The organism is Mesorhizobium sp. YC-39 (assembly GCF_025753795.1).
Classification (GTDB): domain Bacteria; phylum Pseudomonadota; class Alphaproteobacteria; order Rhizobiales; family Rhizobiaceae; genus Mesorhizobium.
Genome location: NZ_JAOWPS010000002.1, coordinates 1,032,573 through 1,088,616 on the forward strand (window position 1 = coordinate 1,032,573; position 56,044 = coordinate 1,088,616).

Here is a 56,044-nt window from a genome sequence, read left to right on the forward strand (position 1 = left end):
GACCAAGGTGGAGTTCGTCATGCAGGATCCGGCACAGCGCATTCCCAACGTGACCACCAACAAGGTCGACATCACCATCCAGTTCATGACGATGACCGCCCAGCGCTCGCAGCTCATCAACTTCTCCAGACCTTACTATGTTGAAGGTGTGGCGTTGCTGACGCTGCCGACCGCCGAGAACAAGACCTTCGACAAGCTGCTTGCCGGTGGTTCGGCAACACGGATTTCCATCCTGCAAAATGTCGATGCCGAGGCAAATGTGCATATCGTCCTGCCGGAGTCGCAGGTGATGCAGATCGACACCCAGGCCAACGTGCTGCAGGCGCTGGAATCCAAGCGCGCCGACGCGGCCGCGGTCGATCTGTCGACGGTGCGCTGGCTCGCCTCGCGCAATCCGGACAAATATTTCGACGCCGGCAAGAGCTGGTTCTCGATGCTTTACGGTGCAGCGCTCAGGCAAGGCGATCCCGACTGGCTGGCTTTCGTCAACACAAGCTTCGCGACGGCAATGTTCGGTCATGAAACGGCGCTCTACGACGCGGCGTTCAAGGACTATTTCGGGTTGGAGCCGCCGGCTCGCCATCCCGGCTTCCCGGTCATCTGACAAAGCTGGCGGAAGGGCGGCAATCGGCGCTCTTCCGCCTCCTTCTGCTCGATGGCCCTTGGCAGTGAGGCGGACGCATGGGCTATGCCCTCAATTTCAACCTGATCTGGCGCCATTTCGACAAGCTCTGGGGTGGGCTGTTGCTCAGCCTCGAACTCGCCGTGATCTCGATTGCCATCGGCATCGTCATCGGGCTCCTCCTGGCGGTCTGGTACGTTTCGGCCGGGCGCATGGTGCGGGCCGGCATCGCCGCCTATGTCGAGTTCATCCGCAACGTGCCGCTCATCCTGCTTGTCTATCTGGTCTTCTACGGCCTGCCGACCGTGGTCGACATCGCCTATTCCGCGCAGACCTCGTTCATCGCCACGCTCTCGCTCTACAGCGGCGCCTATCTGGTCGAGGTGTTTCGCTCCGGGCTGGAAGCCGTCCCGCGCGGCCAGATCGACGCCGGTAAGGCGATCGGCCTGACTCCCTGGCAAAGGCTCATCCATGTGCGGCTGCCGACGATGCTGCGCATCACGCTGCCGGCGCTCTCCAATACTTTCATATCGCTGTTCAAGGACACGTCGGTCGCCTCGGTCATCTCGGTGCCCGAACTCACCTATGGCGCCCAGTGGATCAACTTCAACACGTTCCGAATCGTCGAGGTCTATCTCGTGGTGACGGCCATGTACCTGCTGACCGGCTATGCGCTTCTGTTCGCGCTTCGGCTTGTCGAGCGCCGGTTCAGGGCGGCGCGCTAGATGCTGGGCCAAATCCTCTACGCCTTGCCCTTCCTGGCCCAGGGTTTCGCCCTGACGCTCTGGGTGTCGCTGCTGGTCGTGGTGCTGTCGCTCATCGCCGGCGTGTTGATGGGCGTCGGCCTCGTTTACGGTCCGGTTCCGCTGCGCTGGGCGGTGCGCATTTTCAGCGACACCATCCGCGGCATTCCGATCCTGGTTCTCATCTTCTTCGTCTATTATGGCCTGCCTGCCGTCGGCGTCCATTTACAGTCCTTCTGGGCGGCCGTGCTGGCGCTCACTCTGTTCAAGACAGCGCAGGTCGTCGAGTATCTCAGGGGTGCTGTCGCCTCCATCCCGAAAGGGCAGTCCGAAGCGGCAATGGCGATCGGCCTGACCTTTCGCCAGCGCCTTGCCTATGTCATTTTTCCGCAGGCGTTCAGGCGCTTCCTGCCGCCATGGATCAATGGCGTCACCGATGCGGTGAAGGGCAGCGCGCTGGTCTCGCTGCTCGGCATCACCGACCTGATGCAGGCCATCAACCAGGTTATCGGCCGCACCTACGAGGCAATGCCACTCTACATCTTCGGCGCGCTCGTCTACTTCGCGGTCAACTACGCGCTTTCGCTCGCCAGCCGGCGGCTGGAGCGGCGTTTCTCCTTCATCCGGGAATAGCAATATGTCCGCAAACGCCAATGCCGCGCTGCTCGATGTACGCGATGTCTCCAAAGCCTTCGGCACCGTCGAGGTGCTGCGTGCCGTCAGCCTTGAGGTGAACCGCGGCGAGGTGGTGTCGGTCATCGGGCCGTCCGGCAGCGGCAAGACCACGCTGCTGCGCTGCGTCAATTTCCTCGAGAGCTATGACAGCGGCTCCATCCGCATCGACGGCAAGGAGGTTGGCTACCGCGAGGCTGGAACCCGCCAGCGCCGCAGCGAGCGCGATCTGGCGGCGATGCGCGCCGAGACCGGCATGGTTTTCCAGAGCTTCAACCTGTTCCCGCATCTGACGGCGGCAGGCAACATCATGCTTGGCCTGCGCAAGGTGCGTGGCAAGAGCGACGCCGAGGCCAGCCAGATCGCCGAGCACTGGCTTGGCCGGGTCGGCCTCGCCCACAAGGCCGACAGCCTGCCGGCCGAGCTTTCCGGCGGCCAGCAGCAGCGCGTCGGCATTGCCCGCGCCGTGGCGATGGAACCGAAGATCCTGCTTCTCGACGAGATAACCTCCGCGCTCGATCCCGAACTCGTCGGCGAGGTGCTCGCGGTCGTGCGCAGCCTGGCCGAGGACGGCATGACGATGCTGATGGTCACGCATGAGATGGCCTTTGCGCGCGACGCCTCGAGCCGCATCGTCTTCATGGCGGATGGCAGCGTCAGCGCTGCCGGGCCGCCTGCCGAGATCCTGGGGACGGAGATCAAGAACGAACGCCTTCGCAACTTCCTGGCGCGGTTCCGCGCCTCGCATTTCTGACACCGGGCAGCGAAAGCTGTCGCAAGGAGCTTTTTATGACGCCTTACATCCGGCTCGCCGAACTGGGCCTGACGCTGCCCGAGCCGCCGACACCCATCGCCAATTTCGTCACCCATGCCGAGAGCGGACGGCTGATCTTCCTCTCCGGCCAGGGGCCATTGCGCGCCGATGGCACGCTTTGCACCGGCAAGGTGGGTGACGACGTCACGGTGGAGGAGGCCTATGCGCATGCCCGTCTTACCGGCTTGAACCTGCTCGCCGTCATGCATGCAGCCGCCGGCGACCTCGGCCGCATCGTGCGCGTCGTCAAATTGCTTGGCTTCGTCAATGCGATCCCGACTTTCAGCGATCACCCGAAAGTGGTGAATGGCTGCTCCGATCTTTTCGCCAACGTCTTTGACAGCATCGGCGGGCATGCCCGTTCGGCGATCGGTGTCGGCTCATTGCCGGGCAATATCACAGTCGAAATCGAAGCGGTGGTCGAGATCGCGGCCTGACTTTTCACCCATGGATATGCAAACGATGAAAACCTATTCCGCAAACGGCTCCAACACGACAATCCGCGAACGCCTCGGCCTTCGCCCGATCATCAATGTGTCAGGCACGATGACGGCGCTCGGCGCCTCGATCATCGTTCCCGAAGCGATCAGCGCGATGGCCGAAATCGCCTCGCAATGGGTGGAGATGGACGATCTGCAACGCGCCGCCAGCACGGTCGTCGCGCGGCTCACCGGTGGCGAGGCCGGCTTCATCACCGCTTGCTGCGCCAGCGGCATCACCATGGCGATTGCCGGCGCCATGACTGGCACCAATCTGCTGGCGATCGAGCGGCTGCCGGACGACACGGAAGGCCTGAAGTCGGAAGTCATCGTCCAGCTCGGCCACATCGTCAATTACGGCGCGCCGATCGACCAGTCGATCCGGCTTGCCGGCGCCAGGACCATCCCGGCCGGCACGGTCAGTGTCACGCAGGACTACCATGTCGGCGACGCAATCCGGGACCGCACGGCCGCCGGCCTCTACGTCGTCGCCCATCACACCGTGCAATACGGCATGCTGTCGCTGGAGGAATTCTGCGAGATCTGCCACGCCAGGAACGTTCCGGTGATCGTCGACGCCGCCTCGGAATATGATCTGCGCGGTTTCCTCTCGCGCGGCGCCGATATCGTCATCTACAGCGGCCACAAATTCCTCTCGGGGCCGACCAGTGGCATCGTGACCGGGCGCAAGGATCTGGTACGCGCCGCCTATCTGCAGAACCGTGGCGTCGCGCGCGCCATGAAGGTCGGCAAGGAAAGCATCGCTGGCACCATGGCAGCACTCGAAGCCTGGGAAAAGCGCGACCATGCCGGCATCCGGCAGCGGGAGGAAGCGGCACTCAATCTGTGGAAGGTCGCCTTGCAAGGCATTGCCGGAATTGGCGCCGAGATCATCCCTGACCCGACCGCCAACCCGCTCGATCGCCTGCAGGTCTTCGTCCGGCCGGAAAGCCGCTTCAGCGCCGCAGGCCTCGCCTCAGCGCTGGCGGCGGGTCAGCCTCCGATCATCGTGCGCAACCACGAGGTGGAGCGCGGCCATTTCTTCCTCGATCCGTGCAACCTTCATCCGGGCGAGGCCGAGATCGTAGCCGAGCGCCTGCGGGCCGTGCTCAGCGCCGAGCGTCCCGCCGACGCCATGAAACAGCCGCGCAAAGTGTCGTCCGGCGCCCTGCGCTGGCCGGATTAGAGCTGGTCTACTGGCTCGGCTGTTGACGTAACTACCCGCGCGAACGCTGGATGGTAGCCGCAATCCTTGCGGCTCCCCCCGAATTCCGTTAATGCGCGCCTTTGTCGCCGGGGAGCAGAAGCTTGAACGATCAACGCGCCGACGTCGCCATCATCATGGGCAGCCAATCCGATTGGGCGACGATGCGCCACGCCGCCGAAACGCTGGAGGTGCTCGGCATCCCGCACAAGCGGCTGATCGTCTCGGCGCATCGCACTCCCGACCGGCTCTATGATTTCGCCAGGGGCGCCAAGGCGGCCGGTTTTCGGGTGATCATTGCCGGCGCCGGCGGCGCCGCACACCTGCCCGGCATGACAGCGGCGATGACGCCGCTCCCCGTTTTTGGCGTGCCGGTGGAATCGAAGGCGCTGTCCGGACAGGACTCGCTGCTTTCCATCGTGCAGATGCCGGCCGGTATCCCGGTTGGCACGCTGGCCATCGGCAAGGCGGGTGCCACCAACGCCGCGCTTCTGGCCGCTGCCGTGCTGGCACTGAATGACGAGGAACTCGCTGCCCGGCTGGATAGCTGGCGCGCCGCCCAGACCGCCAAGGTCGCGGCAGAGCCCACGGACGCGCCGTGAGCCTGCCCGCGGGATCGACCATCGGCATCATCGGCGGCGGCCAGCTCGGCCGCATGCTGGCAATGGCAGCAGCCCGCCTCGGCTACCGCACGGTGGTGCTGGAGCCGCAAGCGGATTGCCCGGCGGCCCAACTCGCCAACCGGCAGATCGTTGCCGCCTATGACGATACGGCGGCACTTGCCGAACTGGCGGCGGCCAGCGCCGTGGTTACCTATGAATTCGAGAACGTGCCGGTCGTGGCCGCCAACGCACTTGCCGCCACGGTCCCGGTCTATCCACCCGCACGCGCCCTGGAAGTGGCGCAGGACCGGGTGGCCGAAAAGAAATTCCTCAACGGCATCGGCATACAAACGGCCGATTTCTGTCCCGTCGATACGGACGAAGAACTGACGGCGGCGCTGAAAAAGTTTGAGGGCAGCGGCATATTGAAGACGCGGCGCATGGGCTATGACGGCAAGGGTCAGCGCGTCTTCCGCAACATGGAAACGGGCGGCTTCGCCGGCACCTGCGAGGCGATGGGCAATGTGCCGCTGATCCTGGAATCCTTCGTCGCCTTCGAGCGCGAGATTTCTGTGATCGCCGCGCGCGGGCTTGACGGTTCGCTCGCCGCCTACGATCCGGCCGAGAACGTCCACCGCGACGGCATCCTGCATACGTCCACCCTGCCGGCCGCGATCACGTCCGAAACGGCGGCGGCGGCGCAGGCGGCGGCGGCAAGGATACTCGCGGCGTTGGACTATGTCGGCGTCATCGGCATCGAGTTCTTTGTCCTTGCCGACGGTTCACTGCTGGCCAACGAGATCGCGCCGCGCGTCCACAATTCCGGCCATTGGACGGAAGCCGCCTGCATCGTCTCGCAATTCGAGCAGCATATTCGCGCCGTCGCCGGCCTGCCGCTTGGAAAACCTGGCCGCCATTTCGACTGCGTCATGGAGAATTTAATCGGCGATGATGTCTTGCGCGTTCCGGCCCTGCTCGCCGAGCCCGATCTGATGCTGCATCTCTACGGCAAGGCCGAGGCGCGGCCGGGCCGCAAGATGGGCCATTTCACACGGATCAGCCGTCGCGGCTGAGGGCCGCCTTACTGTAGGTCATCGCCCTCGTCCTCGTCAGGGCTGGCGCAGCTCACATCGCCCTCCTCGCAGTTCGCGACGGCGGTGAGCTGCTTGATACGGTCATTGGTCAACCGCGTCAGGCATTCCAAAACCTCCAGCGGATGGATGGAACCGCCTTCGCTGTCGGCTGTGGAATAGTCGCACTCTGCGTCGCGAAAGCTGATCCAGGCGCGCTGCGCGGCCTGCAGCAATTTGTTGGTCTTGGCGTCATTTCCACCGACAAGATCCTGGTAAGCCGTGTTGAGCTTCGCGTCGGCGGCCTTGTAGTCCTCACCAGCGCAGATGTTCATCATCTGCTGGCTGTCGTCGTTACGGTCGCATTCTTGCGCCCGGGCGGCGGACCCTGCCGCCAGGACGACAAGACAGGCAGACAGACAGATTCGGCGCATGGGCGTCTCCAGATCATCTTGGCGCGACGGCACCATTCCAGCCATGCCCGGGCCGCGCAATGCCACAAGGCGCAGATGGCAAAGATTTGATGGCACGAGCCATTCGCATGCCCTATGAAGCATGCTTGCGGTTGACATGGGCAAGGCTCCTCGTTTATGAGCCACGCACAAGTTGAAAGGCGCGTCTTCTGGCGCGCCTTAATAATTCGGCCCGGGAACCGGGCCTACACCAACGGGCAAGACCATGAAGATCAAGAATTCGCTCAAGGCGCTGAAGGCGCGTCATCGCGACAACCAGCTGGTTCGTCGCAAAGGCCGCATTTACATCATCAACAAGACCGCTCCGCGCTACAAAGCGCGTCAGGGCTGAGTTTTAGACCGGAGGCTGTTTGCCTCCGCCCGCATGATGTTTATTGCCGGCTCGCCGGCTCTTTCACGCAATATTCAGTTTGACGATCCGCCGTCCGGGGTTAGATTCCGGCGATGCGGATTCTTTTTGCATTTCTCACGACCCTTTTCCTTTCCGGCGTTGTCTTGCCGGCCGCTATTTTGACGGCCACTATTTTGCCAGCATGGGCGGACGACCCGGCTACGTCTCCGGTCGTCGCCACGAAGGAAGCCCGGCTCGACCAGCTGTTTGTCGACCTGAAGCGCGAGCGCAACGAAAAGGCCGCCGAGCGCATCGCCGGCCGCATCTGGAGCGAATGGTTCCAATCCGGCAGCGCCTCCATCGACCTGATGATGCAATGGTCGCAAAAAGCGATGGAAAACCAGAAGTTCGACGTGGCGCTCGATTTCCTCGATCAGGTGGTGACCCTGCAGCCGAACTATGCCGAAGGCTGGAACCGGCGCGCCACCGTGCATTTCATGATGAAGAATTTTGGGAAATCGATGTCGGACATCGACCATACGCTGCGGCTCGAGCCACGCCATTTCGGCGCGCTTTCCGGCCTGGCGCAGATCATGGCCGCGACCGGCCACAAGCAGTCGGCGCTGGAAGCCTGGCAGCGCGTGCTCACCATCTATCCGATGATGCGCAGCGCCCAGGATCAGGTCGGCACGCTTTCGGAAGAACTTGCCGGCGAAGGCATCTGATGCCTTCCGGTTCTCCAAGCCGGGGTATGCTGAGATTCAGGTCAGGCCGAGTCGAAAATGGCGGTTTCCGAGAACCGGAGCGGAGCGTACTTTTGGGTACGTGAGCGCAGGAAACCGCCATTTGCAGGCCGGCCTCACCTGAATGTCAGCATGCCTCTGAACTAATTCCGCTCCGCTCCGTACCTGCCCCCATGAACCTGATGTATGCCACTCTCGCCTTCCTCATGGCGCTTGTGTTCACCCTGGCCGGTGTCACTCGCGCCGGTTCATGGCTGATCGAGCGCCGCAATCCGCCGATCGGCGATTTCGCCGATATAGACGGCGCCCGCATCCATTATGTCCATGTTCCAGCACCCGCCAACGCCAAGCTGCCACCGGTGGTCTTCATTCATGGCGCCAGCGCCAATCTCAGGGATCAGATGCTGCCGCTGAGGCCATTGCTTGAAGGCCGGGCTGAGATGCTGTTCCTCGACCGTCCGGGTTTCGGCTGGTCGGGGCGGGGTCCCGGCAATAACGAGGCCCCGTCGGCACAGGCCAACACCATCGCAGCGCTGATGAACCATCTCGGCATGAAGAAAGCCGTGATCGTCGGCCACTCTTTCGGTGGCGCCGTGACGACCGCCTTTGGCCGCGAGCATCCGGACAAGACGCTCGGCCTGGTCTTCCTCTCGCCCGCTACCCATCCCTGGCCGGGTGGCGCGACCGCCTGGTATTACAATTTGACGGCCATTCCGGTGATTGGCTGGCTGTTCTCGGAGACGCTGAGCTATCCGGCGGGAACGCTGCGGATGGACGACTCCACGGCTTGCGTCTTCGCGCCCAACAAGGTGCCGGACAACTATGTCGCCGCGACGTCGATCCCGCTGGTGCTGCGGCCGAGCGCCTTCCGCGCCAATGCCGTAGATGTCGCGGGGCTCTATCGCTACGTGCTCGGCGCCGCGCCGCACTACCGCGACATCAAGGCGCCGACGGTGGTCATCTCGGGCGACCGCGACAAGGTGGTCTACGCATCAATTCATTCGGTCGGCCTTGAGCGCGACATCCAAGGCGCCGAACTGGTCTGGGTGCACAATCTCGGCCACAAGCCAGACTGGATCGCACCCGATCTCGTCATCGGCGCGATCGAAAAGGTCGCGGGCAAGGACGTGGATCTGCCGGCAATGGCAAAGACCGTGGAAACGCGGATCGCCAACGACACTTTCGGCGCCGGCAAATGCGCCGACCTCAAGGTGCCGGAGGCCGAACTCGCGCCGATTTGAGTGGCCCCGCTGAGATCATTCGAAGCGGCGGCGAAGCTGCTCCAGGCTTAGCTGCGCTCCCGCATCATTGTCTTCCGCCCGCAGGCCCGACGGCAGGTTTTCAAACAGAAGCGTAACTTCCGTCCCGCCGGGCATGTCTTCGAATGTCACCGTCATCGTCATCTCGCCGAGCAAGGCCGGATCGCTGGTCACGAAGCTGACGGCTTCGACGATCCTGCGCGGAGGCGTCAATTCCACGAAACGCACTTTGACCATGTCCTCCTTGTCCGTGGTCTTGCCACGGGAACCGTGCTCATCCGGCGGATAGAATAACGACATCCGATAGCCGCCGCCGATCCGCGCGTCGAATTCGTGGATGACGCCTGTCATCTCCGCGGGCGGCAGCCAGGCGGCAAGCGCGTCCGGATCGATGAAGGCCGCGCAGAGGTCTTCAGGGCGGGCTTTGATGACCCTCGACGTGCGGGTCCAGACGCCTGCATGGTCTTTGCTCATGTGACCTCCGATGATCGCTACGGAGAATAGGGTCTCTTGAGCAGCCTAGCGGCTCGCCTGCACGTCCGACCCGATATAGGCGATGCGCAGCATGTTGGTGGAGCCTGGCGTCCGCAGCGGCACGCCAGCCGTGATGATCACCCGGTCGCCCGGCTTGCCGAACCCTTCGTCCAGAGCGATACGGCAGGCGCGGTCGACCATGTCATCAAGGTCGATGGCATCGGGCGAGACAACGCAATGCGTGCCCCACAACAGCGATAGCCGCCGCGCCGTATTGACGATCGGCGACAGTGCTACGATCGGCACCTGCGGCCGCTCGCGCGCGGCACGCAGGCCGGTGGTGCCGGACGCCGTATAGGTGATGATCGCCGACAGTTTCAGCGTCTCGGCGATTTCGCGGGCAGCGAGCGAAATGGCATCGGCGCCGGTCGCTTCCGGTTCCGAGCGCTGTGCGTTGATGATGCCGGCATAGGTCGGATCGGTTTCGACCTTGGTGGCGATCCGGTCCATCATTGCCACCGCCTCGACCGGATAGGCGCCGGCGGCGGATTCGGCCGACAGCATGATGGCGTCGGCGCCTTCGAACACGGCGATCGAGACGTCGGACACTTCGGCGCGGGTCGGCACCGGTGCGGTGATCATCGATTCCAGCATCTGCGTGGCGACCACTACCGGCTTGCCGGCGCGGCGCGCGGCACGCGTGATCTGCTTCTGGATACCGGGCACCGCCTCGAGCGGCATCTCGACGCCGAGATCGCCGCGGGCGACCATCAGCGCATCCGAAAGGTCGATGATCTCGGCCAGCCGGGCGACGGCTTGCGGCTTTTCGATCTTGGCCATGATCAGCGCCCGGCCACGCGCGATCTTGCGCGCTTCCGCCAGGTCCTCCGGCCGCTGCACGAACGACAACGCGATCCAATCGACGCCGGTGGCCAGCACGGCATCGAGGTCCTTGCGGTCCTTTTCGGTCAGCGCCCCGACCGGCAGGTCGGTGTCGGGCAGGCTGACGCCCTTCTTGTCGGAAATGGTGGTGCCGGCGACGACGGTGCAGACGATCGCCTTGCCATTGCTCTTCACTGCCTTCAGCTCGAGCTTGCCATCGTCGATCAAAAGACGGTGACCGGCCTCGACCGAGCTCAGGATTTCGGGATGCGGCAGATAGACCCTTGTCGAGGTACCGGGCTCGGGATTGTCGTCGAGCGTGAAGGTCTGGCCGGGCTTCAGTACCTCCTTGCCATTGGCGAATTTGCCGACGCGCAGTTTTGGCCCTTGCAGGTCGGCGAGAATGCCGATCGGCCGGCCGACCACTTCCTCGACGGCGCGGATGCGGCCGACAAGTGTTCGCATCAAATCATGATCTGTGTGGCTCATATTGATGCGGAACACGTCGGCGCCGGCTTCGAAGAGTTTCCTCAGCATCTCCTCGGAGGATGAGGCCGGACCGATGGTGGCGAGGATCTTGACCTTGCGGCTACGTCTCATTGACTGTTTGTTCCCGGGGCGGCTGGAGCGCCATCCGTTGCGGACTCATCGGTAAGCTGGACCATCCAGCTTGCCTGTTCGCCCGTGTCATATTCCTGAAATCCGGCGCGCTGGAAGCCCCGGGCGACACAATCGGTGACGCCGGCGATCTTGAACTCTTTTTCGGCCACGCACATGTTGATCGGGCCATCCCAGCGTCCGCCGCGCTCGGCGTCTTCTGCATAAAGATAGTAAAACCTTGATGACAGCGGCCCTTCGATCAGCGTCTTGCAGCTCGATCCTTCAATGTGCCACCAGCCCTCGGTGATCCAGCCGGCCTTGGCGCGGTAGCCGATGCCGACACCGACCAGGTTCTGCGTGGCGTTGCAGACGCGGAAATCGGCGCGTGCCGGCGAGGCCGTAACCAGCGCGGACAGTCCGATAGCAAGGCTCAGGAGCGGCATGGCGAAGGCGTAGCGCACGCGCGGCCTGCCGGCGGAACCCATCCTGAAACCCCTCAAGAACCACATTTGCATCTCTCAACGCCCCTTTTCGGAAAAGTCCGGGCGCATGTCAACGCGCCGTTTTGCCCAATTCCAATCGATTTAGAAACGCCTTGGCGCATCGCCCGCCGCCTTCTGCCAGATTTCCGCAGAAACCTTGGCCAAACAACGGCATTGCGCAAGCGTCGGCTTCGTGGAATGACGATACCACCCTCCCCGAAAGCCAGCGAACAGACCATTTCCCGCTAATGACCCGATCCACAGTTTTCGCGCCTTTCGATATCGTCGAAGGCGACCGCAAGCGAGGCATCGTGCTGCTGGCCGACCATGCCCGCCGCGACCTGCCGCAAGAATATGGCAGCCTTGGCCTGCCCTCAGCGGAGTTCGACCGCCACATCGCCTATGACATCGGCGTCGAGACGGTGACGCGCGAACTGGCGGCCCTGCTCGGCGCACCAGCGGTGCTCGCCAATTTTTCGCGGCTGCTGATCGATCCCAATCGAGGCGAGGACGACCCGACCCTGATCCGCCAGCTCTATGACGGCACCGTCGTGCCGGGAAATTATCCTATAGCCTGGGAAGAACGCGAAAGGCGGCTCGACCGCTTCTACCGTCCCTATCACGACGCTGTCGGCGCCATGATCGCCTCGGTGGCGCAGGCTTCCACACATCCGCCTTTCATCTTCTCGGTGCATTCCTTCACCCCGGCCATGCAGGGCGTTGTGCGCCCATGGCATGTCGGCATCCTATGGGATCGCGACGACCGGGTGGCACGGCCGCTGATCGACATGCTGGCGGCGGACAAGAGCCTCGTCGTTGGCGACAACGAGCCCTATGACGGCGCCTTGCGCGGCGACACCATGTTCAGGCATGCCATCGTCAACGGCTTTGCCCATGCGCTGATCGAGATCCGCCAGGATCTGATCGCCGATAGCAAGGGCGCGCTGGCCTGGGCCGAACGGCTGGCACCGATCGTTGACGCGATCGACCGCCGTCCCGATATACATCAGGTGAAAATGTTCGGCTCGCGCACCGGGCCGCTGTAAGGAGGCCGAGACAAATGACCGAACTCAGCGACGAGCAAAGACGTGATTTCGAGGCCGCCGCCTTCCGCCGGCTGGTCGCGCATCTGCGCGAACGCGGCGATGTCCAGAACATCGATCTGATGAACCTCGCCGGCTTCTGCCGCAACTGCCTGTCCAACTGGTATCGCGAGGCAGCCGAGGCCGAAGGCCTCGACCTCAGCAAGGACCAGTCGCGCGAGATCATCTACGGCATGCCCTATGCCGAATGGCAGGCGCTCAACCAGCTTGACGCCTCCGACGCCAAGAAGGCGGAATTCGAGGCAAGACGCCCCAGGGATCACTAGGATCGCCTGAAAGACCGAGTTCGACTCGAACTGGTCTTTACCGCAAAGCGAAAGGAACGCGGCGAAGGGGGAGAGAGCATCATGTCAACGGGCACGACAGTCGAGGACGTCACGCGCGAACTCGCCGCCCTCGAAGACCCGAAGATGCGCGAGGCCAATGAACGCCGTGGCGACGATCACGGCGTGAACCTCACCCATCTTCGCGTCCTCGCCAAGCGATTGAAGACCCAGCATGAACTCGCGGTTCAGCTCTGGGCCAGAGGCGACACCGCCGCGCGCCTGCTCGCCACATTGCTGTGCAGGCCGAAGGCCTTTTCCGCAGCCGAGCTCGACGTGATGATCCGCGACATCCGCTCTCCCAAGCTCCTCGACTGGTTCATCGTCAACGTTGTCAAGCCCGGCCGCCACGCCGAGGAACTTCGGCTGGCCTGGAAGGACGGCGACGACCTTGTCGGTCGCGCCGGCTGGAGCCTGACGACCGACAGGGTCGTCAGGAACGCTGGGGGACTCGACCTCGATGCCCTGCTCGACCAGATCGAGAAGGAGATGAAAGAGGCGCCTGCCCACAAGCAATGGGCCATGAACCATTGTCTCGCCGAGATCGGCATCCATCATCCGAAACTTCGGATGCGGGCCATCGGGATTGGCGAGCGGCTCGCCGTCCTCATCGACTACCCTGCATCGCCTGGCTGCACGCCACCCTACGCCCCGGTCTGGATCGCCGAGATGGTTCGCCGGCGCGGGCAAGTTCATGATTAGGCAAGTCCATGATAGTGCCTCATGGTGCGACCTGGCCCAAGCTCCTGTTGGCCGGTAGCGCTTGACTGCAAATTGAATCGATCTAATTTGCCACGCGAGGCCATTTCAGACCGGATTCTACGCGATGGACGCGCAAAACGTCATGCAGACCGCCATTCGCGGGCGATGGGCCGTGGCGGCCATCTTCCTCGCCAACGGCTTCCTGACCGGAAGCTGGGCGCCGCAGATCCCGGTGTTCCTGACCCGGCTCGACATCTCGAAATTCACACTCGGTCTGCTGATCCTTCTGTTCGGCGCCGGCGCCGTCACGGCAATGACCTGGTGCGGCCACCTGATCTCCAGGCACGGTTCGCGCACCGTGCTGCGCTGGTTTGGCCTTTGCGGCAGCTTCGGCCTGCTCGCGGTGGCGCTCGCTCCCAATGTGCCGCTGGCGGCGATCGCCATGCTCGTCTTCGGCGGCTCAATCGGCGGCATGGACGTCGCCATGAACGCCAATGCAGTGGTGGTGGAGCGACGACTGTCCCGCGCCATCATGTCGTCATCGCACGGCTTCTGGAGCCTTGGCGGTTTTGCCGGCGGCGCTCTCGGTGGTTTCGCCATCCAGAACTATGGTCATCTCGCCCATGCCACGGTTGTGACGGCTCTGGCCTTTGCTGTGGTCGCCGCGGCGGTCCGCTACCTGATCGCCGAGGGTAAACCGTCGCGGGGATCGGCCCCCGGGCATCGCAAATTCACGCTGCCAGGCAATCCGCTGGTCTATCTGGTCGGGCTGATGGCGCTGCTGACGATGATCTCCGAAGGCGCGGTGCTGGACTGGGCGGCGCTGTATCTGCAGCAGGAGCTCGGCGCCGACCTTGCCATCGCAGGCCTGGCTTACGCCGCCTTTTCCGGCATCATGGCCGTCATGCGTTTCTTCGGCGACGGCGTGCGCAACCGCTTCGGTGCGGTGACGACGCTGCGCATCTCGGCCCTTGCCGCCGCCGCAGGCATGCTGGTGGCCGGGCTGGCGCCCTCGCCCTTCATCGCCATCGCGGCTTTTGCCTTTTGCGGCCTCGGCATCGCCAATATGGTGCCGATCCTGTTTTCGGCCGGCGGCAACCAGGAAGGCATGTCATCGGGCACAGGCATGAGCGTTGTCACCACAATGGGTTACTCAGGCATTCTGGTGGCACCCTCGGCGATCGGCTTCGTCGCCGAGCATTCGAGCTTCGGCCCGATCTTCGTCGCGCTGTCGGGGCTGCTGGTGATCGTGCTTCTGATGGCCGGGCTTGCTCACCGCGCCGAATTCGCTCCGGAGCCGGCACCGGCCGAATAGCGCTTGAGTTCCTCATAGAGGAAATCCGCCACCCGGCGGATGCGCACGCTGGTGCGCACGTCGCGATGCATGGCCAGCCACACCGGCAGGGTCGGTAGAGCGAGGCCTGGCAGCACTGTCTCGACCAGCGGATCGCGATCGGCCAACGGCTGCTGGCCGAAGCCGATGCCGTTTCCCGCCCGCACCGCCTCCCACAGCACGATCTGGTTGTCGGTCCTGAAGCGGAAGGCATTGCGGGTGAGCGGAACGCCGAGCTGTGCAAAGCCGCGGATGATGTCGTCGCCGCGGTCGAAGCCAATCAGATCGTGGCCGGCAAGATCGCCGGCTTCGCGCGGTCGGCCGCGCCGCTCGAGATAGGATTTGGCCGCGCAAGCGCAGAGCGGAATGTCGGTGACCTTGCGCGCCACCAATTCGTTCTGCGCCGGCTTGACCATGCGGATGGCGATGTCGGCGTCACGGCGCAGGAGATTCTCGACCTGGTTCGACGCCACGATCTCGACCTCGATGCCGGGTTCCTCCATTCCGAGCCGCGCCGTCATCTCTGGCAGGACATAGGCCGCCACCACTTCGCTGGCGGCGATGCGCACGGTGCCCTCGATCGCCTCGACCGACCCCAGCGCCAGCAGAGAAAAGGCGCTCGCCTGCTCGCTCACCGCCCGGCCGCGTTCATAAAGCGTGCTGCCGGCTTCGGTCAGCGCATAGCCGCGCCGCCCACGCCTGAACAGCGTGACGCCAAGCGCCTGTTCCAGTTCAGCGATATGGCGGCCGAGCGTCGGCTGGCTCGATGCCAGTTTTCGCGCGGCGGCCGACAGGCTGCCGGTTTCCGCCACGGTGACGAAACTTTTGATCAGGTTCCAGTCGATTTCTGCCATTCATATCTGAATATCAGATCGCCAACTTCAGTCAATTTTCATTCATCTGCAAAGGCATCACATTGGGGCCCTAAACGCAAACAACGGAGACGAACAATGACCAAGATCGCAATTCTGGGCGCCAATGGCCGGCTCGGCCGGGTGGTCGCCAAGGCCTTCATCGACGCTGGCTACGAGGTCCGCGCCGTCACCCGCAGCGGCAAGGTGCCGGCCGAACTCGAGGGCGCCACTTCCGTCGCTGGCGACGGGCTCGACCGCGAAGCGCTGATCCGCGCCACGGAAGGCGTCGACATCATCTTCAATGGCCTCAACCCTATCTACACCGACTGGGGCAAGTGCCTGCCGATGGCAGAGAACGTCATGGCCGCCTGCCAGGCGAACGGTGCCGTGCACCTGGCTCCGGGCAATGTCTACAATTACGGGTCGCCGATCCCGGCGGTGATCGGCGAAGACACGCCATTCCATCCGACCACCGAAAAGGGCCGCATCCGCGTTGCCATGGAAGACCTCTTTCGCCGCGAGGCCGACGCCGGCCGGGTGCGCACCATTCTTCTGCGGGCCGGCGATTTCTTCGGCGGCACCGGCACTGGATCGTGGTTCGACCTGATCGTCGCCGCCAAGATGAACAAGGGCGTCTACACCGCTCCCGGGCCGGTCGACCTCGTACATGAATGGGCCTACCTGCCGGACCTGGCCCAGGCTTTCGTCGGGCTGGCACAGAATCTCGGCAAGCTTGGCTCCTACGAAGCGCTGAACTTTCCCGGCCATGCCGTCACCGATCTGGAGATCAAGGCGGCATCGGAAAAAGCGTTGGGGCGCACTTTGAAACTGACTTCGATGCCCTGGTGGGTGCTGCGCGCCGGCAGCCCGTTCGTGGCCATGTGGCGTGAGATCGTCTCGATGTCCTATCTGCGCTTCGAACCGCACCGCCTTGTTTCCACCCGGCTCGAAGGCATCATCGGCAGGGTCCCGCACACGCCGCTGGACAAGGCCGTCGCCGAAGCCCTTTTCGATATCGGTATCTTGCCGGTAGCGGACACAGGCGAGCAAAAGGCCGCCTGATAGATGACGAAGGCAGCGGACCTCCAATGCGGCGCTCGCTGCCTTGCCGCCTGAGCTTCAGCTCAGATCCTGCCCATCAGCAGCAATATCAGGAGCACCACCAGAATAACGCCGACGATGCCGGAAGGCCCATAGCCCCAGGCACGCGAATGCGGCCATGCGGGTACTGCGCCGATCAGGATGAGGATTAGAATGATGATGAGAATGGTGCTGATCGGCATGAGAAAACCCTCGCCTTGAGATGCAGATGTGACGAGACAATGCAAAAAGCCGCCTGGTTGTTCCCGGGCGGCTTTTTTATGTGACTAATCAAGCGTGAGCTTATTCGGCCGCTTTCGGGAAGGCGATTGCCGGCTCGGAGTCCGAATCTTGTCCGGGTGCTGCTTCGGTCGAAACTTCGCCCTTGCCGCGTCGGAACAGCCGGCTGAACCAGCCGCGCCGTGCACCAGGCTTGACCTTGGCGCGGGTGAACACCATCAGCATCGACGGCGTCACCACCAGCGTCAGCACGGTGGCGAAGGACAGGCCGAAGACGATCGCCGAGGACAGAGAAATCCACCATTGCGTCGACGGCGCGTTGATCGTCGTCTCGTGGTGGAAGATTTCAAGGCCGAGGCCGAAGGCGATCGGCAGCACGCCGAGGATCGCCGAAACCGCCGTCAGCACCACCGGGCGGGCGCGTTCGCGGCAGGTTTGCAGAACCGCCTCGACCTTATCCCAGCCTTCCTCGCGCAGCCGGTCATAAGTGTCGATCAGCACGATGTTGTTGTTCACCACCACGCCGGCCAGCGCGATGACACCGATGCCCGACATGACGATGCCGAACGCTTCTCCTGTCAAAAGCAGGCCCAGGAACACGCCGATAGTCGCCATGACCACGCAGGACAGCACCAGCCAGACGCTGGTGAACTTGTTGAACTGCGCCAGAAGCACCAGGAAGATCAGGAAGATCGCGGCGCCGAAGGCCTTGCTGAGGAAGGCACTGGCCTCGGCGCTGTCCTCGTTCGAGCCGGCGAGCTTCCAGCGTATGCCGCTGCCCAGATCCATATCGGTGACAGCCTGGGTGACCTGTTGCTGGACATTCGCGACCTGAGCGCCTGCGGCGACATTGGCCTGGACGACAACCGTGCGCGCGCCGTCGATGCGGTTGAGGATGCCGACGGTCGGCTCGGGCTTGCGCACGACGAAATTCGAGATCGGCACCGACCCTTGCGAGGTCTGCACCCTGAGTTCATCGAGCGTCGACAGCGTGCGCCGGTCCTCGGGCAGGCGCAGCCTGATGTCGACGGCGTCGTCCGCTCCGGCGGGCCGGTATTCTGAGAGCTTCAGCCCGTTCGTCACCAGCTGCACCACTGTTCCGACCGAGGTCGGGCTGATGCCGTATTGCGCCGCCTTGGCGCGATCGACCTCGAGTGCCCAGTCGACACCAGGCGGCGGCAGGCCGTCGGAAATATCGATGACACCGGGCACCTTGGCAATGCTCGCGGCAACCGCACGGGCCTTGTCGTCGAGCCCTTTCGGGTCGACGGCCGAGAGCCTGATCTGGATTGGCTTGCCGGTCGGCGGACCGGCTTCGGGCACGCGGACCTCGACATCGACGCCGGGAATGCCGGCCATCACGCCGCGCAACTCGTCGAGGATCTGGTTCGCGGATTTGCGCTCGCGCCAGTCGACGAACTCGTACTGGATCACGCCGACCACGTCTTCAGGGATGTCCTGGCCGCCGCCTTGCGTCTTGCCGACACGGGTATAGACCGATTTCACGCCCGGCCAGCCGAGCAGCCGGTCTTCCGCAGTCTTTGTCGCGACATCCATTTCGGCGAGCGAGAGATTGCCGCGGGCATGCACATAGAGCAGGCCGTAGTCAGGCTCGACATTCGGGAAGAACTCGACGCCGGCGCCATATTTCGAATAGGCGAAGCCGACGCCAAACAAAAGCGCGACGGTGAGCACAAGCACGGTGATGGGAAAGCGCACCGCCTGCTTGACCACCGCCATGTACCAGCCATCGCGATTGTCGTCCTCGTGATGCGGCGGCGCCTTGGCGAACAGGGCGCCCAGCGTCGGCGCGAAAACCAGCGCGTAGAGCATCGACGCCGACAGCGTGACGATCAGCGTGATCGGCATGTATTTCATGAAGTCGCCGATGATGCCCGGCCAGAACAGCAGCGGCGAAAAGGCGGCGATGCGCGTCATCGTCGCCGCGATGACCGGACCGGCCATCCGCTTGGCGGCAAGCGCGAAGGCTTCTTCCTTCGGCATGCCTTCGCTCATCCGCCGCTCGGCGAATTCGGTGACAATGATGGCGTCGTCGACCAGCATGCCGACCGCCAGGATGAGGCTGAACAGCACGATCATGTTGATCGTGTAGCCCATCATCGCCAGCAGCAGGATGCCGATCAGGAAGGATGATGGGATGGCCAGCCCGATCAGCAGCGACGCGCGGCCAGACAACGCATAGAGAATGACGATGAACACCAGGATCACGGCGATCATGACATGGTTCTGCAGATCGCCGAGCAGTTGGTTGACGAAGACCGACTTGTCCTGCGTGTAGGTGACGTGCATGCCTTCCGGCATGGTCTTGACGAAGGCGTCGGACACGGCGGTGACTTGGGCGATCGTGTCGATCAAATTGGCGCCGATGCGCTTCTTGACTTCGATGGCGATGGCAGGCTTGCCGTTAAGACGAGTGATCGTCTCGGCGTCGGCGAAGGTCGAGCGGATGGTGGCAATGTCCTTGGCCTGCACCACGGCATTGGGCGTGGCGACGACCGGAAGTGCTGCCACATCCTCGGGCGTCTCGATCAGCGACGGCACTTTGACCGCGTATTTGCCCTCGGAGCCTTCGATGTTACCGGCGGCGACGAGACTGTTTGAGGCGCCGACAGCGCCGATCAACTGGTCGAGCTGCAGTCCGTAGGAAGACAGTTTCATCGGATCGATGACCACTTCGACGAGGTCGTCGCGCGAACCCTGCAGCGCACCTTCCAGAACGCCGGGCACCTCCTCGATACGGTCGCGCAGTTCGCGCGCCGCCGCCGTCAGCACGCGTTCGGGCAATTCTCCCGACAGCGTCACGACAAGAACGGGAAATTCGGAGATGTTGACTTCGGTGACCACAGGCTCCTCGGCTGCCTGCGGCAGGTCGGCCTTGCCGTCCTGCACCTTGCTGCGCGTATCCTGCAGCGCCGTCGCCAGATCCGTCTGCGGCTGGAACTCGACCAGCACATAGCCGCCGCCCTGGAAGGCGGCCGAGCGCATCTCCTTGAGACCCTTGAGACTTTTCAGCTTGGCTTCCATCGGCCGCAGCAGCAGGCGCTCCGAATCCTCGGGCGAGATGCCCTGATAGATCAGGCTGACATACATCATCGGAATCGGAACGTCGGGTTCCGCTTCCTTCGGCGTCGACTGATAGGCGACCCAGCCGGCAAGCAGAAGGAAGACCAGTACCGAAATGGTCAGGCGGGCATTGTTGATTGCGAGCTTGACGATATCCATGATTACTGCGTCCCGGCCGCCGCTTCGCCCAAGAGCTTCTGGATGGTGGCCTGGTCGGCCTCGACCGGCTTGACCACTTCGCCTTCCGTCACCAATTCCTGGCCGGCGACGATGACACGTGCATCGGCTGGGATGCCGCCAAGCACCAGGCCGGTTGGCGTGTCGTCGACCAGGTCGATCGGGAAGAACACGACCTTGTTGTCCTTGTCGACGGCGCGAATACCGAGATCGCCCTTGTCGCCGAGCGTCACCACCGAGCGCGGCAGCATGACGGCGTCGGTCGGCTGGGCGCTCAGCCCGATCTCGGCCGTCATCCCGGCGGGAATGGTGCCCTCGGGATTGGGGATTGCGATCTCGACCCGGAAGGTGCGGGTGGCGGACGACGCGTCGCGGCTGATGTAGCGCACCGTGCCCTTGACGGTCTGACCACTGACCAGACGTACATTGGCTTCGTCGCCGATCTTCAGATAGCCGAGATCGCGTTCGCTGACCTCGCCGCGGGCGATCACCGGATCGAGGCTCAGGATGGTTGCCACCTCGCCGCCCTGCATCACGGCACTGCCAAGTTCCACCGGCACCCGGTCGATGACGCCGTCGAACGGAGCCCTCACCTCATTGCGATCAAGCTGGGCTTGCATGGCTTCCAGCATCGACTGCGCCAAGGTCAGGGTGGAGCGGGCGTTGTCGAGCTGCAGCTTGGGCAGATTGCCGGTTTTCGCCAGCCGCGTGGCCGCATCGAGTTCGGCCTGACGCTGCGCGACAAGCTGCTTTGCATTGCTGAGCGCCGAAAGCTTTTCCTCGGTGGCAAGCATCAGCACGAGGTCGCCCGTCTTGACGTGCTGTCCTTGCTTGACCGGCAGCTTGTCGATGATGCCGTCGACCCGGGTCGCCAGGACCGCGCGCTTGTCGGCTTCGGTCAGTCCGGAAATGCGGATGGCGCGCGCATAGGTGCGCCGCGGCGGGGTTATGACCGCGACGGTGCGCAACGACGCCTTCGGCTGTTCGGCCTCGGCAGCCCCTGAAGTCTGGGGCTTACCCGCGTCGGCCTTGGGTTGCTCGACTTCGCCCACCTTGGGTTTGCTGTCGGCGACTGCGCTGCCGACGGACGAGAACTGCCCTGTCGCCATCCAGGCAGCGAAACCGATAAGCACAACAATGGCTGCAAGCTTGTGAAACCTGATTTTCGGCATCGTCGTTTTCCAGTGCGCGGGGTTTGGCCAGACCGTGTCTTCTAACAACTACCGCGTCTTCTAAACTCGGACGCGCTGCCGATATGGGTGCGCGCAAGGCCGTGTTCAAATTGCCGTGATCGGCGAGACGCGCTTCTACATCAAAGTTGCACCGCAATATAGTCAGAAAAGTTGATGGATTATGGCGGCGCCGGACACGGTGCACCCGCCGCCATCCAGTTCTCGATCGCTTGATAGGTTTCCTCCGCCGAGCCCGGCGCCGGCTCGCGATCCTTTCCCGGCGCCCAGCCCCAGCCGACCAACCTGTCGTTGCGCACATGCAGCGCGACATCCCTGAGGCTGCGGCCGCCATTGCGGGCGGGATCCTTGATCTGGGCACAGATTTGCGCCGAGGACTGTTCGAACCAGGCCATCTCGACTGGCGCCAAATGCCAGTTCTCGGCCCCGGGAGGCCCATGCAGTACGTTGGAATTGCTGGAGAAATGACAGGTCGTGCAACGCAGGCCCGGATTGCCGAAACCCGAACCGTCGCCGCCGCGCTGGACATTGAAGGCATGAACGCGCGTTCCGCTATAATACGCGCCCGACCAGCGCGGCCGATCGTCGGCGACATGGCAGCCGGCGCAGCGCGGATGCGAGAACACCGCCTGGATCTTGTCCCATTCGGCCAGCCCCTTGGCTGCATCGACCGTTGCGGATGGCTTTACCCGGTCTTCTTGTGCGCTTGCGAAAGGGGCCGCCGCAAGCACCATGGCAGCAGCCGTCAGCATGGTGGGAAAGAATTTCATGCGAAGGCCACCTCCTTCGACAAGGGCAGCGTCCGGATACGCTTGCCGGTCAGTGCAAAGACGGCATTGGCGAGCGCCGGAGCAGCCGGCGGCGTGCCGACTTCGCCGACACCGCCCATCTTGTGGAAATTTTCCAGGATGGCGACTTCGAAGGTCGGGCATTGGAAGATGCGCATGGCGTCGTAGTCGTGAAAATTCGACTGTTCGACCATGCCGTCAGCGAAGGTGATTTCCTGACCCATCGCCGCCGACAAGCCATAGATGGCGGCCGAGATGAGCTGTGCCTCGATGATGCCGGGATCGAGCGCGGTGCCGACATCGGCGGCAATCCACACCTCCTCGATGCGGATGCCGGCCGGCGTGTCGGCGACCTGGACGATCTCGCCGACCCAACTGCCGAAGGAGAGCGTGAACGCCATGCCCTTGGCCTTGCCGGCGGGCAGCGCCTCGCCCCATTTCGCCATCTCGGCGACCTTCTCGACCACCTTGACCGCCGAGGGATAAGCGGCCATCAGCGTCTTGCGCAGTTCGACCGGATCGGTTTTCCCTGCGACGGCGATCTCGTCGAGAAAGCCTTCATGGAAGAAACCATTGATCGAACTGCCGACCGACCGCCAGGAGCCGACGGGGATGGTGACGGGGGCCGCGATGCCGGTCACCCTGTAGTTCGGGATCGTATAGGGCTGGTCATAGGCGCCATCGACAATGGACTTGTCGGGGCCAAGGGCCGGTATCGAAGGAAACAATCGGCGCAAGGTGCTGGCGATCATCGACGGCGAGGAGATCTTCATGTCGACGGCGACCGGCAGGCCGTCATCGCCAAGCCGCGCCTGGAACCTGCCGACCGCAGCCGGGCGGTAGGCGTCGTGGCGCATGTCCTCCTCGCGCGTCCAGGTTACCTTGATCGGACGCCCGCCTGTCTCCTTCGCCATCAGCGCGGCGCACAGCGCGTAGTCCACCTCGACGCGCCGGCCGAAGCCGCCGCCGAGGAAGGTGGTGTGGACATTGACCTTGTGCTGTTCGACGCCGACCACATTGGCGCAAAGCTGCCGCACCAGCGTCGGCGCCTGGTTGCCGCACCAGATGTCGAGGACGCCGTCCTTCAGCCGCGCCGTGGCGTTCATCGGCTCCATCGTCGCATGCGCCAGATACGGCACGGCATAGTCGGCCTCGACAATTCTTTCGCGCGGCGCATCGGCGAAGGCGGTATCGACGTCGCCATTGTCGCGCATCACCGACCCTTTGGTGCCGAGCGACTGCTTCAGCGCGTCGGAAATGGCAGCGCTGTCCAGCGGGTATTCGGGATCGGCCCATACGGCGTCGATGGCGTCGGCCGCCTTGAACGCCGCCCAGGTGTTTTCCGCAATGATGCCGAAGCCGTAGCCATAATTCGTTTCGATCGGCACGATCTTGACCACGCCAGATATCTTTTCGGCCTTTGACAGATCGGCCTTGACTGGCTTTGCCCAGAAGCGCGGACTCATCTTGACCGTGCCGAACAACATGTCCGGCAGCGCCACATCGATGCCGAAGATCGGCGCGCCGGTGACCTTGGCCAGCATGTCGACACGCTTTTGCGGCTTGCCGAGCAGTTTCCACTCGGCTTTGTCCTTGAGCCTGACTTCAGCAGGCGGCGCCACCGAAGCGGCAGCTGCGGCGACTTCACCATAGGTGACCGATTTGCCCGACGCCTTGTGCAGGACCCTGCCATTGGCTGTTTCCAGCTCGGCGGCGACGACACCGAGCTTTTGCGCGGCCGCCGCAATCAGCATCTGCCGGGCAGCGGCGCCCGCCTGCCGCATCTTGTCGAAGCCGTCACGTGTCGAGGCCGAACCGCCGGTCGCTTGCATAGCGAGGAACTTTCCGACCACGCCCATGCCGGCGCGCACCGCTTCGGCGGTCATGCTCTCGTCGAAAAAGGCGAAGGGGCCGCCCTCTTCCAGGATCGCCGCATTGTAATAGGCATGGGACACCGGGCCGAGTTCGACCTTGACCTGGTCGAGGTCGACATCGAGCTCTTCGGCGACCATCGCGGCGAGCGTCGTCGAGATGCCCTGGCCCATCTCGGCGCGCGGCGCGACTATGGTGATGGTGTTGTCGGCGCTGATCTTCACATAGGGATTGAAGGCTGCCTCGCCAGCGGCGAGATGGCCTTCCAGCGGATTGGCAAAGGGTTTGCGGTAATAATAGTAGCCGACGGCGACGCCGCCCGCGATAGCGGCCGCGCCGATGAGAAACGTGCGGCGGGCGATCTTTCCGACGCTGGCCATGATCAGAGCCTCGCCGTCTTGAGGACGGCGGCTCGTTTGATCGCCGCGCGGATCTTCGGATAGGTGCCGCAGCGGCAGAGATTGCCGCCCATCGCATTGTCGATGTCGGCATCGCTCGGGTCCGCGACCTCATCGAGCAGCGCCACCGCGCTCATGATCTGGCCGGCCTGGCAATAGCCGCATTGCGCGACCTGTTCTTCCAGCCAGGCCTGCTGCACCGGATGCAGTCTGCCCTCGATGCCGATGCCTTCGATGGTGGTGACCGCGCCGCTGACCTGACCGACCGGTAATGAGCAGGAACGCACCGGCTGGCCGTCGACATGCACCGTGCAGGCGCCGCAGGCGGCAATGCCGCAGCCGAATTTCGGCCCGGTCTTGCCCATGAGATCACGCAACGCCCACAGCAGCGGCATTTCGGGATCGGCATTGATATCGAATGACTGTCCGTCGACGGTGAGGCGCATGGGGATACCCTTCGTTGTCGTCCACCTGCCCTAGGCAAGGTGGCTTGGGCCGCCTTGTCCGTATACATCTTGACAAATTTCGTTATTTTGTCAATAGAGGCGTGGCAGATAGTGTTTGCCCATGATCGAGATCGAAGACATCGCCGACATAGACCCCAAACGCGCCCGCATCCTCGATGGCGCGATGAAGGTGTTTTTGGCCTATGGCTTTACCCGCACCACCATGGACGACATTGCGCGCGCCGCCGACATGTCGCGGCCGGCGCTCTACCTTCTGTTCAAGAACAAGACCGACATTTTCCGCGCCATAGCCATGATGCTGCTCGGCCGTTCGATCGAGCAGGCGAAAACGGCGCTTGCCGGCGAGGGCGCCTTCGCCGAGCGCATGACGCGCGCCATCGACGAAGCGCTGATCTCGATGATGCGCGCCGTCGTCACCTCGCCGCATGGCGCCGAACTCCTCGACATGAAATCGAGCGTAGCCGATCTGGTCGGCTGCTGGCGCGGCGGTCTTGTCGGGCATGTCGCTGCGGCGATCGAGGACGAGGCCGTGGGCAACGGCGTCGATCTCACCGCCAAGGGCTTGTCGGCAAAATTGCTCGCCGACATGCTGCTCGACGGGTTGGAAGGCATGAAGACCCGCATCAGCGATCCGGACGAACAGCGCCAGGCGGCAGCCGCACTGATCAGGGTGATCGATCTGGCCTTGCAAAAAGGCTGACGGTCCCAGGCGTTTCAGGCTTGGCGCCTCAGGCTTGGCGGCGTGCCGTCTCCGGCTTCTTGCGCGCCGCCAGGAATTCCTTGACCCGCCGGCCGGGTGCCGGGCCGCGCACCGGCTTGAAACCGTCGTCGAGTTCGCCGGAGAGATCGAGCGTCGGCCGTTTGCCAACGGCATCGTAGTTCTCCTCCAGCCAGTCGCTGGCGGCGGTGCGGCCAAGGTCGCGCAGATAGGTCAGGAAGGCCCATTCGGCATTGACCTTGGACGACGCCGACAGGTCCTTGAACGCCTCGTCGGCATCGATGCGGTGCATGCGAATGTCGCGATATTCGCCATGCGGCAGCCGGCCGGCGGCGATCAGCTCCTTAACGAAGGCGATCGAACGGAATTCGCGCAGCAGCCCGGCATTGAAGGTGATCTCGTCGATGCGGTTCTGGATTTCGTTGGCGCTCTTCGGCGTGCCTTCGCGCACCACCGGATTGATCTGCACCAAAAGCACGTCTTCGGTGGCGGCCGTCTTGAAGAACGGAAACAGCGCCGGATTGCCGCCATAGCCGCCATCCCAGTAGGGCACGCCCTTGATCTCGACGGCGCGGAACAATTGCGGCAGGCAGGCCGACGCCATCACCGTGTCGAGGTCGATCTCGCCGTCGGAAAAAACGCGCAATTGCCCGGTCTCGACATTGGTCGCCGAGATGAACAGTTCCATCGACTTGCAGGCGCGCACATTCTTAAAATCGATCTCCTGCTCGACCACGTCGCGCAGCGGGTTGAGACCGAGCGGATTGGCGACATAGGGCGAAAACACCCGCGACATGGTGTCGAAGAACAGATAGCCCGGCGTGTTCTCGATCGACCAATTGCCCCAGGCGACGTCCCACGGCATGCGCTGCACCGGGCTGAAGCGGCCCTTCAGCGCCACCGCGCGCCAGAAATCGTCGAGCTTGCGCCGCGCGCCATCGACACCGCCGCGCACGAAACCGTCGGCCAGCGCCACCGCGTTCATGGCGCCGGCGCTGGTGCCCGAAACCGCCGCTATCTCGAGCCGCCCGTCTTCCAGCAGCCGATCAAGCACGCCCCAGGAAAAGGCGCCGTGCGAGCCGCCGCCCTGCAGCGCGATGTTGATCTTCTTTTTTTCCTCCGCCTTGCCGTTTGTCGTCATGGCGTTGTCCTTGATGTGGGGCCAGATTTGTCGCGCGCGCCCGAATTCACTGGGCGGTCCAGCCGCCGTCGACCGAGATATGCGTGCCGTTGATCTGCACCGCCGCATCGGAACACAGGAACACCGCGGCTGCGGCGACCTGCTCGACCGTGACGAACTCCTTGGTTGGCTGCCTTTCCAGCATGACCTCGCGGATGACGGTCTCGCGATCCATCTTGTTGGCCTTCATCTGGTCGGGGATCTGCGCCTCGACCAGCGGCGTCAGCACATAGCCGGGGCAGATGGCGTTGCAGGTGATCTTCTCACACGCAAGTTCGAGCGCGACAGTCTTGGTCAGCCCCATGATGCCGTGCTTGGCCGAGACATAGGCAGATTTGAACGGCGAAGCGACCAACCCATGCGCCGAGGCGACGTTGACGATCCGGCCGCCGCCGGCTTGTTTCATCAGCGGGATGGCGGCGGCAATGGTGTGGAAGGCCGACGACAGGTTGATGGCGATGATCGCATCCCACTTCTCGACCGGAAATTCCTCCACAGGCGCGACATGCTGGATGCCCGCATTGTTGACGAGGATATCGACCGAGCCGAATGTTTCGGCTGCCTTCTCGACCAAGGCCCGGCATTCGGCCGGCTTCGACATGTCCGCCTTGATATAGGCGGTCTTCACTTTGTGGTGTTTGGCGATCGCATCGGCAATCGCATGATCGTCCGCCGTATCGGAAAAGGAATTGACGACAACATTGCAACCTTTGGCCGCGAGCGCTTCCGCAATGGCCAGGCCGATGCCCGAGGTGGATCCGGTGACGATGGCGGTTTTTGTACTGGGCAAGGCGGAATCCTCAATGCTGCGCTAACAGGAACATATTGCAGTGCAGCATATATGTCTTGCGCGCCGTGAAAACACCGGCGTGATCGGGCAAATGGCATGAAATTTTTGTCATAAGGATGCATCTCTCCGCTTTGGCGGAGAGATGCACAAGTTGATCACGATAGCTGCGACGGCCCGACGACGCTGTCCTGCTTGGAGCAAGCCCCTGCCCGTGCAATCGGTCGACAGACAGACTTCAGGCAACGAGCTCCGGCACCGGTCCGACATAGCGCGATTGCGGGCGGATGAGACGCCCGGTCGTCTGCTGCTCGCGCGCATGGGCGATCCAGCCGGCCACGCGCCCGGCGGCAAAGACGTTGGTGAACGCCTCTTTCGGGAAGCCTGCCGCCTCCAGCAGCAGCGCGGTATAGAATTCGACATTGGTCTGGAGCGAGCGTGACGGTTTGGCGACCCGAAGGACGTCGAGCGCTGCCTGCTCCACTTTTTCGGCGAATGCCAAACGACGACCAGCCCCGTCCTCACTGCCGAGTTGCCGAACCACGGCTTTCAGCACGTCGGCGCGCGGATCGCGCACGCGGTAGATGCGGTGGCCGAAGCCCATGATGCGTTCGCCATGCTGGATTTCGTCGCGCAGCCAGCCGGCAGCATCGCCATGCGCCTCGATCGCGTCGAGCATTTCGATCACCGGGCCGGGCGCGCCGCCATGCAGCGGCCCCTTGAGCGCGCCGAGCCCGGCCAGCACCGACGATGTCAGGCCGGCCAATGTCGAAGCGACGACACGGGTGGCGAAGGTCGAGGCGTTGAGGCCGTGGTCGCAGACGGTGACCAGATAGGTGTCGAGCGCTTTTGCCAATGCTGTCGACGGGACCGATCCCTTGAGCATTCTCAACATGTCGGCGGCATGATCGGCCTTGCGATCGGGTGCAATTGGCTGCTCGCCGCGCTCCAGGCGCAAAAGAGCCGGTGTCAGCACCGCAGGCGCCGCGATCAGCCGCAAGGCGTCCGTCAGGGTCTTGTCGTCGGGCAGCAGCGCCATGCCCGCGCGCATGGCGCTGTATACGTCAAGTGGAGCCAGCAGCGGCTGCGAAGGCCGGAGCCGCTCGAACACGTCGGCGCGAGCCTCGCCCAATCTTGCCGCCAGTTCAGCATCACTGGGTAGATCATCGAAGAAGCCATCCAGAAGCAAGCGAACCACCTGCGCGTAGCGCCAGCGGCCGGCCAGTTCCGGCAACGCATGGCCCCTGATCGTCAGATGCCCGCCAAAACCATCGACATCGGAGAGCACCGTCTCCGCCGCCACCACGTCATCGAGCCCGTTTGCCATGTCTGTCTCCTTGCAGCTTTTCTCCACAAAAGATAAGGGTTGGGCCATGCAGTAATCAATCTTGATCAATATAATCAATATCAGGTTCGAAATGTCTGAATGGCTGTCGCGCGAAGAGGTGCTGGAAAGGCTCAAGGTGCGGCCACAAACGCTCTACGCCTATGTCAGCCGCGGCCGCATCGGCATGCGGCCGGATGAGACCGACCCGCGCCGCAGCCAATACCGCGCCGACGACATCGCCGCACTTGCCACACGCCGGGCGCGCGGACGCAGTCCCTCGGCCATCGCCGAAAGTGCGATTGCCTGGGGCGAGCCATCGATCGCTACGGCGATTTCGACCGTTGTGCACGGTCGCCTCATCTACCGGGGTCAGGATGCCGTTGCGCTCTCGAAATGGGCCACGCTGGAGGAAACCGCCGCCGTGCTCTGGGCCCTGGCTGAACCGATGGCTTTCAACGCACCGTCGTCTGAGGCGCCTCATCCAGTCGGCCGCGCCTCGGCCTTCGCGCAGCTTGCCATGCTGGCCAGCCAGGGAAGGTCTTCACTTGGACGCAGCGCTGCCTCGCTGTGCACTGAGGCCGCGCACACCGTTGGAGCGCTGGCTCAGTCGCTGGGCGCTGTAGCCGGCACAAACCCTGTCCACCAACGATTGGCGCAGGGCTGGTCGGTGGATGGCGGCGGCGCGGAAGCGATACGCTGCGCCCTTGTCCTGCTTGCCGATCATGAACTCAACGCATCGACCTTCGCTGCCCGTGTCGCGGCCTCGACCGGAGCCTCACCTGCCGCATGCCTGCTGGCCGGCCTGGCAACCCTGTCCGGCCCGCGCCACGGAGGCGCCGGCGAAGCGGTAATGCAACTCGCCGACGACGCGGCGCGGCACGGCGCCGATGCGGCGATCCGGCGCTGGCTCGGCCATGACCGGCCGTTGCCAGCGTTCGGCCATCCGCTCTATCCCGAGGGCGATCCCCGCGCCATAGCACTTTTGACGGCCATTCCTGTCGACGAGACACTGCAACAACTGGAAAAAGCTGCCTTTGCCGCAACCGGCACGCACCCGAACATCGACTTTGCCCTGGCCGCGCTGACGCGCAGTTTTGGCCTGCCACGCGATGCGCCATTCCAGCTGTTTGCGCTTGGACGCAGCGTCGGCACGACCGCGCATATGGTCGAACAGATAGCGAGCGGCAGCAGTATCAGGCCGCGCGGACGCTACGAGGGGCTGCTGCCGTAAATCGCCAGAGCGCTATGCACTCACGACATGGTGTCGAGCTTGCGCTGCATGGCGGCGATCTGCTCTTTCAACTCCTGCAGGTCGTCGGGTTTTTCCGGCGCATCCTTCCTGGCTGGTTCCGTCGGCGCCGTGCCGGGGCCATTCGAGCCGGCGGGCGGAAATGGTGTGAACAGGCGCATTGCGTTCTGGAACATCTCCATGTTGCGGCGCGTCTGCTCTTCCAGCGCCTTAATCGGCGTGGCGATCTTCATCATGTCCAGCGGTGACTTGCCGATCGCGCCCTTCATCTGCTCGCGGAAGCGTTCCTGCTCCTTTGCGAAGGCGATCATCGACTGTTCGAGGAAGCTCGGCACGATCATCTGCATCTGGTCGCCGTAGAAGGCGATCAGCTGGCGCAGAAACGGGATCGGCAGCATGTTCTGCCCGTCCTTGTTCTCCAGCTCGAAGATGATCTGGGTCAGCACCGGATGCGTTATGTCGTCGCCGGTCTTGGCATCCTGGACGGTAAACTCCTCGCCCTTCTTGACCATGTCGGCCAGGTCCTCGAGCGTCACATAGGTGCTGGTGCCTGTATTATAGAGGCGGCGATTGGCATATTTCTTGATGATGATTGGTTCGTCTTTCGCGGCCATCTGCATCCCTCCCCGGACACCGGCGCACTTGAGTAAGCAGCCGATAACGATTGCGCCTTTTCAAGGATATGCGCAAAAGCGTCACAATTCCAAGCGGTTTGTGCAGTGCGAGATCAATTAATGCTGCATGGCGGGCTAAATATGCTGCGCAGCAACGAAGGCCCTCTTCTCATAAGTGCGGGCAAGCCGCTTGCTACGCATGGCCGGCATGCCCATTTCCGGTTTGACTTGAGTTGTGGAACGGGCAAGAAAAGTCCCTAACGACACTCAAAACACGATCCCCTGAAGTCTGGAGAAGAACATGTCCGCTTCCAACACCATCGTCGTCGCCAGCGCGGCGCGCACGCCCGTCGGTTCCTTCAACGGCGTCTTCGCCAACACGCCGGCCCATGAACTGGGTGCCGTCGCCGTCAAGGAAGCGCTCGCCCGCGCCGGCGTCGACGGCAAGGAGGTCGACGAGGTCATCCTTGGCCAGATCCTGACCGCGGCGCAAGGCCAGAACCCGGCGCGTCAGGCGGCGATGGCCGCCGGCGTGCCGCAGGAGGCGACCGCCTGGGGTCTCAACCAGCTTTGCGGTTCGGGCCTGCGCGCCATCGCGCTCGGCATGCAGCAGATCGCCCAGGGTGACGCGAAGATCATCGTCGCCGGCGGCCAGGAATCGATGTCGATGGCACCGCACGCGCAGCATCTGCGTGGCGGCGTCAAGATGGGCGACTTCAAGCTGATCGACACCATGATCAAGGACGGCCTGACCGATGCCTTCTACGGCTACCACATGGGCAACACGGCCGAGAACGTCGCCCGCCAGTGGCAACTGACCCGCGACGATCAGGACAAGTTCGCCGTCGGCTCGCAGAATAAGGCCGAGGCCGCGCAAAAGGCCGGCAAGTTCAAGGACGAGATCGTCGCTGTCACCATCAAGGGCAAGAAGGGCGACACGATTGTCGATCAGGACGAATACATCCGCCACGGCGCGACCCTCGAAGCCATGGCCAAGCTGAAACCCGCCTTCGACAAGGAAGGCACCGTCACCGCCGCCAACGCCTCCGGTATCAATGACGGCGCCGCCGCCGCCGTGCTGATGACCGAAGCTGAAGCCACGAAACGCGGCATCACGCCGCTGGTGCGCATCGTTTCCTGGGCCACCGCCGGCGTCGACCCGCAGATCATGGGCACCGGACCCATCCCCGCCTCGCGCAAGGCGCTGGCCAAGGCCGGCTGGTCGGTCGGCGACCTCGACCTGGTCGAGGCCAACGAAGCCTTCGCCGCGCAGGCCTGCGCCGTCAACAAGGACATGGGCTGGGATCCCTCGATCGTCAACGTCAATGGCGGCGCCATCGCCATCGGCCACCCGGTCGGTGCGTCCGGCGCCCGCATCTTCAACACGCTGGTTTTCGAGATGCGGCGACGCGGCGCAAAGAAGGGCCTTGCCACGCTGTGCATCGGCGGCGGCATGGGTGTCGCCATGTGCGTGGAAGCGTTGTGAGGACATCAAAGTGGAGACAGAGCGGTGAAGCCGTGAAATAGTCGATTGGTGAACGGGGCTCGATCGCCGCCAGAGCGTTGCCTCGTCCACTGAATGCCGTCCATGAATAAAAGGGGAGGATATCATGACAAAGGTTGCAATCGTTACGGGCGGGTCGCGTGGCATCGGCGCGGCCATATCGATCGCGTTGAAGAATGCCGGCTATTCGGTTGCCGCGAACTACGCCGGCAATGATGAAGCCGCGCAGAAATTCAAGGCGGAGACCGGCATCCCCGTCTACAAATGGTCGGTCGCCGACTACGATGCCTGCGCCGCCGGCATCGGGCGGGTCGAGGCCGATCTCGGCCCGGTTTCCGTGCTGGTCAACAACGCCGGCATCACCCGCGACGCTATGTTCCACAAGATGACGCGCGAGCAATGGAAGGAGGTCCTCGACACCAACCTGTCCGGCGTCTTCAATATGACGCATCCGCTGTGGGGCGGCATGCGCGACCGCAAATTCGGTCGCGTCATCACCATCTCCTCGATCAACGGCCAGAAGGGCCAGACCGGCCAAGTCAACTATTCGGCCTCGAAGGCCGGCGACATCGGCTTCACCAAGGCGCTCGCCCAGGAAGGGGCCCGGGCCGGCATCACCGTCAATGTCATCTGCCCCGGCTATATCGCCACCGACATGGTCATGGCTGTGCCTGAAAAGGTGCGTGAATCGATCGTCGCTCAAATCCCTGCAGGTCGGCTCGGCGAGCCGGAGGAGATCGCGCGCTGTGTCGTCTTCCTCGCCTCCGACGACGCCGGTTTCATCACCGGCTCGACCCTCACCGCCAATGGCGGCCAGTACATCACCTGAGGCTTCAGCAGGGACGGAGCGGGAATGTCCATCGCCGCCCCCAGCAAGACTCCAGCGCTACGCCCTGACCCAATCCGGCACGCAAAGGTTAAGGGTGGCTCAGCCGCGTGTGCAAAACCGGTTTCACAACCTGTGGATTCTCGGTGGAAAACCTGTTCACAACACAACATGTTGGGGTGAACAAAACAGGAATTCCGACCTATCTCTGATTCGTCGTCGTTTCGTTCCGGCTTTGACCGGAACGTTAACGACGAAGCCCGAAATCACGGCCAGAAAAGTTAAGACGCATTAGGAAACGTCAATAATTTCATTACCTTGGAGAGGCCGGCCGGTCAGCCGCGTTCGTTCCCCGGCAAAGATTAACGACGGCGTTCTCTCTGCATGAATCGGGCCAATTAACCGATTCAGCATGTGGTGCGTAATGCCACCAGAAAATCCAGATGTAGCCGTGAACAAACCCTGAATCCGCGCGAGTCAGTGATTCGTCGCCGATTCGTTCCAGACTCGTTCCACCTGTTAATTCGGGAACAGAATCCGGCGTCCGAATGGAACCTTCGGCCCGCCGTTGGAACATTCCGCTTTCGCTTCGTGCGCGAAATCCCTATGTGTGCGCTGTCACACGCGCCACCACTGGCGTGCTCCCCGGCAACGAGCGGCAGAAGCGTTATTTCCGAGCCGATGAACATCCAGCCGAAACACACTGAGCCGCTGATCCTGTCGGGCCGCGACGTGACTGCGGTGCTCGGTCCGACGAACACCGGCAAGACCCATCTCGCCATCGAGCGCATGGTAGCGCATGACAGCGGCGTCATCGGCCTGCCGCTCAGGCTGCTCGCCCGCGAGGTCTACACCCGCGTCTGCGAGAAGGTCGGCGCCCACAAGGTGGCGCTCATCACCGGCGAGGAGAAGATTCAGCCGGTCGGCGCGAAATACTCGGTCTGCACAGTGGAAGCCATGCCGCGCGAGACCGACGCCGCCTTCGTCGCCATCGACGAGGTTCAGCTTGCGGGCGATCTCGAGCGCGGCCACATCTTCACCGACCGCATCCTGCATCTGCGCGGCCGCCAGGAGACGCTGCTGCTGGGCGCTGCCACCATGCACGGCATCCTGCAGCGCCTGCTGAAGGGCGTGTCTGTGGTGACCCGGCCACGCCTGTCGCATCTGGCCTATGCCGGCTCGAAGAAACTGACCCGCTTGCCCAGGCGCACGGCGATCGTCGCCTTCTCCGCCGACGAGGTCTACGCCATCGCCGAACTGATCCGCCGCCAGCAGGGCGGGGCCGCGGTCGTGCTCGGCGCGCTCAGCCCCCGCACCCGCAACGCGCAGGTGGCGCTGTTCCAGGCGGGTGATGTCGATTACCTCGTCGCCACCGACGCCATCGGCATGGGGCTCAACCTCGATCTTGACCACGTCGCCTTCGCCCAGAACCGCAAATTCGACGGCTACCAGTACCGCAATCTGACGGCGGCCGAGCTCGGCCAGATTGCCGGTCGCGCCGGCCGGCATTTGCGCGACGGCACCTTCGGCGTCACCGGCCAGGTCGATCCGCTGGACGAGGAGCTGGTCAAGAAGATCGAAGGCCATGATTTCGATCCGGTGAAAGTGCTGCAGTGGCGCACCGCGCATTTCGATTTCGCCAGCCTCGATGCGCTGAAGCGCTCGATCGAGACCAACGCGCCGGTCGAAGGCCTGACGCGCGCGCTGCCGGCGGTGGACGCGCAGGCTTTGGAGCACCTCTCCCGCGACGAGGAAATAAGGGCGCTCGCCACCGATCCCGGGCGCGTGGCGCTGCTGTGGGAAGCCTGCGCGCTTCCCGATTACAGGAAGATCGCGCCGGCCCAGCATGCCGACCTGATCGCCTCGATCTACATGGACCTTGCCAGGCATGGCCATGTCGACGAGAATTACATGGCCGAACAGGTGCGCCGTGCCGACACGACAGAGGGCGACATCGACACGCTGTCGCACCGGATTGCCCAGATCCGCACCTGGACTTTCGTTTCCAACCGGCCCGGCTGGCTGGCCGATCAGGCACACTGGCAGGAAAAGACGCGCGAAATCGAAGACAGATTGTCGGATGCGCTGCATGAGCGGTTGACGAAACGCTTCGTAGACCGCAGGACTTCCGTCCTCATGCGGCGCCTTAGAGAAAATACCATGCCTGAAGCCGAAATCAGCCCAACCGGAACCGTCCTCGTCGAAGGCCATCATGTCGGCGAATTGCAGGGGTTTCGCTTCACCGCAGACCAGAGCGCCGGTGGCGAGGACGCCAAGGCAGTGCGCACGGCAGCGCAGAAGGCGCTTGCAGCCGAATTCGAGGCACGGGCCGAACGTTTCGGCGCCTCAGCCAACGGCGATATCGCGCTCGGCTCCGACGGCACGCTGCGCTGGATCGGTGCACCGATCGGCACGCTGGTGGCAGGCGACGAAGCATTGAAGCCGCGCCTGGTGCTGCTGGCCGACGAACAGCTTACCGGTCCCGCCCGCGACAAGGTCGCGGCGCGCGCCGAGCGCTTCGTCAATTTTCAGATCGAGTCCTTGCTGAAGCCGCTGGTCGATCTCAAGAATGCCGATCAGATTACCGGCATCGGCCGCGGCATCGCCTTCCAGCTCGTCGAGCATTTCGGCCTCATCAATCGCCGCGACATCGCCGAGGAGATGAAGTCGCTCGACCAGGAGGGCCGTGCCGCACTGCGCCGGCTGGGCGTGCGCTTCGGCGCCTACCATGTCTTCGTGCCGGCCCTGATCAAGCCGGCGCCGGCCGGACTGGTCACGCTGTTATGGGCACTGAAGAACGACGGCAAGGACAAACCAGGCTTTGGCGACGTCGTCCATGCGCTTGCGTCAGGCCGCACCTCGGTGGTCATCGACCCCACTTTCGACAAGACCTTCTACAAGCTTGCCGGCTACCGCAATCTCGGCCGGCGCGCGGTACGCGTCGACATCCTTGAGCGGCTGGCCGACCTGATCCGTCCGGCGACCAACTGGAAGCCGGGTCTGGGACAACGCCCCGACGGCGCCTATGACGGCCAGTCCTTCATGGTGACGCCGCCGATGATGTCGATCCTCGGCGCCACCGCCGACGACATGGAAGAGATCCTGAAAGGCTTGGGCTATCGGGCCGAACCGAAACCGGCTGCCGAGGTGAAGGCGCGGCTGGAAGCGCAGGACAATGCCGCGCGCGAAGCGGCCGCGGCGAAGCTGGAAGAGGCCGCCCGCGCCGAGCAGACCAAAGCGGCGGCAGCCGCTGCAACAGACGTAGCCGCGGAGGCCTCGGTCGAGGGTTCGGAACCGGCCGTCGCTGCTGAAGCTACCGTCGAGATTGCTGCCGAGCCCATCTCGGAAGCAGCAGCGGAACCTGTAGCGGAAGAGCAGCCCGAAGCTGCACCCGAAATCACAGAGGCTCCGTTCGCAGCGGAAGCCGCCGCCGAGGAGCCTGCTGAACCGGCTGCCGAGCCAGAGGCCGAAGCCGAACCTGTTGAGGCCGCACCGGCAGAGGCAATTGAAGCTGCAACGGAACTGGCACCGGCCGAACCAGCCGCAGTGGCGGAGACTGCCGCTGGCGAGCCCGCGGTGGAAGCCGAGGAGCCGAAACCGATCCTGCTTTGGCGGCAGGGTCGCTTCGACCAGCGCCCCCGCCACCGCCACCATGACAATCGCGCTCGCCCACGCAACGGACAGGCTGCGCAGGGCCGTGACACGCCGGCAGGCGCCGAAGGCGCACCCCGGCCGACCCATGAAGGTCGCCGCGACCAGCGCGACGGCGCCGGCAAGCCGCGCTTCGACCGCTCGAAGTTCAAGCCCAAGCCGCAGGGTGAGGGCGCGGAACGGCGTGATGGCAAGCCGCATGGCGAGCGTCCTGACCGGCGCGACAACAGGCCCGACTGGAAGGGCGGCAGGCAGGACGGCAAGGGCGGCGCGCCAGGCGGCAAGCCTGCTTTCCAGGCCAAGCCGCGTGAGGAGCGCCCGGTGCGCTTCGATCCGGACTCGCCCTTCGCCAAGCTCGCCGCGCTGCGCGACCAGCTGAAGAAATAGCGCAGCTCGGTCCGATGGTCGCTGAAGGCCGCCAGCGCATCGACAAATGGCTGTTCTTTTCGCGCGCGGTGAAATCGCGTTCACTGGCGGCGAAACTGGTGGTAGCCGGGCGCGTCCGCATCAATCGCGACAAAGCAGCGCAGGCCTCCGATATGGTCAGGCCCGGCGACGTGCTCACCATCACGCTTGATCGGCGCATCTTTGTCTGGAAGGTGCTCGGCACGGGAACCCGGCGCGGCCCGGCCGAGGAGGCGCGCACGCTCTATGAGGACATGTCGCCGCCGCCCACGCCGAAGGGCGAGGCTATTCCCGACGCAATTCCCGCGCTGCGCGAGGCCGGCAGCGGCCGCCCGACCAAGAAGCAACGCCGGGAAACCGACCGCCTGCTGGGCGACGACTAGGCAATCGCCAACCTCCATCGGGGCAACCGTCTGGAATTCCATTCCCGGAACGCCGATATCGGTGGGAATGGCCGCCCTTGCATGCAGCGGGCAAAGGCGTTACCTCACCAAAAAAGCCCAACAAAATGGGACGTCCCGGAGCCGACCGATGACCTATGTCGTGACCGACAATTGCATTAAATGCAAATACATGGACTGTATCGAGGTCTGTCCGGTCGACTGTTTCTACGAAGGCGAGAACATGCTCGTCATCCATCCCGACGAGTGCATCGACTGCGGTGTCTGCGAACCGGAGTGCCCGGCGGACGCGATCAAGCCGGACACCGAGCCGGGCCTCGACAAATGGCTGCAGATCAATACCGAATACGCCGAAAAATGGCCCAACATCACGGCCAAGAAAGAGCCTCCGGCAGACGCCAAGACCTTCGACGGTGAGGCCGGAAAGTTCGAGAAATATTTCTCCGCCGAGCCCGGCGAAGGTGATTGATGGCAATGCCGGCTCAGCCGGCATGACGTTGCGTAACAGCCATGATACATTAACTGCCTTGACAGGCAGCGGTTGTGCTCGGCCTTCGCGTATGCAGCAAAACCTTGATTCTTCCGACTTTTTGTGCTACATCAGCCAAACATGCCGGTGACACAACGTCGATTTATGGCGCCAACGCCCCAAATCACTGAAAGGTGAACTTCTCAATCCGGACCAGAGCAATCTGGGGCAGGCGGTCGCAATTTATGCGGTTTGCCGTCCTGGCTTTTCCGGTGGGTTCATCTGTTGTGCGGCTAACGGTCGGTAGTCCGATCGCATGAGTTCAGCCGGCGCCGCCATGCCGGCACCACAACAAGGAGTTCACGGCGTAATGGCAACGATCACCCCGCAGAAGAAGTCCACCGCAGCACGTCACGGTTTCAAGACCGGCGAGTACATTGTCTATCCGGCGCATGGCGTCGGCCAGATCGTCTCGATCGACGAGCAGGAAGTTGCAGGCCATAAGCTGGAACTGTTTGTCATCGACTTCCAGAAAGACAAGATGCGCCTGAAGGTTCCGGTCGCCAAGGCGACCTCCATCGGCATGCGCAAACTGTCGGAAGAGGACTATGTCGAGCGCGCGCTGAAGGTCGTGCAGGGCCGCGCCCGCGTCAAGCGCACCATGTGGTCGCGCCGCGCCCAGGAATATGATGCCAAGATCAATTCCGGCGACCTGATCTCGATCTCGGAAGTGGTGCGCGACCTCTACCGCGCCGACAACCAGCCGGAGCAGTCCTATTCCGAACGCCAGCTCTATGAGGCGGCGCTCGACCGCATGGCTCGCGAGATCGCCGCCGTCAACCGCATGTCGGAAACCGAAGCGGTCCGCCTCATCGAGGTGAACCTCAACAAGGGTCCCAAGCGCGGCGCCAAGGCCGACAACGAGGAAGCCGAGCAGGAAGAAGCTGCGTGAGCTTTCCGCTCCTCGAATTTGAAAGACCCGGCCTCGCGCCGGGTTTTTTGTTTTGAGAGAGGCCCGCGGACCGGCAGAGAAATCTATCCCTCGCCGCCGCTTTCCTTCTCCGCCTCCTGCTTCAAGGTCGCAATGAACCGCTTGGTCCGTTGCCGCTCCGGATTGCTGAACAACACGGCGGCCGGACCTTTTTCGACGATGACACCGGCGTCGAGAAAAACCACCTCCTGCGCGATCTTGGAGGCGAGCCTGAGATCATGCGTCGCCATCACCATGGTCGTCCCTTCGATGGCGAGCTGGCCGAGCACGTCGACCACCTCCTGCGCCAGTTCGGGATCGAGCGCCGAGGTCGGCTCGTCACAGAGCAGCACTTTCGGCGACGGCGCCAGCGCCCGGGCAATCGCCACGCGCTGTTGCTGGCCACCCGACAGCGTCGCCGGCCAGGCATCGGCCTTGTGCGCCATCCCGACCTTTTCGAGCAGCGCAAGCGCCCGCTCGCGCGCCCTCTCCGTCGGCCATTTCAGCACTGTGACCAGCCCCTCCATGACATTTTCGATCGCGGTGCGATGCGGAAACAGCTGGAAATTCTGGAACACCATGCCGGTCTGCAACCGCAAGCGCTGGATATCCCTCGTGGAGATCTTGATCCCCGGTCGGAATTCCAGCGTGTCGTCGCCGATGCGCACCGTGCCCAAGGTCGGGATCTCCAACAGGTTGATACAGCGCAGAAGCGTGCTTTTGCCGCCACCCGAGGGGCCGACAAGGGCGGTGACGCTGCCTTCCTCGATGGTGACGGTCACCCCTTTGAGCACAAGATTGTCGCCAAAGCGCTTCTCGATATCGGTGAGGCCGATCATGAGCGCGCCTCCAGAAACCCGCCATAGCGGTTGAGGCGAACCTCCAGCCGCGCTTGCAGTGCCGAGAGAACCGAGCTCAGGGCCAGATAAAGCGCCGCCGCCTCAACATAGAGGATCAGCGGCTCATAGGTGGTGGCGACGATGCGTTGCGCTGCCTGGAACATTTCCGGCACCGTGATGGCTGCGGCCAGCGACGTGTCCTTGACCAGCGAGATGAAGGTGTTGGATAGCGGCGGTACCGCAACGCGGCCGGCCTGCGGGAGAATTGTGCGCCGCATCGCCTGGCTCCAGGTCATGCCGATCGAATAGGCTGCCTCCCACTGCCCTTTCGGCACCGAGCCGATGACGGCGCGGATGATTTCCGACGTATAGGCGCCGATGTTGAGGGTGAAGCCGATCAGCGCCGCCGGAAAGGCGTCGAGCAGGATGCCGACCGAGGGCAGGCCGTAGAAGATCAGGAAGAGCTGCACCAGAAGCGGCGTGCCGCGGAAGATCCAGACATAGAAGCGGACCACGGCGACCAGGGGTTTTGGGCCGAACAACCGGATGAGCGCCGCGACCAGCCCAACGAACAGGCCGAAGGCGAACGACAGCAGCGTCAGCGGCACGGTGAAGATCAGCGCCGCCCACAACAGCGTCGGCAACGAGTCCAGCATCAGTTGCAGCCAGTGCGGCACGAGAGGCCCCTCCTAGAGCATGATCCCGAAAAGTTGCAGACTTTTCGGACAAGATCATGCGAACAAAGGCATGTCGCGCAAAAGTGCGCAGCGGTTTTGCGATAACGACATGCATCAAAACAAGAACTTAAAGCGCGTCGCATGAATCCGTTCAATGGGACGCGCTTTAGCAAGATCGCCCTGCATATCATGCGAAAAGCGGCGAGCCGTCAAAGACGGCTCGCCGCGAAACAGTCCGGGCCGACCGGCGGCCGGCCCGCTCCGTGAAAATCATGTTTACTTCGAAACGTCCTGACCGAAATAGGTGTCGGCGATCTTCTGGTAGGTGCCGTCGGCCTTGATATCGGCCAGCGCCTTGTTGATGGCGGCGACCAGCTCCGGATCGCCCTTGCGCACGATGACACCGGAATAGTCGGCGTTTCCTTCCTGCGCGGCGATCCTCACATTGGCGTCGGGTTTCTGCTTCTTGAAGTCTAGGAAAGACAGACTGTCATTGATGGTGGCGTCGGCGCGGCCGGTAAGCAAGAGCTGAATCGACTGGTCGAAGCCGTCGGTGCCGACGAGTTCGGCGCCGTTGGTTTCGGCAAGCTTGCCGAAATTCGAAGTCAGCGACTGCGCCGCCTTCTTGCCCTTCAGGTCGGCGAAACCCTTGATGTCGGTGTTGTCGCCGCGCACGATCAGCACTGCCTTGGAGGCGATATAAGGATCGGAGAAGTCATATTTGGCCTTGCGCGCCTCTGTGATGCCGACCTGGTTGATGACGGCGTCGTAGCGGTTGGCGTCGAGGCCGGCGATCAGCCCGTCCCATTTGCCTTCGAGGAACTCGGCCTTCACGCCAAGCTTGTCCGCGATCGCCTTGGCGATCTCGACGTCGAAACCGACCAGCGCACCCGAGGCATCATGATAGGTGAAGGGCGAGTAGGTACCCTCCGTGCCGACTTTGAAGACCCCGGCCTGCTTGATCTGGTCGAGATTGGCGCCAGCATGGCCTGATGTGACGGCCAGAACCTGCAGCGTTCCAGCGATGATAAGCGATGTAAGCCATTTCATTTTTCTGTGATCCCGTTCTTGGCCGGTATCCGGCGCTTTGTGAATGGCTGGAAATTGGCAGATGCGGGCAAGCAAAATAAGGAATTGGATTTCAAAGTTGGGCCAATCTAGAAATCTCATTCTCAATAGGCCGCTCAATCGCCACGAAGACATCCCCGTGCGCTGCCGCCATGCCTTCCCGCATTGCAACCCGTAAGGCGTCATGTCGGGAACATTCCCCGGCGTGGCGAGTTCTGGCTGTTGTAGGGCGCAACGTCGACATTTCAACCGCGCCCGGCGAGATCGCGGCCGCCAGTCTGTCCGCAAGCCGAACAGGAGTCGTCATGATCGAGGACACGGCAGGACGAACCATGGTCCGGGCGGCGATGAGGGCTCCCTATCTCGAGCGCGAGGAAGAACACCTTCTTGCCTTGCGCTGGAAGCAAGACAACGACCAGCACGCACTGCACTGCATCACCATGGCGCATATGCGCCTGGTGATTTCCATGGCCTCTAAATTTCGCCATTACGGCCTGCCGCTCGGCGACTTGATCCAGGAAGGCCATGTCGGCCTGCTCGAAGCCGCGGCCCGTTTCGAGCCGGAGCGCGAGGTGCGCTTTTCGACCTATGCGACATGGTGGATCCGCGCCTCGATGCAGGATTACATCCTGCGCAACTGGTCGATCGTACGCGGTGGCACCAGCTCGGCGCAAAAGGCGCTGTTCTTCAATCTGCGGCGCCTGCGCGCTCGCCTCGCGAACGGCGCCGAGCCGCTCTCGAATGCCTCGCTCTACCGCGAGGTTTCGGTGGCGCTCGGCGTCTCTGAGGCCGACGTGGCGATGATGGATTCCCGCCTTTCGGCACCGGACTCTTCGCTCAACCAGCCGCTCGCCGACGACGCCGGCGCCACCGAGCGGATGGACTTCCTGATTTCGGACGATCCATTGCCGGATGAGATCGTCGGCGAGACAATCGATGTCGAGCGCCGCTCTGTCTGGCTCAAAACGGCGCTCGGCGCACTCAATGCCCGCGAGCTCAGGATCATCGAGGAGCGCCGGCTGAGCGACGAAGGCGCGACACTCGAATCACTCGGCGAGGCGCTCGGCATCTCCAAGGAGCGCGTCCGTCAGATCGAGGCACGCGCCATGGAAAAGCTCAAGGTGGCGCTGGTGGAGCAGAATCCGGAATTTTTGGCGACAGCTGCCTGATCGCTATTTGTCCGTGACGATCTTGACCTTGTCGCCGGCCGAAACCGCAGCACCTGGCGACAGCGCGTTGATCACCCGGAACAGATCGAGCTTGCGGTCGACGCCGACCATCTGCGCGGCGAGCGAACCCATGTTCTGGCCCGGCTGGACCGTGACGACGCGGATATGCAGCGGCTTCAGCGCCGCCTTCTCGGCCGCGCTCAGGATGCGGAAGGAACCGCTGACCGAGCGCGCCACCCCGTCGAGCGAGGTGCTGGCCGAGGGGGCGGCCGTCAACAGCCGGTAGACCTGGCCGCCGGCGCGAATCACCGCGATGTCGAACTGCCAGCCCTCGGCGCCGGCATGTGCGGTCGCCGCCTCATTGCCGTTGATCGTTTCCTGTTTCACGCTGCTGTCGTCGAGACCAGCCACCCAGCCGCTGCGGATGTAGTCGGTCAGCGAGCGGGTCTTGTCGATCGACACACCGTCGAAGCGGATCGCCATGTCGCCCGGCCCGGTCGCCGTCACCGCCGCCGCCGAATTGTCGATGATGAAGCCGTCTGGCACCGAGAACGACACGCCAAGCCCCGGGTGCAGGAAGGTTTCCCCGCGCACATAGCCTTCCTCCGGCGTGTCGCCATAGAGCAGGCCGTCTATGCCGGCGAGGAAGGAATCGCGGTCGCGCGAGCCGACGCCAGGCGCGCCGAACTGGCGGGCATGGCGCTGCGCCAGATCGATGCGCTGCGGCGTGTTGGGATGCGTTGCCAGGAAGTCGAGGCTGGCGTCGGTGGCGCCGCTGATCGAGCGGAAATCGGTGTAGGCCGACATCGACTGCAGGAAGCGGCCGGCGGCATAGGGATCGAAGCCCGCCTCGCCGATCGACTTGATGCCGATGGCGTCGGCCTCGAGCTCCTGGTTGCGCGAGAATTGCGCCAGCCTGAGCTTGCCGCGGATCAGCGCTGCCTTGGCGGTCGGGCTGTCGCCGAGCACGTCGGAGACGACCTTGGTCGCCAACCCCTCCTCAGCCTCCAATTGCTGACGCTGCAGGCCATGGTTGGCGGTGACATGGCCCATTTCATGCGCAATGACTGCCGCAAGCTCGGCCGAATCATTGGCCAGCGCCAGCAGGCCACGCGTGATGTAGAGATAGCCGCCCGGCAAGGCGAAGGCGTTGACGTTGGGCGAATTGAGGATGGTGATGCGGTAGGTCTGTGTCGGGTTGGCTGACACCACGGTCAGACGGCCGACGACCTTGGCGACCATGCGCTCCAGCTTGGGATCGGAATATTCGCCGCCATAGGTGGCAAGGATGCGCGGATGCTGCGCCTTCGCCATTTCGGCGAGCTTGCTGTTGGCGGCGACATTGTCGACAGTGATCGGCTTGTCGGAAGGCTGGAAGCCAGATTCCTGGACGTCGGGAGGCGTAAACATCTGGCAGCTTGCCAGCGCCACGGCAAAGCCGGCCAGCACCAGAAAACGCGCCAGCGGATTCATCCTCAGTCTGTCGGTGCCGATTGGCAGAACAGCTTCCTTTCGGGCCTCAACGCATGACTTCGAAAATCGATGCCGATTTTCGGAAAAACCATGCATAAAATCAAACTGCTACCGCATCCTTTGCGCCTCGAACAGGACGCGTGGCGCGATAGTGGCAAATCACGGCCTGCGCCGGACCGGTATTGGCCGACCTAGCCACACTACTCAGATCATGGCAAGCAAACGCCGCATCGCCTGAAGCTGGTTTGGCCATAAATTATGTCCGCTTCCGGGCAACATCTCGTGATCCGTCGCCAAACAGGCCCGAACCGATATAACGCCGGAAGGCTTCGGGTCCAGAGCGGTCGAAGAAATCGGCGGCGACACCCGTCGCGGCAACCATGCCATTGTCGAGAAACACCATGTTCTGACCGACGCGGCGCGCATCTTCCGGCTGGTGCGTAACAAACAGCACCGTCATGCCCCGTTCCGCATGAACGCTGGCCACCAGATCGAGCATGTCGTCACGCAGGGCCGGTCCAAGCGAGGCGAACGGCTCGTCGAGCAGAAGCACCGGCCGATCACGCACCAGGACGCGTGCGAGCGCCACGCGTTGCCGCTCGCCGCCGGAGAGTTCGCGCGGCAGGCGCTGTTCCTTACCGGCGAGGCCAACGCGCTTGAGCGCCTCCGCGACTGCGGCATGGTCGGCCTCGGTCAGCCTGAGCGAAGGCGAGCGGCCGAGCCCGACATTGCGTTCGACGGAAAGATGGGCGAACAGGTTGTTCTCCTGGAACACCATCGACACTGGCCGCGCCGAAGGCGGTTCGGTGCCGACATCGGCGCCGCCGATCAGCACGCGTCCCGATCGCGGCGTCTCGAAGCCGGCCACCAGATTGAGCAGCGTCGATTTTCCCGAGCCGCTCGGCCCCATGATGGCGGTGATCTTCGAGGCTGCGAACTCGACATCGAACAGGAACGGCGCTTCGCCATAGCTGAACGAGACTTGTTCCAGCCGCACCGCCGCGCCTTTCTCCACTCCGGCAACTTTCCCGGCAGGCGTCATGTTCTTTCTCCCCGTCCCAGCCAGTCGGCGGCAAAGACCAGTGCGAGGCAGACGAGACCGAGCAGCAATGCCAAGCCGGCGGCATCCGCCGTGCGATAGCTGCCCATGCGGGCCAGCAACAGATAGGGCAATGTCTGTACCGAATCGCTGCCGAACAGCGCAATGACGCCGAGATCGCCGAGCGACAATGCCATGGCGAAGGCAAAGCCGGTGGCGAGCGGCCGCCTGAGCGACGGCCAGTCGACCAGCCGCAGCCGGTTCCAGCCGGAAATGCCGAGTTGTGCGCAGAGCCGTTCATGGCGTTCGCTCGCCGCATCGTAGGCGGGACGGACGGCTCTGACGGCAAAGGGCATTGCCATCACCGCATTGACGGCCACGACCATGACCGAAGCGATGGCAAAGACATCGCTGACCGTGCGCAGCAGCAGGAACCAGCCGGCGCCGATGACGATGGGCGGCACGACAAGGACGAAGCCGGCGCCGGTATCGGTGGCATGTTCGAGCAGCGTTCTGGTGCCAATGCCGCGCTTTAAGGCCAGCGCCCGCCGCGCCATGATGAGCGACAGCGACAGCGCCACCGAAAGCAGCGCCGACAGCAACGCAAGCACGGCGCTGGTCAGCGTCGCTTGCCGCACCGCGCTCTCGCCAGCCAGCCGGCCGAGATCGGCACCAAGGCCTGCCACCAGCGTAGCCGCCATCGGGCCGGCGACGAACAGCGAGGCGAGAACGATCAAGGTGGCATTGACCACGGTCTCGGCCATGCTGGCCGAGAGATATCGGCGCGATGCCACCGGCAAATTGGCGTCGCCGACAGTGTTGGCGCCGAGCCGCATCAATACCAGCACCACCACGAATGTCAGGGCAATCTGCAGCAGCGTCAGCGTCACCGCGCGGGCCGGATCGAAATCGAAGCGCAGCGCCTGGTAGATGGCGACCTCCAGCGTCGTCGCAGCCGGCCCGCCGCCCAGCGTGAGCACAATGGTGAAAGAGGTGATGCAGAGCATGAAGACAAGTCCGGCGACGCCGGGAAGTGCTGCCCGCAGCACCGGCCATTCGATCAGCCGGAAGGCCGGCACCGCACCCATGCCGAGTTGGCTCGCCAGCCGCCACTGGTCGGCCGGCACTGTTCCCAGCGCCTCAAGGAACAGCCTCACGCTGAGCGGCAGATTGAAGAAGACATGGGCGATGAGAATGCCGGACAGGCCGTAGATGCCGGGCCAGCTCTGGCCTCCGATCTGGCTAAAAGGGCCAGAAAAATAGCCGGCGCGACCGTAAAGGGCCAGAATGCCGAGCGCCGCGACGATGGCCGGGAGCGCCAGCGGCACTGCGAAAAGCTGGAGGATGAAGTCGCGACCGAAAAACCGAGGGTGCCGCGAAAGCGCCCGCGCGACGAACAGCGCTGGCACGACGGAAAGCAGCGTCGACAGAACTGCCTGCCAGAGAGTGAAGCGGGCGACGCGCAGGAGATAGGGATCGAAGGCCGACGCGGCGCCGGACAGGTCGCTCGCGCCTTCGAGGATCAGCCCTGCAAACGCGCCGCCGATCAAAAGTGCTATTGCCGCAAGCGCGAGGGTGCCGGCGGTGATGCGGGAGTCAGATGATGGCGCGCGTTGCACGCTAGACCACCAGATTCGAGATTCTTAGTGAGGATTGCGTTCCTTCGCACCCCCCTCTGTCCTGCCGGACATCCCCCCCACGCGGGGGGAGATTGGCAGTTTCAGCGCTCCGCTCATTCCACCAACGTCGGCGACTGGCGGAACCCGCCGAGCCGTCCGATCTCCGCCCTTGTAGGGGAGATGTCCGACAGGACAGAGGGGCGCGCCTTAGAGCGATCATCTTCGATCAATCGGCCAAAGCTACTTGCTCATCACCGCCAGCCATTCATCCACCCACGCCTTGCGGTTGGCCGCGACCTCTTCCGGGCTGAACAGCAGGGTCTTGGTCGGCTTGACCAGTTTGGCGAAGGCCGGGTTGAGCGGCTTGTCGGTCTTGCCGGCCGGGAACATCCAGTTGGTCTCGGGGATGACGTCCTGGAATTTCGGCCCGGTCATGAAGGTCAGGAACTTTTGCGCCAGCGGATTCTTGGCGCCGGTCGTGGTGATGCCGGCGACTTCGATCTGCAGATATTCGCCCTCCTCGAAGGAGGCTGCCTGGTAACGTTCGGTGTTTTCGGCAACCATATGGTAAGCCGGCGAAGTGGTGTAGGACAGCACCATCGGCGCCTCGCCCTTGGTGAACAGGCCATAGGCCTCGCTCCAGCCCGGCGTCACGGTAAGAACCTTTGCCCTGAGCTTCGCCCAGGCTTCCGGCGCCTTGTCGCCATAGACCGACTTTACCCATAAAAGCAGGCCGAGGCCTGGCGTCGAAGTGCGCGGATCCTGGATGACGATCTTGTCGGCGGCATCGCCCTCGACCAATTCCTTCAGGCTCTTGGGTGGCGTCTTCAGCTTTTCGGTGTCGTAGACGACGGCGAAATAGCCGTAGTCGAACGGCACGAAAATGTCGTTGCTCCAGCCGCCCGGCACGTTGACATCCGGGACCCCGCCGTGTGGCGCAAACAACCCGGTGGCCTTGGCCTCAGCGGTCAGATTGGTGTCGAGGCCGAGCACGATGTCGGCTTTGGTTGCCGCCCCTTCCAGCTTGACGCGGTTGAGCAGCGCGACACCGTCGGCGACCGAGACGAAATCGAGGGCGCAGCCGCATTCGGCCTCGAATTCCTTCTTCACCACGGGGCCTGGACCCCACTCCGCAGTGAAGCTCTCATAGGTGTAGACGGTGAGTTTGTCCTGCGCGGACGCCGGCACGGAGCTAGCAAGCACAATTGCCGAGATAAGGGAGTATAAAAGCGTGCGCATCGGCGCCTCCTTCGTTCGTGTTGAAAGGAATTGAGGCGTCGGCTTGTCCGAAACGTCTAATCCCTCCGCCGGTACAAACCGGATCAGGTTCAGCGGGTTGGCAGGCTTGCCTCTCAGCCGGTCCGCGAAGATCGCGTCCGGCACCCCGTTAGAGCGTTTCGACACATAAGCCCGGCCGAAGTGCCGCGCAAGCGGAAGTTTACCCGCGGTCGAGGCATGGTCCTCCGTTTCGTCTTCCGTTTCCGGGGCAGGGCTGGTAAGGGCCACGCGATATGAGCACATTCACCATCCTGCTTGGCGGCGATCTCATCCGCACGCCGCTGCTCGACCGCCAGGTCGAAGGCTCCCGCGTCATCGCCGCCGATGCCGGCATCGGCCATGCCCGGATACTGGGTCTGACGCCGGAGCTTTGGGTCGGCGATTTCGATTCCGTGCCAGCCGATCTGCCGGACGATCTGGCGGCAGTGCCACGAAAAGTGTTTCCGGCCGAAAAGGACATGACCGACGGGGAACTCGCCATCGCCGCCGCCCTCGAACGCGGCGCGACCAGCCTTGTGCTCGCCGGCGCATTCGGCGGCAAGCGCGCCGACCACGCGTTCCTGCATCTGGCGCTCGGCGTCCGGCTGGCTGAGGAAGGGACGAAGGTGTTGTTGACCAGCGGCGCCCAGGAAGGTGTCCCCTTGTTGCCGGGCAAGGCCGGCTTCGACTATGCCGACGGCACGCTGTTTTCGATCCTCGGCTTCTCCGACCTTTCCGGCCTGACCGTGACCGGCGCCAAATGGCCGCTGAACCACGTCGCGGTCGCATTCGGTTCGTCGCTGACCATATCCAACGAGGTCAAGGGCCGGCTCGAGATCGCGCTGGACCATGGTCTTGCGCTGCTGCTCGCCCATCCCTACCCGCTTCCCGAAAGTTGATTTATGGCGCCGCCGCTTCTCAATCTTGACGGGATAAGACTGACCTTTGGCGGCACGCCGCTGCTTGACGGCGCTGAGCTGACGGCATCGGCAGGCGACAAGATCGCCCTGGTCGGCCGCAACGGCTCGGGCAAGTCGACGTTGCTGAAGATCGCCGCCGGGCTGATCGAACCGCAGGACGGCGAGGTGTTCCGCCAGCCTTCGGCCACGGTGCGCTATCTGCCGCAGATCCCCGACATGGACGGTTTCGCCAATGTCCGCGCCTATGTCGAGGCGGGGCTCGGTCCTGCCGACGATCCCTACCGCGCCACCTATCTGATGGAGCATCTCGGCCTCTCCGGTGAGGAGCGGCCGGACGACCTTTCCGGCGGCGAAGCGCGGCGCGCAGCGCTCGCCCGCGCCATGGCGCCGGAGCCCGACATCCTTCTCCTCGATGAGCCGACCAACCATCTTGATCTCCAGGTCATCGAATGGCTGGAGGAGGAGCTCAGCCGTACCTCCTCGGCGCTGGTCGTCATCTCGCACGATCGCCGCTTCCTCGAGCGGGTATCGCGCGCCACCGTCTGGCTCGACCGCGGCCAGACCCGCAGGCTCGACAAGGGTTTCGGCCATTTCGAGGAATGGCGTGACCAGGTATTGGAGGAGGAAGAGCGCGAGCAGCACAAGCTCGGCCGCCAGATCGTGCGCGAGGAGCACTGGCTGCGCTACGGCGTTACGGCGCGGCGCAAGCGCAACATGCGCCGGCTCGGCGAATTGCAGACCATGCGCCAGCGCTTTCGCGGCCACCGCGGCGCCGAAGGCACGGCCACGATGGTGGCCAGCGACGCGACCGAATCCGGCAAGCTGGTCATCGAGGCGAAGAACATCGAGAAGAGCTTTGGCGATCTTACGGTGGTCAAGGGGTTCTCGACCCGCATCCAGCGTGGCGATCGCGTTGGCCTGGTCGGGCCGAACGGCGCCGGCAAGACGACGCTTTTGAAAATGCTGACCGGCGAATTGCAGCCGGATGCTGGCACGGTGCGGCTCGGCACCAATCTGGAGATCGCCACCCTTGACCAGAAGCGCGAGGCCGTCGATCCACACGAGACGCTGGCCCACTATTTGACCGACGGGCGCGGCGAGAACCTCGTCATCAATGGCGAGCAGCGCCACGTCGTCTCCTACATGAAGGATTTCCTGTTCAAGCCGGAACAGGCGCGCACGCCGATACGCGAACTTTCCGGTGGCGAGCGGGCGCGCCTCCTGCTTGCCCGCGTGCTGGCGCGGCCGGCAAACCTGCTGGTGCTCGACGAGCCGACCAACGATCTCGACATGGAGACGCTGGAGCTGCTGCAGGAGCTTGTCGCCGGTTTTGCCGGAACGGTGATCCTGGTCAGCCACGACCGCGATTTCCTCGACCGCACCGTGACCAGCGTGATCGCGCCCGACGGCGCCGGCCGCTGGATCGAATATGCCGGCGGCTATTCGGACATGCTGGCGCAACGCGGCGGCACCAGACTCGACGACCGCAAGGCGCGGACAAAGCCTGAAAATGTCAACGCCGCGGCGGCGACTGACAGGGCTGAGGTGGCTCAACCCAAGGGGTCGGCCAAAAAGCTGTCGTTCAAGCAGAAATTCGCGCTGGAATCCCTGCCCAAGAAGATCGAGGCGGTGACGGCCTCGATCTCGCGGCTGGAAAACAACATTGCCGACCCCGCCTACTACGAGCGCGACCCGGCTTCGTTCCAGAAGACCATCGCCGCGCTCGACAGGGAGCGCGCCACGCTGGCGGCGCTGGAGGAGGAATGGCTGGAACTGGAAATGCTGCGCGAGGAGATGGAGGGGTAGTTCGCGAGTTGAAGCACCTTGTCATTGCGACTGGACAGGAATGCGCATACATTATGCGCATACCGCGGAGGTCATCATGCGCAAGATAGCTGCGAATGCGGTTCGCCAGCCGGCGAACCTGTCGATCGACTCGAAGCTCATGAAGGAAGCCAAGGGGCTCGACGTGAATGTCTCGCGCGCCGCTGAAGCCGGCATCGCAGAGGCAGTGGCCGCCGAAAAGACGCGACTGTGGAAGCTTGAGAACCGCGCGACGATAGATGCGTGGAACGAATATGTCGAAAAACACGGTATTCCGCTGGCAGAACATCGGCAATTCTGATGGCGCGCTACGACGTCTTCGCGAGTAACATCGAAGGCGGCTATCTCCTCGACGTTCAGGCCGATCTGCTCGACCATTTCAAGACCCGGGTGGTCGTCCCGCTCCTGCCGGCTGCGATGGCGCCATCGCCAATGCGAAAGCTCCATCCCGTTTTCGAGATCAACGGGCGGAAATTGGTCATGGCCACCCATTTGATCGCCACGGTCGCGACGACTGAACTGGGCGAAAGCCGGTTGAATCTAACGAGGCATCACGACGACATCGTGGCTGCGCTCGACATGCTGTTCCAGGGCTTCTGAACCGTTGAGCCTCAACCCGCCGTCTTGGCTTGCCAGGCCTTCAGCGCCTCATCGAACACCTTCTCGCCGGGAATGCCCTTTTCCATGGTCAGCAACGCCCGCCGGCCCGTCTTGTAGACGACCGGCACGTCGATCCAGTCCTGGCCCCTGAGCAGGGTCAGGTTGGCGTCCTCATCCGCCTTGGTGTCGTTGAGCGCGACCAGGAAGAAGCCGTCGGCGATCTTGGCCGGGATGCCGATCAGCGGGCTGCCGGCATCCTGTTCCGAACTTTTCATGGCGACGCGCAGGATGTTGTCGACCCCGCCACCGTCGAAGCCCTCTGGTGTCAGGAAGATCATCTCAATGATGTGGCTGGCCGGCAGTGTCTGGTCGGTATTGCGGCGGATGGTCATGCGCAATTGCACATTCTTGCCGGGAATGGTCGCCTCGGCGCGGATCGCCGGTTCGGGCGGCAGATTGCCGCCAGGCGACTCCTGCACCAGCGACCAGACGATGCTGCCAGGCTCGGCCGAGCCCTGGGCGGTGCTGGTGCGCTCCTCGTAGAAGATAGCCTTCTGGCCGACCGGCACTGTTTCCGCCGGCGCCGCTGCCGGCGTAGCCGGTGCGGCACCTGGGGCTGGAGCTGCCGGAGCGGCTGCGGCATCGGCCGGTGCCGCTGGTGCAGCGCCGTCGGCTGGCGGTGTCGCAGGGGCGGCTTCTGGCTCGGCTGACGCAGGCGCATTGGCCGCCGGCGCATTGGCGACGGGCGCCTCGCCAGCGGGAGCCGCGGCCGCGGCCGGCGGCGGCGTGGTCAACGCCGCGACGGATTCGCCCTCGCCGATGCCGGTGTGCCCAGCCGCGGGGCCGGGATCGACCTCGCCGCCCTCGGGCGTCAGGCGCTGGGTGAACTTGGCGCTTTCGGCGGCGTCGTTGGCGGCCGGTGTTGCCGGCGTTGCCGCGGCATCGGTTGCCGGCTTGGCCGGAGCCGGCTTCACCAGCGGTTCGGTGGTTGCGACCTTGGTGTCGCTGAGGCCCAGCATATCGCTGAACGCATCCTTGTTGAGCCAGATGCCATAGCCACCGCCGGCCACGACGAGCAATGCAACGACTGCGGCTATGAGACCACCATAGCCGCGCTTGCGCTCAGCCGGGCGCAAACGCTGGAAGGTGTCCGCCGCCGGCTCTTCATCATTAGAAAAGGCGTCGCTTCTGAAGGCGTCGTCCCTGGAGACGTTGCCTTTGCCACCCACCCCTTGAAAATCCATGTCGGCGGGCACCGGATCGGCGCGGTTTGGGGGAAGAGGAGCGGGCTGCGGTTTTTGCCAGTTAGGCGCAGGTGTGTTCGGCGCCGTCTTCGCGGCAGGCGCGGGCTGCCATGCTGGCTCGGCCTTTGCCGGTTGCCGGACATGGCTGGACTGGTTCTTGTTGCGGTCGATGGAGGAGAAGATGTCTTCCAGCTCGGCCAGCGGATCGGACGCCGGTGCGGGCTTGACATACTCCCGCTCGATGCTTTCGATGGCGTCTTCAAGGATACGCTTATGCTGGGCAATAGCCGAAGGCGTCAGCGGCGGCGTACGCTCGGCAAGCTTGGCCGCGATGGTGGAACGAGCCTTGTCATAGACTCTCGCGCGTACCTCCGGCGTCGGGTCAACGATGCCGGCGAGCGTCTTTTTCAGAGGACTAACGAAATCTGCCATACTTCAGTCGACCTGCATTTTGTTCCTGGGCCGGCCCCCGCAAATCAGCCGCGATGCCCGGAAGGCTGAGAAACTAATCTTGAAACGGATCGGTCACAAGTATCGTGTCGTCCCGTTCCGGACTGGTGGATAGGAGTGCGACCGGCGCGCCGATCAGCTCCTCGATGTAACGGACATATTTGACGGCCTGAGCCGGCAGATCGTTCCAGCTTCTGGCGCCGGCGGTGGTGCCTTTCCAGCCCTCAAGCGTCTCGTAGACCGGTTCGACGCGTGCCTGCGAACCCTGGCTGGCCGGCAGATAGTCGATCATCTCGCCATCGAGCCGGTAGCCGGTGCAGACCTTGATCTCGTCCAGCCCGTCGAGCACGTCGAGCTTCGTCAGCGCGATGCCCTTGATGCCGTTGACCGCGACGGCCTGGCGAACCAGCACCGCATCGAACCAGCCGCAGCGGCGCTTGCGGCCGGTGACGACGCCGAATTCGTGGCCGCGCGTGCCCAGGAACTCCCCGATCTCGTTTTTCTGTTCGGTCGGAAACGGGCCTTCGCCGACACGCGTCGTATAGGCTTTGGTGATGCCGAGCACATAGCCGATGGCGCCCGGACCAACGCCGGAACCGGCGGAGGCCTGGCCGGCGACCGTGTTGGACGAAGTGACGAACGGATAGGTGCCGTGGTCGATGTCGAGCAGCGTGCCCTGCGCGCCCTCGAACAGGATACGCTCGCCGGCACGCCGCTTGTCGTCAAGGATCTTCCAGACCCGGTCCATATAGGGCAGGATCTCGTCGGCCACCGAACTCAGTTCCCGCATGATCGCGTCGTGCGTCACTTCGGCATGGCCGAGCCCGCGGCGCAGCGCATTGTGGTGCGTCAGCAGCCTGTCGACCTTCAGGGGCAGTGTTTCCAAATCCGCCAAATCCATCACCCTGACCGCGCGCCGGCCTACCTTGTCCTCGTAGGCGGGGCCGATGCCGCGACGGGTCGTGCCAATCTTCGTTCCGGAATTGGATGCGGCGTCCTCGCGGAACCCGTCCAGTTCCCGGTGCAAGGACAGGATAAGCGCGGTGTTTTCGGCTATTTTCAGGCGCTCCGGCGTCACCTCGACGCCTTGCGCCTTCAATTTCGCCACTTCCGCGACGAAGGCGTGCGGATCGAAGACGACGCCATTGCCGATGATGGACAATTTGCCTTGCCGCACCACGCCCGACGGCAGCAGCGACAGCTTGTAGACCTTGCCGTCGACGACCAGCGTATGGCCGGCATTGTGGCCGCCCTGGAAGCGCACGACGACATCGGCGCGTTCCGACAGCCAGTCGACGATCTTGCCCTTGCCCTCGTCGCCCCACTGCGAGCCGACGACCACCACATTGGCCATGTTTCATTTCCCTTGAGACGCCGCTCCATGCGGCTTGAATTGGTTCGAAACGACAGGCCTCTATCGCATCGGTCGGAAAATCGGAATCGATTTCCCGAAATCACGATGCGAAGGTTCAAAGCCTTGAGACGCGCACTTGTGCGTCCAATTGGACACATGTCGCTCTATAGCGTCTAGAGCAGGCTGACGCGACCATTCTTTGCCGCAGAAAACGCCCTGAGGCACAACAATTTTCAGCTTTGCCATCATTTACTTGGGCAGACCGCAGCAATAGGCCGGCGCAGACCCTCGAAGCCCTCCGTCGGCCGGAACTTCAGCTATGCATCGAAGCGCCTATCTGTTCCTGCTGATCACCACCTTGCTGTGGGGTGGCAACTCCGTGGCCGGCAAGCTGGCGGTCGATCATATTTCGCCGATGACACTGGTGTTCCTGCGCTGGGTGCTGGCCGTTTTGATCATGCTGCCGATCGGCTGGCGCACACTGCGCGAGGACTGGCCGGTGGTGCGCAGGCACTGGTTGATACTGGCGGCGCTTGGCGCCAGCGGCTTCACCTTCTTCAACGCGATCTTTTATACGGCGCTCAACTACACGACCGCGATCAACGTCTCGATCGAACAGGCGGCGATGCCGATCCTGATCATCGTCGCCAATTTCATATTTTTTCGCTTGCGCGTGAATTGGGCCCAGATTGTTGGCGTGGTGCTGACCATCGCCGGCGTGATCCTCACCGCCTGCCACGGCGTTCCGCGACGACTGCTGACGCTGGAGCTCAACTTCGGCGATGCCATCATGCTGGTCGCCGTGATTCTCTACAGCGGCTATTCGGTCGGCCTGCGATTGAAGCCGGCCATGCGCTGGCAGAGCCTGATGCTGGCGCTGTCGATTGCGGCCCTCGTCACCTCGCTGCCTTTCTTCCTGTGGGAAATCGCCGCCGGCAAGGTCATCGTGCCCGATGCGCGCGGCTGGGCGATTACGCTCTACACCGCGATCGGCGCCTCGATCGTCTCGCAGATCTTTTATATCAGGGGCAACGAACTGATCGGTGCTAACCGGGCCGGCCTGTTCATCAACCTGGTGCCGATCTTCGGCACGCTGCTTTCGGTTCTGATCGTCGGCGAGACGTTCCACCTTTATCAGGCCCTGGCGCTCGTACTGGTGCTGGGCGGCATCAGCCTGGCCGAATACAATGGAAGGAAGATGGCGAGATAATGCATGTCGCCCAAAAGTGTGCAGCGGTTTTTGGGGCAACGACATGCATAAAACAAGGACTCAAAGCTGTGCTCGGCGCCGATTGCGGATCGGGCAAACCAGGGCTCGTCATTGCCTCATGGTGAACGAGAACTTTACA

At 63.5% G+C, this 56,044-nt stretch carries 54 protein-coding genes and 1 riboswitch (1 of these 55 running past the window's edge); of the genes, 30 read left to right on the forward strand and 24 right to left on the reverse strand.

All coding sequences use genetic code 11. The features are described 5' to 3' along the window. The 8 genes from OHD62_RS14490 to OHD62_RS14525 form a co-directional block, all read left to right on the forward strand. Window positions 1-604: the 3' portion of a transporter substrate-binding domain-containing protein gene (locus OHD62_RS14490; RefSeq protein WP_412177374.1), read on the forward strand. 278 nt of this gene lie to the left of the window's left edge; the window shows 604 of its 882 coding nt (coding positions 279-882); its start codon lies beyond the left edge, outside the window; its stop codon occupies window positions 602-604. Window positions 605-681: 77 nt separating this feature from the next. Beyond that, a complete protein-coding gene (locus tag OHD62_RS14495) occupies window positions 682-1,347 on the forward strand; it encodes an amino acid ABC transporter permease (protein ID WP_263783470.1) in 666 nt (221 codons plus the stop codon). After that, a complete protein-coding gene (locus tag OHD62_RS14500; RefSeq protein ID WP_263783471.1) occupies window positions 1,348-1,998 on the forward strand; it encodes an amino acid ABC transporter permease in 651 nt (216 codons plus the stop codon). It begins immediately after the preceding gene. Window positions 1,999-2,002: 4 nt separating this feature from the next. Further along, window positions 2,003-2,791, forward strand: coding sequence for an amino acid ABC transporter ATP-binding protein (locus OHD62_RS14505; RefSeq protein ID WP_263783472.1), 789 nt, complete (start codon window positions 2,003-2,005; stop codon window positions 2,789-2,791). A 35-nt stretch (window positions 2,792-2,826) separates the two neighbouring features. Next, window positions 2,827-3,288, forward strand: a complete 462-nt coding sequence (locus OHD62_RS14510; RefSeq protein ID WP_263783473.1) for a RidA family protein — start codon at window positions 2,827-2,829, stop codon at window positions 3,286-3,288. Between the two features lie 25 nt (window positions 3,289-3,313). Then, entirely contained in the window at window positions 3,314-4,516 is a 1,203-nt protein-coding gene (locus OHD62_RS14515) for an aminotransferase class V-fold PLP-dependent enzyme (protein WP_263783474.1), read from the forward strand. A gap of 122 nt (window positions 4,517-4,638) precedes the next feature. Beyond that, window positions 4,639-5,136 carry a 5-(carboxyamino)imidazole ribonucleotide mutase gene (gene purE, locus OHD62_RS14520; RefSeq protein ID WP_263783476.1) on the forward strand — a complete coding sequence of 166 codons (498 nt, stop codon included), beginning with the start codon at window positions 4,639-4,641 and terminating at the stop codon, window positions 5,134-5,136. Then, window positions 5,133-6,209, forward strand: a complete 1,077-nt coding sequence (locus OHD62_RS14525; RefSeq protein WP_263783477.1) for a 5-(carboxyamino)imidazole ribonucleotide synthase — start codon at window positions 5,133-5,135, stop codon at window positions 6,207-6,209. Before purE ends, OHD62_RS14525 begins: the two co-directional genes overlap by 4 nt. Before the next feature lie 8 nt (window positions 6,210-6,217). Here OHD62_RS14525 and OHD62_RS14530 read toward each other — a convergent pair whose 3' ends face one another. After that, window positions 6,218-6,640, reverse strand: a complete 423-nt coding sequence (locus OHD62_RS14530) for a lysozyme inhibitor LprI family protein (protein ID WP_263783886.1) — start codon at window positions 6,638-6,640, stop codon at window positions 6,218-6,220. A 244-nt stretch (window positions 6,641-6,884) separates the two neighbouring features. On the opposite strand from OHD62_RS14530, the gene ykgO reads away from it, so the two are divergent. The 3 genes from ykgO to OHD62_RS14545 all read left to right on the forward strand — a co-directional run bounded on the left by ykgO (window position 6,885) and on the right by OHD62_RS14545 (window position 8,994). Continuing rightward, window positions 6,885-7,010 carry a type B 50S ribosomal protein L36 gene (gene ykgO, locus OHD62_RS14535; RefSeq protein WP_006203764.1) on the forward strand — a complete coding sequence of 42 codons (126 nt, stop codon included), beginning with the start codon at window positions 6,885-6,887 and terminating at the stop codon, window positions 7,008-7,010. Between the two features lie 113 nt (window positions 7,011-7,123). Beyond that, window positions 7,124-7,735 carry a tetratricopeptide repeat protein gene (locus OHD62_RS14540; protein WP_263783478.1) on the forward strand — a complete coding sequence of 204 codons (612 nt, stop codon included), beginning with the start codon at window positions 7,124-7,126 and terminating at the stop codon, window positions 7,733-7,735. 191 nt (window positions 7,736-7,926) lie between these two features. Beyond that, the gene (locus OHD62_RS14545) at window positions 7,927-8,994 is read left to right on the forward strand and encodes an alpha/beta hydrolase (protein ID WP_318528599.1); all 1,068 of its coding nucleotides are present in this window, start codon (window positions 7,927-7,929) and stop codon (window positions 8,992-8,994) included. A 15-nt stretch (window positions 8,995-9,009) separates the two neighbouring features. On the opposite strand, the gene OHD62_RS14550 is transcribed toward OHD62_RS14545, so the two are convergent. The 3 genes from OHD62_RS14550 to OHD62_RS14560 are packed head-to-tail and all read right to left on the reverse strand — an operon-like array spanning window position 9,010 to window position 11,411. After that, window positions 9,010-9,486, reverse strand: coding sequence for an SRPBCC domain-containing protein (locus tag OHD62_RS14550; protein WP_263783480.1), 477 nt, complete (start codon window positions 9,484-9,486; stop codon window positions 9,010-9,012). Window positions 9,487-9,531: 45 nt separating this feature from the next. Beyond that, the gene (pyk, locus tag OHD62_RS14555) at window positions 9,532-10,968 is read right to left on the reverse strand and encodes a pyruvate kinase (protein WP_263783481.1); all 1,437 of its coding nucleotides are present in this window, start codon (window positions 10,966-10,968) and stop codon (window positions 9,532-9,534) included. Continuing rightward, window positions 10,965-11,411, reverse strand: a complete 447-nt coding sequence (locus OHD62_RS14560) for a DUF1036 domain-containing protein (protein WP_263783887.1) — start codon at window positions 11,409-11,411, stop codon at window positions 10,965-10,967. The genes pyk and OHD62_RS14560 overlap by 4 nt, the downstream gene beginning before the upstream one ends. Before the next feature lie 287 nt (window positions 11,412-11,698). Here OHD62_RS14560 and OHD62_RS14565 point away from each other — a divergent pair, with 287 nt between their 5' ends. From OHD62_RS14565 to OHD62_RS14580, 4 genes are all read left to right on the forward strand, one after another. Then, window positions 11,699-12,496, forward strand: a complete 798-nt coding sequence (locus OHD62_RS14565; RefSeq protein ID WP_263783482.1) for an N-formylglutamate amidohydrolase — start codon at window positions 11,699-11,701, stop codon at window positions 12,494-12,496. A 14-nt stretch (window positions 12,497-12,510) separates the two neighbouring features. After that, on the forward strand, window positions 12,511-12,819 hold the full coding sequence (locus OHD62_RS14570) for a DUF1244 domain-containing protein (RefSeq protein WP_263783483.1): 309 nt from the start codon (window positions 12,511-12,513) through the stop codon (window positions 12,817-12,819). 81 nt (window positions 12,820-12,900) lie between these two features. Beyond that, complete coding sequence (locus tag OHD62_RS14575) at window positions 12,901-13,578, forward strand: DNA alkylation repair protein (protein WP_263783484.1); 678 nt, start codon at window positions 12,901-12,903, stop codon at window positions 13,576-13,578. Between the two features lie 124 nt (window positions 13,579-13,702). Continuing rightward, window positions 13,703-14,893, forward strand: a complete 1,191-nt coding sequence (locus OHD62_RS14580) for an MFS transporter (RefSeq protein ID WP_263783485.1) — start codon at window positions 13,703-13,705, stop codon at window positions 14,891-14,893. Here OHD62_RS14580 and OHD62_RS14585 read toward each other — a convergent pair. Continuing rightward, the gene (locus OHD62_RS14585) at window positions 14,851-15,765 is read right to left on the reverse strand and encodes a LysR family transcriptional regulator (protein ID WP_263783486.1); all 915 of its coding nucleotides are present in this window, start codon (window positions 15,763-15,765) and stop codon (window positions 14,851-14,853) included. The genes OHD62_RS14580 and OHD62_RS14585 overlap by 43 nt on opposite strands. Window positions 15,766-15,861: 96 nt before the next feature. Between OHD62_RS14585 and OHD62_RS14590 the strand changes: the two genes are divergently transcribed. Then, window positions 15,862-16,827 (forward strand): SDR family oxidoreductase, encoded by a 966-nt coding sequence (locus OHD62_RS14590; protein ID WP_263783487.1) that lies wholly within the window; start codon window positions 15,862-15,864, stop codon window positions 16,825-16,827. A gap of 62 nt (window positions 16,828-16,889) precedes the next feature. On the opposite strand, the gene OHD62_RS14595 is transcribed toward OHD62_RS14590, so the two are convergent. The 6 genes from OHD62_RS14595 to OHD62_RS14620 all read right to left on the reverse strand — a co-directional run bounded on the left by OHD62_RS14595 (window position 16,890) and on the right by OHD62_RS14620 (window position 25,040). Beyond that, on the reverse strand, window positions 16,890-17,048 hold the full coding sequence (locus tag OHD62_RS14595) for a DUF3309 domain-containing protein (protein ID WP_263783488.1): 159 nt from the start codon (window positions 17,046-17,048) through the stop codon (window positions 16,890-16,892). A gap of 100 nt (window positions 17,049-17,148) precedes the next feature. Next, the gene (locus tag OHD62_RS14600; protein WP_263783489.1) at window positions 17,149-20,328 is read right to left on the reverse strand and encodes an efflux RND transporter permease subunit; all 3,180 of its coding nucleotides are present in this window, start codon (window positions 20,326-20,328) and stop codon (window positions 17,149-17,151) included. A gap of 2 nt (window positions 20,329-20,330) precedes the next feature. Continuing rightward, window positions 20,331-21,518 carry an efflux RND transporter periplasmic adaptor subunit gene (locus OHD62_RS14605; protein WP_263783490.1) on the reverse strand — a complete coding sequence of 396 codons (1,188 nt, stop codon included), beginning with the start codon at window positions 21,516-21,518 and terminating at the stop codon, window positions 20,331-20,333. A gap of 179 nt (window positions 21,519-21,697) precedes the next feature. Continuing rightward, window positions 21,698-22,306 carry a hypothetical protein gene (locus OHD62_RS14610; protein ID WP_263783491.1) on the reverse strand — a complete coding sequence of 203 codons (609 nt, stop codon included), beginning with the start codon at window positions 22,304-22,306 and terminating at the stop codon, window positions 21,698-21,700. After that, window positions 22,303-24,576 (reverse strand): xanthine dehydrogenase family protein molybdopterin-binding subunit, encoded by a 2,274-nt coding sequence (locus OHD62_RS14615; protein WP_263783492.1) that lies wholly within the window; start codon window positions 24,574-24,576, stop codon window positions 22,303-22,305. Before OHD62_RS14615 ends, OHD62_RS14610 begins: the two co-directional genes overlap by 4 nt. A 2-nt stretch (window positions 24,577-24,578) precedes the next feature. Beyond that, window positions 24,579-25,040: a (2Fe-2S)-binding protein gene (locus OHD62_RS14620; protein WP_263783493.1), complete on the reverse strand. Its 462-nt coding sequence runs from the start codon at window positions 25,038-25,040 to the stop codon at window positions 24,579-24,581. Between the two features lie 121 nt (window positions 25,041-25,161). Between OHD62_RS14620 and OHD62_RS14625 the strand changes: the two genes are divergently transcribed. Then, window positions 25,162-25,761, forward strand: coding sequence for a TetR/AcrR family transcriptional regulator (locus OHD62_RS14625; RefSeq protein WP_263783494.1), 600 nt, complete (start codon window positions 25,162-25,164; stop codon window positions 25,759-25,761). Window positions 25,762-25,789: 28 nt separating this feature from the next. Here OHD62_RS14625 and OHD62_RS14630 read toward each other — a convergent pair whose 3' ends face one another. From OHD62_RS14630 to OHD62_RS14640, 3 genes are all read right to left on the reverse strand, one after another. After that, entirely contained in the window at window positions 25,790-26,920 is a 1,131-nt protein-coding gene (locus OHD62_RS14630) for a patatin-like phospholipase family protein (protein WP_263783495.1), read from the reverse strand. 46 nt (window positions 26,921-26,966) lie between these two features. Further along, complete coding sequence (locus OHD62_RS14635) at window positions 26,967-27,749, reverse strand: 3-hydroxybutyrate dehydrogenase (protein WP_263783496.1); 783 nt, start codon at window positions 27,747-27,749, stop codon at window positions 26,967-26,969. A 235-nt stretch (window positions 27,750-27,984) separates the two neighbouring features. Beyond that, entirely contained in the window at window positions 27,985-29,073 is a 1,089-nt protein-coding gene (locus tag OHD62_RS14640; protein WP_263783497.1) for a citrate synthase/methylcitrate synthase, read from the reverse strand. Window positions 29,074-29,164: 91 nt separating this feature from the next. Here OHD62_RS14640 and OHD62_RS14645 point away from each other — a divergent pair, with 91 nt between their 5' ends. Further along, window positions 29,165-30,304 carry a citrate synthase gene (locus OHD62_RS14645; RefSeq protein WP_263783498.1) on the forward strand — a complete coding sequence of 380 codons (1,140 nt, stop codon included), beginning with the start codon at window positions 29,165-29,167 and terminating at the stop codon, window positions 30,302-30,304. Between the two features lie 20 nt (window positions 30,305-30,324). Here the strand turns inward: OHD62_RS14645 and phaR are convergent, their stop codons facing one another. Continuing rightward, window positions 30,325-30,936 carry a polyhydroxyalkanoate synthesis repressor PhaR gene (gene phaR / locus OHD62_RS14650; protein ID WP_263783499.1) on the reverse strand — a complete coding sequence of 204 codons (612 nt, stop codon included), beginning with the start codon at window positions 30,934-30,936 and terminating at the stop codon, window positions 30,325-30,327. Window positions 30,937-31,237: 301 nt separating this feature from the next. On the opposite strand from phaR, the gene OHD62_RS14655 reads away from it, so the two are divergent. From OHD62_RS14655 to OHD62_RS14680, 6 genes are all read left to right on the forward strand, one after another. Beyond that, window positions 31,238-32,422 (forward strand): acetyl-CoA C-acetyltransferase, encoded by a 1,185-nt coding sequence (locus OHD62_RS14655; RefSeq protein ID WP_263783500.1) that lies wholly within the window; start codon window positions 31,238-31,240, stop codon window positions 32,420-32,422. 124 nt (window positions 32,423-32,546) lie between these two features. Then, window positions 32,547-33,269 carry an acetoacetyl-CoA reductase gene (phbB, locus tag OHD62_RS14660; RefSeq protein WP_263783501.1) on the forward strand — a complete coding sequence of 241 codons (723 nt, stop codon included), beginning with the start codon at window positions 32,547-32,549 and terminating at the stop codon, window positions 33,267-33,269. A 678-nt stretch (window positions 33,270-33,947) separates the two neighbouring features. Beyond that, entirely contained in the window at window positions 33,948-37,304 is a 3,357-nt protein-coding gene (locus OHD62_RS14665; RefSeq protein ID WP_263783502.1) for a helicase-related protein, read from the forward strand. Window positions 37,305-37,318: 14 nt separating this feature from the next. Beyond that, window positions 37,319-37,705 (forward strand): RNA-binding S4 domain-containing protein, encoded by a 387-nt coding sequence (locus tag OHD62_RS14670; protein WP_263783503.1) that lies wholly within the window; start codon window positions 37,319-37,321, stop codon window positions 37,703-37,705. A 148-nt stretch (window positions 37,706-37,853) separates the two neighbouring features. After that, window positions 37,854-38,192, forward strand: a complete 339-nt coding sequence (gene fdxA / locus OHD62_RS14675; RefSeq protein ID WP_008873823.1) for a ferredoxin FdxA — start codon at window positions 37,854-37,856, stop codon at window positions 38,190-38,192. 370 nt (window positions 38,193-38,562) lie between these two features. Continuing rightward, window positions 38,563-39,144 (forward strand): CarD family transcriptional regulator, encoded by a 582-nt coding sequence (locus tag OHD62_RS14680; RefSeq protein WP_006327799.1) that lies wholly within the window; start codon window positions 38,563-38,565, stop codon window positions 39,142-39,144. Between the two features lie 83 nt (window positions 39,145-39,227). Here OHD62_RS14680 and OHD62_RS14685 read toward each other — a convergent pair whose 3' ends face one another. From OHD62_RS14685 to OHD62_RS14695, 3 genes are all read right to left on the reverse strand, one after another. Continuing rightward, complete coding sequence (locus OHD62_RS14685; protein ID WP_263783504.1) at window positions 39,228-40,001, reverse strand: amino acid ABC transporter ATP-binding protein; 774 nt, start codon at window positions 39,999-40,001, stop codon at window positions 39,228-39,230. Continuing rightward, a complete protein-coding gene (locus tag OHD62_RS14690) occupies window positions 39,998-40,678 on the reverse strand; it encodes an ABC transporter permease subunit (RefSeq protein ID WP_263783505.1) in 681 nt (226 codons plus the stop codon). Before OHD62_RS14690 ends, OHD62_RS14685 begins: the two co-directional genes overlap by 4 nt. A 276-nt stretch (window positions 40,679-40,954) precedes the next feature. Continuing rightward, window positions 40,955-41,728, reverse strand: a complete 774-nt coding sequence (locus OHD62_RS14695) for an amino acid ABC transporter substrate-binding protein (RefSeq protein WP_263783506.1) — start codon at window positions 41,726-41,728, stop codon at window positions 40,955-40,957. Window positions 41,729-42,051: 323 nt separating this feature from the next. Here OHD62_RS14695 and OHD62_RS14700 point away from each other — a divergent pair, with 323 nt between their 5' ends. Beyond that, on the forward strand, window positions 42,052-42,915 hold the full coding sequence (locus OHD62_RS14700) for an RNA polymerase factor sigma-32 (protein ID WP_263783507.1): 864 nt from the start codon (window positions 42,052-42,054) through the stop codon (window positions 42,913-42,915). A 3-nt stretch (window positions 42,916-42,918) separates the two neighbouring features. Here the strand turns inward: OHD62_RS14700 and OHD62_RS14705 are convergent, their stop codons facing one another. The 4 genes from OHD62_RS14705 to thiB all read right to left on the reverse strand — a co-directional run bounded on the left by OHD62_RS14705 (window position 42,919) and on the right by thiB (window position 48,285). After that, window positions 42,919-44,388, reverse strand: coding sequence for a M48 family metalloprotease (locus OHD62_RS14705; protein ID WP_263783508.1), 1,470 nt, complete (start codon window positions 44,386-44,388; stop codon window positions 42,919-42,921). A 256-nt stretch (window positions 44,389-44,644) separates the two neighbouring features. Beyond that, window positions 44,645-45,430, reverse strand: coding sequence for a thiamine ABC transporter ATP-binding protein (gene thiQ, locus OHD62_RS14710; protein ID WP_263783509.1), 786 nt, complete (start codon window positions 45,428-45,430; stop codon window positions 44,645-44,647). Then, complete coding sequence (gene thiP, locus OHD62_RS14715; protein ID WP_263783510.1) at window positions 45,427-47,046, reverse strand: thiamine/thiamine pyrophosphate ABC transporter permease; 1,620 nt, start codon at window positions 47,044-47,046, stop codon at window positions 45,427-45,429. Before thiP ends, thiQ begins: the two co-directional genes overlap by 4 nt. 240 nt (window positions 47,047-47,286) lie before the next feature. After that, window positions 47,287-48,285 carry a thiamine ABC transporter substrate binding subunit gene (gene thiB / locus OHD62_RS14720; protein ID WP_263783511.1) on the reverse strand — a complete coding sequence of 333 codons (999 nt, stop codon included), beginning with the start codon at window positions 48,283-48,285 and terminating at the stop codon, window positions 47,287-47,289. A gap of 43 nt (window positions 48,286-48,328) precedes the next feature. Then, window positions 48,329-48,443: riboswitch (TPP riboswitch) on the reverse strand. Window positions 48,444-48,557: 114 nt separating this feature from the next. Here thiB and OHD62_RS14725 point away from each other — a divergent pair. From OHD62_RS14725 to OHD62_RS14740, 4 genes are all read left to right on the forward strand, one after another. After that, window positions 48,558-49,202 carry a thiamine diphosphokinase gene (locus tag OHD62_RS14725; RefSeq protein WP_263783512.1) on the forward strand — a complete coding sequence of 215 codons (645 nt, stop codon included), beginning with the start codon at window positions 48,558-48,560 and terminating at the stop codon, window positions 49,200-49,202. Between the two features lie 3 nt (window positions 49,203-49,205). Then, window positions 49,206-51,029 carry an ABC-F family ATP-binding cassette domain-containing protein gene (locus OHD62_RS14730; RefSeq protein WP_263783513.1) on the forward strand — a complete coding sequence of 608 codons (1,824 nt, stop codon included), beginning with the start codon at window positions 49,206-49,208 and terminating at the stop codon, window positions 51,027-51,029. Between the two features lie 76 nt (window positions 51,030-51,105). Further along, entirely contained in the window at window positions 51,106-51,348 is a 243-nt protein-coding gene (locus OHD62_RS14735) for a type II toxin-antitoxin system CcdA family antitoxin (RefSeq protein WP_263783514.1), read from the forward strand. Further along, window positions 51,348-51,647: a CcdB family protein gene (locus OHD62_RS14740; RefSeq protein ID WP_263783515.1), complete on the forward strand. Its 300-nt coding sequence runs from the start codon at window positions 51,348-51,350 to the stop codon at window positions 51,645-51,647. The genes OHD62_RS14735 and OHD62_RS14740 overlap by 1 nt, the downstream gene beginning before the upstream one ends. An 11-nt stretch (window positions 51,648-51,658) precedes the next feature. On the opposite strand, the gene OHD62_RS14745 is transcribed toward OHD62_RS14740, so the two are convergent. Continuing rightward, complete coding sequence (locus OHD62_RS14745) at window positions 51,659-53,323, reverse strand: hypothetical protein (RefSeq protein WP_263783516.1); 1,665 nt, start codon at window positions 53,321-53,323, stop codon at window positions 51,659-51,661. Between the two features lie 73 nt (window positions 53,324-53,396). Then, entirely contained in the window at window positions 53,397-54,695 is a 1,299-nt protein-coding gene (locus tag OHD62_RS14750; RefSeq protein WP_263783517.1) for an adenylosuccinate synthase, read from the reverse strand. A 319-nt stretch (window positions 54,696-55,014) separates the two neighbouring features. Between OHD62_RS14750 and OHD62_RS14755 the strand changes: the two genes are divergently transcribed. Further along, complete coding sequence (locus OHD62_RS14755; protein WP_263783518.1) at window positions 55,015-55,905, forward strand: DMT family transporter; 891 nt, start codon at window positions 55,015-55,017, stop codon at window positions 55,903-55,905. The last annotated feature ends 139 nt before the right edge of the window (window positions 55,906-56,044 follow it).

Excerpts from the sequence above, each read along its gene's own strand:
- OHD62_RS14495 (WP_263783470.1), top strand. The coding sequence starts at position 682 with ATGGGCTATGCCCTCAATTTCAACCTGATCTGGCGCCATTTCGACAAG.
- OHD62_RS14500 (WP_263783471.1), top strand. The coding sequence starts at position 1,348 with ATGCTGGGCCAAATCCTCTACGCCTTGCCCTTCCTGGCCCAGGGTTTC.
- OHD62_RS14505 (WP_263783472.1), top strand. The coding sequence starts at position 2,003 with ATGTCCGCAAACGCCAATGCCGCGCTGCTCGATGTACGCGATGTCTCC.
- OHD62_RS14510 (WP_263783473.1), top strand. The coding sequence starts at position 2,827 with ATGACGCCTTACATCCGGCTCGCCGAACTGGGCCTGACGCTGCCCGAG.
- OHD62_RS14515 (WP_263783474.1), top strand. The coding sequence starts at position 3,314 with ATGAAAACCTATTCCGCAAACGGCTCCAACACGACAATCCGCGAACGC.
- OHD62_RS14530 (WP_263783886.1), bottom strand. The coding sequence starts at position 6,640 with ATGCGCCGAATCTGTCTGTCTGCCTGTCTTGTCGTCCTGGCGGCAGGG.
- ykgO (WP_006203764.1), top strand. The coding sequence starts at position 6,885 with ATGAAGATCAAGAATTCGCTCAAGGCGCTGAAGGCGCGTCATCGCGAC.
- OHD62_RS14540 (WP_263783478.1), top strand. The coding sequence starts at position 7,124 with ATGCGGATTCTTTTTGCATTTCTCACGACCCTTTTCCTTTCCGGCGTT.
- OHD62_RS14545 (WP_318528599.1), top strand. The coding sequence starts at position 7,927 with ATGAACCTGATGTATGCCACTCTCGCCTTCCTCATGGCGCTTGTGTTC.
- OHD62_RS14550 (WP_263783480.1), bottom strand. The coding sequence starts at position 9,486 with ATGAGCAAAGACCATGCAGGCGTCTGGACCCGCACGTCGAGGGTCATC.
- pyk (WP_263783481.1), bottom strand. The coding sequence starts at position 10,968 with ATGAGACGTAGCCGCAAGGTCAAGATCCTCGCCACCATCGGTCCGGCC.
- OHD62_RS14560 (WP_263783887.1), bottom strand. The coding sequence starts at position 11,411 with ATGCCGCTCCTGAGCCTTGCTATCGGACTGTCCGCGCTGGTTACGGCC.
- OHD62_RS14565 (WP_263783482.1), top strand. The coding sequence starts at position 11,699 with ATGACCCGATCCACAGTTTTCGCGCCTTTCGATATCGTCGAAGGCGAC.
- OHD62_RS14570 (WP_263783483.1), top strand. The coding sequence starts at position 12,511 with ATGACCGAACTCAGCGACGAGCAAAGACGTGATTTCGAGGCCGCCGCC.
- OHD62_RS14575 (WP_263783484.1), top strand. The coding sequence starts at position 12,901 with ATGTCAACGGGCACGACAGTCGAGGACGTCACGCGCGAACTCGCCGCC.
- OHD62_RS14580 (WP_263783485.1), top strand. The coding sequence starts at position 13,703 with ATGGACGCGCAAAACGTCATGCAGACCGCCATTCGCGGGCGATGGGCC.
- OHD62_RS14585 (WP_263783486.1), bottom strand. The coding sequence starts at position 15,765 with ATGGCAGAAATCGACTGGAACCTGATCAAAAGTTTCGTCACCGTGGCG.
- OHD62_RS14590 (WP_263783487.1), top strand. The coding sequence starts at position 15,862 with ATGACCAAGATCGCAATTCTGGGCGCCAATGGCCGGCTCGGCCGGGTG.
- OHD62_RS14595 (WP_263783488.1), bottom strand. The coding sequence starts at position 17,048 with ATGCCGATCAGCACCATTCTCATCATCATTCTAATCCTCATCCTGATC.
- OHD62_RS14600 (WP_263783489.1), bottom strand. The coding sequence starts at position 20,328 with ATGGATATCGTCAAGCTCGCAATCAACAATGCCCGCCTGACCATTTCG.
- OHD62_RS14605 (WP_263783490.1), bottom strand. The coding sequence starts at position 21,518 with ATGCCGAAAATCAGGTTTCACAAGCTTGCAGCCATTGTTGTGCTTATC.
- OHD62_RS14610 (WP_263783491.1), bottom strand. The coding sequence starts at position 22,306 with ATGAAATTCTTTCCCACCATGCTGACGGCTGCTGCCATGGTGCTTGCG.
- OHD62_RS14615 (WP_263783492.1), bottom strand. The coding sequence starts at position 24,576 with ATGGCCAGCGTCGGAAAGATCGCCCGCCGCACGTTTCTCATCGGCGCG.
- OHD62_RS14620 (WP_263783493.1), bottom strand. The coding sequence starts at position 25,040 with ATGCGCCTCACCGTCGACGGACAGTCATTCGATATCAATGCCGATCCC.
- OHD62_RS14625 (WP_263783494.1), top strand. The coding sequence starts at position 25,162 with ATGATCGAGATCGAAGACATCGCCGACATAGACCCCAAACGCGCCCGC.
- OHD62_RS14630 (WP_263783495.1), bottom strand. The coding sequence starts at position 26,920 with ATGACGACAAACGGCAAGGCGGAGGAAAAAAAGAAGATCAACATCGCG.
- OHD62_RS14640 (WP_263783497.1), bottom strand. The coding sequence starts at position 29,073 with ATGGCAAACGGGCTCGATGACGTGGTGGCGGCGGAGACGGTGCTCTCC.
- OHD62_RS14645 (WP_263783498.1), top strand. The coding sequence starts at position 29,165 with ATGTCTGAATGGCTGTCGCGCGAAGAGGTGCTGGAAAGGCTCAAGGTG.
- phaR (WP_263783499.1), bottom strand. The coding sequence starts at position 30,936 with ATGGCCGCGAAAGACGAACCAATCATCATCAAGAAATATGCCAATCGC.
- OHD62_RS14655 (WP_263783500.1), top strand. The coding sequence starts at position 31,238 with ATGTCCGCTTCCAACACCATCGTCGTCGCCAGCGCGGCGCGCACGCCC.
- phbB (WP_263783501.1), top strand. The coding sequence starts at position 32,547 with ATGACAAAGGTTGCAATCGTTACGGGCGGGTCGCGTGGCATCGGCGCG.
- OHD62_RS14665 (WP_263783502.1), top strand. The coding sequence starts at position 33,948 with ATGAACATCCAGCCGAAACACACTGAGCCGCTGATCCTGTCGGGCCGC.
- OHD62_RS14670 (WP_263783503.1), top strand. The coding sequence starts at position 37,319 with ATGGTCGCTGAAGGCCGCCAGCGCATCGACAAATGGCTGTTCTTTTCG.
- fdxA (WP_008873823.1), top strand. The coding sequence starts at position 37,854 with ATGACCTATGTCGTGACCGACAATTGCATTAAATGCAAATACATGGAC.
- OHD62_RS14680 (WP_006327799.1), top strand. The coding sequence starts at position 38,563 with ATGGCAACGATCACCCCGCAGAAGAAGTCCACCGCAGCACGTCACGGT.
- OHD62_RS14685 (WP_263783504.1), bottom strand. The coding sequence starts at position 40,001 with ATGATCGGCCTCACCGATATCGAGAAGCGCTTTGGCGACAATCTTGTG.
- OHD62_RS14695 (WP_263783506.1), bottom strand. The coding sequence starts at position 41,728 with ATGAAATGGCTTACATCGCTTATCATCGCTGGAACGCTGCAGGTTCTG.
- OHD62_RS14700 (WP_263783507.1), top strand. The coding sequence starts at position 42,052 with ATGATCGAGGACACGGCAGGACGAACCATGGTCCGGGCGGCGATGAGG.
- OHD62_RS14705 (WP_263783508.1), bottom strand. The coding sequence starts at position 44,388 with ATGAATCCGCTGGCGCGTTTTCTGGTGCTGGCCGGCTTTGCCGTGGCG.
- thiQ (WP_263783509.1), bottom strand. The coding sequence starts at position 45,430 with ATGACGCCTGCCGGGAAAGTTGCCGGAGTGGAGAAAGGCGCGGCGGTG.
- thiB (WP_263783511.1), bottom strand. The coding sequence starts at position 48,285 with ATGCGCACGCTTTTATACTCCCTTATCTCGGCAATTGTGCTTGCTAGC.
- OHD62_RS14725 (WP_263783512.1), top strand. The coding sequence starts at position 48,558 with ATGAGCACATTCACCATCCTGCTTGGCGGCGATCTCATCCGCACGCCG.
- OHD62_RS14730 (WP_263783513.1), top strand. The coding sequence starts at position 49,206 with ATGGCGCCGCCGCTTCTCAATCTTGACGGGATAAGACTGACCTTTGGC.
- OHD62_RS14735 (WP_263783514.1), top strand. The coding sequence starts at position 51,106 with ATGCGCAAGATAGCTGCGAATGCGGTTCGCCAGCCGGCGAACCTGTCG.
- OHD62_RS14740 (WP_263783515.1), top strand. The coding sequence starts at position 51,348 with ATGGCGCGCTACGACGTCTTCGCGAGTAACATCGAAGGCGGCTATCTC.
- OHD62_RS14745 (WP_263783516.1), bottom strand. The coding sequence starts at position 53,323 with ATGGCAGATTTCGTTAGTCCTCTGAAAAAGACGCTCGCCGGCATCGTT.
- OHD62_RS14750 (WP_263783517.1), bottom strand. The coding sequence starts at position 54,695 with ATGGCCAATGTGGTGGTCGTCGGCTCGCAGTGGGGCGACGAGGGCAAG.
- OHD62_RS14755 (WP_263783518.1), top strand. The coding sequence starts at position 55,015 with ATGCATCGAAGCGCCTATCTGTTCCTGCTGATCACCACCTTGCTGTGG.